This window comes from Pseudomonas asiatica (assembly GCF_009932335.1).
In the GTDB taxonomy this organism is placed as follows: domain Bacteria; phylum Pseudomonadota; class Gammaproteobacteria; order Pseudomonadales; family Pseudomonadaceae; genus Aquipseudomonas; species Aquipseudomonas asiatica.
Genome location: NZ_BLJF01000001.1, coordinates 1,587,629 through 1,643,416, shown reverse-complemented (window position 1 = coordinate 1,643,416; position 55,788 = coordinate 1,587,629). Strand labels below are relative to the sequence as shown.

General features: G+C 62.8%; 53 protein-coding genes and 2 pseudogenes (2 of these 55 only partly in view). 24 read left to right on the top strand and 31 right to left on the bottom strand.

The window, feature by feature from the left end; genetic code table 11:
* The 3 genes from GYA95_RS07740 to pedF all read right to left on the bottom strand — a co-directional run.
* Nucleotides 1-11, bottom strand: partial view of a quinoprotein dehydrogenase-associated SoxYZ-like carrier gene (locus GYA95_RS07740; RefSeq protein WP_015270052.1) — the beginning only. It extends 757 nt beyond the left edge of the window; the window shows 11 of its 768 coding nt (coding positions 1-11); the start codon lies at nt 9-11; the stop codon falls past the left edge of the window.
* A 162-nt stretch (nt 12-173) separates the two neighbouring features.
* A complete protein-coding gene (locus tag GYA95_RS07735) occupies nt 174-1,049 on the bottom strand; it encodes a substrate-binding periplasmic protein (protein WP_161551364.1) in 876 nt (291 codons plus the stop codon).
* 5 nt (nt 1,050-1,054) lie between these two features.
* Nucleotides 1,055-1,516, bottom strand: coding sequence for a cytochrome c-550 PedF (gene pedF / locus GYA95_RS07730; protein WP_013972175.1), 462 nt, complete (start codon nt 1,514-1,516; stop codon nt 1,055-1,057).
* A gap of 254 nt (nt 1,517-1,770) precedes the next feature.
* Between pedF and exaA the strand changes: the two genes are divergently transcribed.
* Nucleotides 1,771-3,666, top strand: coding sequence for a quinoprotein ethanol dehydrogenase (gene exaA, locus GYA95_RS07725; RefSeq protein ID WP_043935556.1), 1,896 nt, complete (start codon nt 1,771-1,773; stop codon nt 3,664-3,666).
* 178 nt (nt 3,667-3,844) lie between these two features.
* The gene (locus tag GYA95_RS07720; RefSeq protein WP_015270049.1) at nt 3,845-4,504 is read left to right on the top strand and encodes a pentapeptide repeat-containing protein; all 660 of its coding nucleotides are present in this window, start codon (nt 3,845-3,847) and stop codon (nt 4,502-4,504) included.
* Nucleotides 4,505-4,683: 179 nt separating this feature from the next.
* On the opposite strand, the gene GYA95_RS07715 is transcribed toward GYA95_RS07720, so the two are convergent.
* Together GYA95_RS07715 and GYA95_RS07710 are read right to left on the bottom strand one after the other, a co-directional pair.
* A complete protein-coding gene (locus GYA95_RS07715) occupies nt 4,684-5,322 on the bottom strand; it encodes a response regulator (RefSeq protein ID WP_003257635.1) in 639 nt (212 codons plus the stop codon).
* Nucleotides 5,322-6,596: a HAMP domain-containing sensor histidine kinase gene (locus GYA95_RS07710; protein ID WP_015270048.1), complete on the bottom strand. Its 1,275-nt coding sequence runs from the start codon at nt 6,594-6,596 to the stop codon at nt 5,322-5,324. The genes GYA95_RS07715 and GYA95_RS07710 overlap by 1 nt, the downstream gene beginning before the upstream one ends.
* A gap of 151 nt (nt 6,597-6,747) precedes the next feature.
* On the opposite strand from GYA95_RS07710, the gene GYA95_RS07705 reads away from it, so the two are divergent.
* The 6 genes from GYA95_RS07705 (at nt 6,748) to GYA95_RS07680 (ending at nt 12,075) form a co-directional block, all read left to right on the top strand.
* Nucleotides 6,748-7,941 carry an ABC transporter substrate-binding protein gene (locus GYA95_RS07705; protein ID WP_015270047.1) on the top strand — a complete coding sequence of 398 codons (1,194 nt, stop codon included), beginning with the start codon at nt 6,748-6,750 and terminating at the stop codon, nt 7,939-7,941.
* A 31-nt stretch (nt 7,942-7,972) separates the two neighbouring features.
* Complete coding sequence (locus GYA95_RS07700; RefSeq protein ID WP_015270046.1) at nt 7,973-8,962, top strand: YVTN family beta-propeller repeat protein; 990 nt, start codon at nt 7,973-7,975, stop codon at nt 8,960-8,962.
* Nucleotides 8,959-9,699, top strand: a complete 741-nt coding sequence (locus GYA95_RS07695; RefSeq protein ID WP_015270045.1) for an ABC transporter ATP-binding protein — start codon at nt 8,959-8,961, stop codon at nt 9,697-9,699. The genes GYA95_RS07700 and GYA95_RS07695 overlap by 4 nt, the downstream gene beginning before the upstream one ends.
* Nucleotides 9,696-10,487, top strand: coding sequence for an ABC transporter permease (locus GYA95_RS07690; RefSeq protein WP_013972167.1), 792 nt, complete (start codon nt 9,696-9,698; stop codon nt 10,485-10,487). The genes GYA95_RS07695 and GYA95_RS07690 overlap by 4 nt, the downstream gene beginning before the upstream one ends.
* Before the next feature lie 304 nt (nt 10,488-10,791).
* Nucleotides 10,792-11,352, top strand: coding sequence for a PQQ-dependent catabolism-associated CXXCW motif protein (locus GYA95_RS07685; protein WP_015270044.1), 561 nt, complete (start codon nt 10,792-10,794; stop codon nt 11,350-11,352).
* Between the two features lie 57 nt (nt 11,353-11,409).
* Complete coding sequence (locus GYA95_RS07680) at nt 11,410-12,075, top strand: response regulator transcription factor (RefSeq protein WP_015270043.1); 666 nt, start codon at nt 11,410-11,412, stop codon at nt 12,073-12,075.
* 170 nt (nt 12,076-12,245) lie between these two features.
* Here the strand turns inward: GYA95_RS07680 and GYA95_RS07675 are convergent, their stop codons facing one another.
* From GYA95_RS07675 to GYA95_RS07660, 4 genes and pseudogenes are all read right to left on the bottom strand, one after another.
* Complete coding sequence (locus GYA95_RS07675; RefSeq protein ID WP_015270042.1) at nt 12,246-14,141, bottom strand: PAS domain-containing hybrid sensor histidine kinase/response regulator; 1,896 nt, start codon at nt 14,139-14,141, stop codon at nt 12,246-12,248.
* Nucleotides 14,110-15,273, bottom strand: a complete 1,164-nt coding sequence (nosP, locus tag GYA95_RS07670) for a nitric oxide-sensing protein NosP (protein WP_015270041.1) — start codon at nt 15,271-15,273, stop codon at nt 14,110-14,112. The genes GYA95_RS07675 and nosP overlap by 32 nt, the downstream gene beginning before the upstream one ends.
* 269 nt (nt 15,274-15,542) lie before the next feature.
* A pseudogene (locus GYA95_RS07665) lies at nt 15,543-16,727 on the bottom strand (porin).
* A 217-nt stretch (nt 16,728-16,944) separates the two neighbouring features.
* The gene (locus tag GYA95_RS07660; protein WP_015270040.1) at nt 16,945-17,832 is read right to left on the bottom strand and encodes a MerR family transcriptional regulator; all 888 of its coding nucleotides are present in this window, start codon (nt 17,830-17,832) and stop codon (nt 16,945-16,947) included.
* Nucleotides 17,833-17,986: 154 nt separating this feature from the next.
* Here GYA95_RS07660 and GYA95_RS07655 point away from each other — a divergent pair.
* From GYA95_RS07655 to GYA95_RS07625, 7 genes and pseudogenes are all read left to right on the top strand, one after another.
* Nucleotides 17,987-18,433: pseudogene (locus GYA95_RS07655) on the top strand (PAS domain S-box protein).
* A 102-nt stretch (nt 18,434-18,535) separates the two neighbouring features.
* The gene (locus tag GYA95_RS07650; protein ID WP_015270038.1) at nt 18,536-18,958 is read left to right on the top strand and encodes a nuclear transport factor 2 family protein; all 423 of its coding nucleotides are present in this window, start codon (nt 18,536-18,538) and stop codon (nt 18,956-18,958) included.
* The gene (locus tag GYA95_RS07645; protein WP_013972160.1) at nt 18,955-19,707 is read left to right on the top strand and encodes an SDR family NAD(P)-dependent oxidoreductase; all 753 of its coding nucleotides are present in this window, start codon (nt 18,955-18,957) and stop codon (nt 19,705-19,707) included. The genes GYA95_RS07650 and GYA95_RS07645 overlap by 4 nt, the downstream gene beginning before the upstream one ends.
* Nucleotides 19,708-19,713: 6 nt before the next feature.
* The gene (locus GYA95_RS07640) at nt 19,714-20,961 is read left to right on the top strand and encodes an NAD(P)/FAD-dependent oxidoreductase (RefSeq protein ID WP_015270037.1); all 1,248 of its coding nucleotides are present in this window, start codon (nt 19,714-19,716) and stop codon (nt 20,959-20,961) included.
* The gene (locus tag GYA95_RS07635) at nt 20,958-21,767 is read left to right on the top strand and encodes a DUF1365 domain-containing protein (RefSeq protein ID WP_015270036.1); all 810 of its coding nucleotides are present in this window, start codon (nt 20,958-20,960) and stop codon (nt 21,765-21,767) included. Before GYA95_RS07640 ends, GYA95_RS07635 begins: the two co-directional genes overlap by 4 nt.
* Complete coding sequence (locus tag GYA95_RS07630; protein WP_015270035.1) at nt 21,742-23,004, top strand: SAM-dependent methyltransferase; 1,263 nt, start codon at nt 21,742-21,744, stop codon at nt 23,002-23,004. The genes GYA95_RS07635 and GYA95_RS07630 overlap by 26 nt, the downstream gene beginning before the upstream one ends.
* The gene (locus GYA95_RS07625; protein ID WP_015270034.1) at nt 23,004-23,492 is read left to right on the top strand and encodes a DUF2878 domain-containing protein; all 489 of its coding nucleotides are present in this window, start codon (nt 23,004-23,006) and stop codon (nt 23,490-23,492) included. The genes GYA95_RS07630 and GYA95_RS07625 overlap by 1 nt, the downstream gene beginning before the upstream one ends.
* On the opposite strand, the gene GYA95_RS07620 is transcribed toward GYA95_RS07625, so the two are convergent.
* The 3 genes from GYA95_RS07620 to GYA95_RS07610 are packed head-to-tail and all read right to left on the bottom strand — an operon-like array spanning nt 23,430 to nt 25,700.
* Entirely contained in the window at nt 23,430-23,612 is a 183-nt protein-coding gene (locus GYA95_RS07620; protein WP_015270033.1) for a DUF2256 domain-containing protein, read from the bottom strand. The genes GYA95_RS07625 and GYA95_RS07620 overlap by 63 nt on opposite strands.
* On the bottom strand, nt 23,609-25,135 hold the full coding sequence (locus GYA95_RS07615) for a cryptochrome/photolyase family protein (RefSeq protein WP_015270032.1): 1,527 nt from the start codon (nt 25,133-25,135) through the stop codon (nt 23,609-23,611). Before GYA95_RS07615 ends, GYA95_RS07620 begins: the two co-directional genes overlap by 4 nt.
* 43 nt (nt 25,136-25,178) lie before the next feature.
* Complete coding sequence (locus GYA95_RS07610) at nt 25,179-25,700, bottom strand: chalcone isomerase family protein (protein WP_038410392.1); 522 nt, start codon at nt 25,698-25,700, stop codon at nt 25,179-25,181.
* 158 nt (nt 25,701-25,858) lie between these two features.
* Between GYA95_RS07610 and GYA95_RS07605 the strand changes: the two genes are divergently transcribed.
* The gene (locus GYA95_RS07605; RefSeq protein ID WP_015270030.1) at nt 25,859-26,629 is read left to right on the top strand and encodes an SDR family NAD(P)-dependent oxidoreductase; all 771 of its coding nucleotides are present in this window, start codon (nt 25,859-25,861) and stop codon (nt 26,627-26,629) included.
* A gap of 26 nt (nt 26,630-26,655) precedes the next feature.
* Here GYA95_RS07605 and GYA95_RS07600 read toward each other — a convergent pair whose 3' ends face one another.
* From GYA95_RS07600 to pstS, 11 genes are all read right to left on the bottom strand, one after another.
* The gene (locus GYA95_RS07600; protein ID WP_013972152.1) at nt 26,656-27,210 is read right to left on the bottom strand and encodes a helix-turn-helix domain-containing protein; all 555 of its coding nucleotides are present in this window, start codon (nt 27,208-27,210) and stop codon (nt 26,656-26,658) included.
* A gap of 228 nt (nt 27,211-27,438) precedes the next feature.
* Nucleotides 27,439-28,797, bottom strand: coding sequence for an aspartate aminotransferase family protein (locus GYA95_RS07595; RefSeq protein WP_015270029.1), 1,359 nt, complete (start codon nt 28,795-28,797; stop codon nt 27,439-27,441).
* A 69-nt stretch (nt 28,798-28,866) separates the two neighbouring features.
* A complete protein-coding gene (locus GYA95_RS07590; protein WP_015270028.1) occupies nt 28,867-29,640 on the bottom strand; it encodes a gamma-glutamyl-gamma-aminobutyrate hydrolase family protein in 774 nt (257 codons plus the stop codon).
* Nucleotides 29,641-29,724: 84 nt separating this feature from the next.
* A complete protein-coding gene (locus GYA95_RS07585) occupies nt 29,725-31,071 on the bottom strand; it encodes a glutamine synthetase family protein (protein WP_015270027.1) in 1,347 nt (448 codons plus the stop codon).
* 27 nt (nt 31,072-31,098) lie between these two features.
* Complete coding sequence (locus GYA95_RS07580; RefSeq protein ID WP_015270026.1) at nt 31,099-31,653, bottom strand: helix-turn-helix domain-containing protein; 555 nt, start codon at nt 31,651-31,653, stop codon at nt 31,099-31,101.
* Nucleotides 31,654-31,813: 160 nt separating this feature from the next.
* Nucleotides 31,814-32,413 carry a trehalose-phosphatase gene (locus tag GYA95_RS07575; protein WP_015270025.1) on the bottom strand — a complete coding sequence of 200 codons (600 nt, stop codon included), beginning with the start codon at nt 32,411-32,413 and terminating at the stop codon, nt 31,814-31,816.
* The gene (locus GYA95_RS07570) at nt 32,413-33,111 is read right to left on the bottom strand and encodes a hypothetical protein (protein ID WP_015270024.1); all 699 of its coding nucleotides are present in this window, start codon (nt 33,109-33,111) and stop codon (nt 32,413-32,415) included. The genes GYA95_RS07575 and GYA95_RS07570 overlap by 1 nt, the downstream gene beginning before the upstream one ends.
* Before the next feature lie 93 nt (nt 33,112-33,204).
* The gene (gene pstB, locus GYA95_RS07565; RefSeq protein WP_031324478.1) at nt 33,205-33,966 is read right to left on the bottom strand and encodes a phosphate ABC transporter ATP-binding protein PstB; all 762 of its coding nucleotides are present in this window, start codon (nt 33,964-33,966) and stop codon (nt 33,205-33,207) included.
* Between the two features lie 75 nt (nt 33,967-34,041).
* The gene (gene pstA / locus GYA95_RS07560; protein WP_015270023.1) at nt 34,042-34,935 is read right to left on the bottom strand and encodes a phosphate ABC transporter permease PstA; all 894 of its coding nucleotides are present in this window, start codon (nt 34,933-34,935) and stop codon (nt 34,042-34,044) included.
* Entirely contained in the window at nt 34,935-35,900 is a 966-nt protein-coding gene (gene pstC, locus GYA95_RS07555; RefSeq protein WP_013972145.1) for a phosphate ABC transporter permease subunit PstC, read from the bottom strand. The genes pstA and pstC overlap by 1 nt, the downstream gene beginning before the upstream one ends.
* A gap of 72 nt (nt 35,901-35,972) precedes the next feature.
* Nucleotides 35,973-37,004 carry a phosphate ABC transporter substrate-binding protein PstS gene (gene pstS, locus GYA95_RS07550; protein ID WP_015270022.1) on the bottom strand — a complete coding sequence of 344 codons (1,032 nt, stop codon included), beginning with the start codon at nt 37,002-37,004 and terminating at the stop codon, nt 35,973-35,975.
* Nucleotides 37,005-37,294: 290 nt separating this feature from the next.
* On the opposite strand from pstS, the gene GYA95_RS07545 reads away from it, so the two are divergent.
* Nucleotides 37,295-37,672 carry a hypothetical protein gene (locus GYA95_RS07545; RefSeq protein ID WP_015270021.1) on the top strand — a complete coding sequence of 126 codons (378 nt, stop codon included), beginning with the start codon at nt 37,295-37,297 and terminating at the stop codon, nt 37,670-37,672.
* 96 nt (nt 37,673-37,768) lie between these two features.
* Here the strand turns inward: GYA95_RS07545 and GYA95_RS07540 are convergent, their stop codons facing one another.
* Nucleotides 37,769-38,002, bottom strand: coding sequence for a hypothetical protein (locus GYA95_RS07540; protein ID WP_003259758.1), 234 nt, complete (start codon nt 38,000-38,002; stop codon nt 37,769-37,771).
* Between the two features lie 245 nt (nt 38,003-38,247).
* On the opposite strand from GYA95_RS07540, the gene GYA95_RS07535 reads away from it, so the two are divergent.
* The 4 genes from GYA95_RS07535 (at nt 38,248) to GYA95_RS07520 (ending at nt 43,269) form a co-directional block, all read left to right on the top strand.
* Nucleotides 38,248-39,123, top strand: coding sequence for a universal stress protein (locus tag GYA95_RS07535; RefSeq protein ID WP_015270020.1), 876 nt, complete (start codon nt 38,248-38,250; stop codon nt 39,121-39,123).
* Nucleotides 39,124-39,494: 371 nt separating this feature from the next.
* On the top strand, nt 39,495-40,721 hold the full coding sequence (locus tag GYA95_RS07530; protein ID WP_013972141.1) for an MFS transporter: 1,227 nt from the start codon (nt 39,495-39,497) through the stop codon (nt 40,719-40,721).
* 238 nt (nt 40,722-40,959) lie between these two features.
* Nucleotides 40,960-42,801 (top strand): potassium transporter Kup, encoded by a 1,842-nt coding sequence (locus GYA95_RS07525; protein ID WP_080604860.1) that lies wholly within the window; start codon nt 40,960-40,962, stop codon nt 42,799-42,801.
* Nucleotides 42,802-42,948: 147 nt separating this feature from the next.
* The gene (locus tag GYA95_RS07520; RefSeq protein ID WP_015270018.1) at nt 42,949-43,269 is read left to right on the top strand and encodes a hypothetical protein; all 321 of its coding nucleotides are present in this window, start codon (nt 42,949-42,951) and stop codon (nt 43,267-43,269) included.
* A gap of 108 nt (nt 43,270-43,377) precedes the next feature.
* Here the strand turns inward: GYA95_RS07520 and GYA95_RS07515 are convergent, their stop codons facing one another.
* On the bottom strand, nt 43,378-45,003 hold the full coding sequence (locus tag GYA95_RS07515) for a methyl-accepting chemotaxis protein (RefSeq protein WP_015270017.1): 1,626 nt from the start codon (nt 45,001-45,003) through the stop codon (nt 43,378-43,380).
* 253 nt (nt 45,004-45,256) lie between these two features.
* Between GYA95_RS07515 and GYA95_RS07510 the strand changes: the two genes are divergently transcribed.
* Nucleotides 45,257-45,655 carry a tetratricopeptide repeat protein gene (locus tag GYA95_RS07510; protein WP_015270016.1) on the top strand — a complete coding sequence of 133 codons (399 nt, stop codon included), beginning with the start codon at nt 45,257-45,259 and terminating at the stop codon, nt 45,653-45,655.
* 189 nt (nt 45,656-45,844) lie between these two features.
* Complete coding sequence (locus GYA95_RS07505; protein WP_015270015.1) at nt 45,845-47,089, top strand: DUF1835 domain-containing protein; 1,245 nt, start codon at nt 45,845-45,847, stop codon at nt 47,087-47,089.
* A gap of 125 nt (nt 47,090-47,214) precedes the next feature.
* On the opposite strand, the gene pdxR is transcribed toward GYA95_RS07505, so the two are convergent.
* Nucleotides 47,215-48,762 carry a MocR-like pyridoxine biosynthesis transcription factor PdxR gene (pdxR, locus tag GYA95_RS07500; protein ID WP_015270014.1) on the bottom strand — a complete coding sequence of 516 codons (1,548 nt, stop codon included), beginning with the start codon at nt 48,760-48,762 and terminating at the stop codon, nt 47,215-47,217.
* 78 nt (nt 48,763-48,840) lie between these two features.
* On the opposite strand from pdxR, the gene GYA95_RS07495 reads away from it, so the two are divergent.
* On the top strand, nt 48,841-50,517 hold the full coding sequence (locus tag GYA95_RS07495; RefSeq protein WP_085986370.1) for an NAD(P)H dependent flavin oxidoreductase family protein: 1,677 nt from the start codon (nt 48,841-48,843) through the stop codon (nt 50,515-50,517).
* Between the two features lie 214 nt (nt 50,518-50,731).
* Here the strand turns inward: GYA95_RS07495 and dapA are convergent, their stop codons facing one another.
* The 5 genes from dapA to GYA95_RS07475 all read right to left on the bottom strand — a co-directional run.
* Nucleotides 50,732-51,598: a 4-hydroxy-tetrahydrodipicolinate synthase gene (gene dapA / locus GYA95_RS07490; protein ID WP_015270012.1), complete on the bottom strand. Its 867-nt coding sequence runs from the start codon at nt 51,596-51,598 to the stop codon at nt 50,732-50,734.
* 121 nt (nt 51,599-51,719) lie between these two features.
* Complete coding sequence (locus GYA95_RS27610; protein ID WP_023661540.1) at nt 51,720-51,872, bottom strand: hypothetical protein; 153 nt, start codon at nt 51,870-51,872, stop codon at nt 51,720-51,722.
* A 103-nt stretch (nt 51,873-51,975) separates the two neighbouring features.
* Entirely contained in the window at nt 51,976-52,233 is a 258-nt protein-coding gene (locus tag GYA95_RS07485; protein ID WP_015270011.1) for a PAAR domain-containing protein, read from the bottom strand.
* On the bottom strand, nt 52,230-53,039 hold the full coding sequence (locus tag GYA95_RS27865) for a DUF6708 domain-containing protein (protein ID WP_226989608.1): 810 nt from the start codon (nt 53,037-53,039) through the stop codon (nt 52,230-52,232). Before GYA95_RS27865 ends, GYA95_RS07485 begins: the two co-directional genes overlap by 4 nt.
* A protein-coding gene (locus GYA95_RS07475) for a T6SS effector BTH_I2691 family protein (protein ID WP_015270009.1) crosses the window boundary here: on the bottom strand, nt 53,036-55,788 show its 3' portion. The gene runs 472 nt beyond the window's last position; 2,753 of the gene's 3,225 nt are visible here — the last part of the coding sequence; the start codon falls outside the window, past its right edge; it ends in the stop codon at nt 53,036-53,038. The genes GYA95_RS27865 and GYA95_RS07475 overlap by 4 nt, the downstream gene beginning before the upstream one ends.

Below are 55,788 nucleotides of genomic sequence, written 5' to 3'. Positions count from 1 at the left end.
CGCCAGTTCATCGCCCACTCCTTGATGAAACAGTTATCCGTTGAGCCAGCATGATCCCTGTGGGAGCGGGCATGCCCGCGAAGCAGGCGGCGCGGTGGATGGCACGGGCTTCGCCCGTGTTCGCGGCGGTTCGACGCCTCGACAAGCCCGCTACCACAGGGGTCGCACCAGCGCTACTGATACATTTCCGGCACCTGGTAACGCAGGCCATAACTGGCATAAATCGCCTTCATCCGCCCATCACGAATCAGCGTCTCAAGCGCTTCCTCCACCGCATAGGCCAGCTGCCGGTTGCTTTCATGCACCGCCATGCCGATCTCCCAGGCCTGCTTGCCAAGGTTCGGGTAGGCGTTTTCCGCCAGGGCCAGCTGCGGGTCGGCGGCTTGATGCAGTTGCCAGTCAACTTCGCCGCGCATCGCCATCACCGCGTCCACCTGGCCGGCCTGCATGGCGCCGAAAGCTTGCTGCACATTGGGGTAATGATGGGTCCTGGCACTGAGCATGCCGTTGAACACAGAAGTCAGGTAGAACGACGGCACGCTGTCCACCTCGACCCCGATCGGGTGCTGCTGGAACACCGCGACACTGGCCACCGAGGGCAGGCGGCGGCGATCATAGGCGACCTGCCAGCGCTCCTCCTGATAAGGGCCGAACATGACCACCTGGGCGTTTTCCAGCTCGCCTACCTCGTTGCGCCGCTGCGCATAGGCATGGTCGTATGGCACCCGCATCATCAGGTCGGCCAGTTGCTGGTGGCGCAACGGGCTGCCGCGCCAGATGTAGTCGCGCAGATCGTCGTCGAGCTTTTCCCCGGGTGGCGCCCAGATCAGCTGCAAGCGCACCCCCAACGCCGTGGCCAGGGCCTGCGCCAGCACCACGTCGACACCTCGCGGCTGGCCGTGGTCCTCGAAACTGTAGGGCGCAAAGTCCTTGTACACAGCCACCTTCAATTCGCCGGCGGCGATGATCGCGTCGTAGTTGCGCACCTGCGCCTGCGCCGCCGCGCAGCACAGCAGCAAGCCACTGAACAGCACCGCCAACAGACGCATGGCCGTCATTCCTCGACGTGCACGCTGTCCAGGTAGGTGCGCACCGCCCACAGGGCCTCCTGGCTCAGGTAGTCGGCCATCTTCGGCATGTACACCCGGCCGTCGCGGACCGCACCGTGGCGTACCCGCTCGACGAACCACTCATCCCCGGCCTCGCCGGCATCGAGCATGCGCAGATCCGGGGCGATGCCCCCCGACTTGGCCTCCAGGCCATGGCAGGCGGCGCAGTTCTGGTTGTAGGCCGAGGCACCGATCTCCACGGCCTTGTCGTGCTCGGGAGAGCTGCGGTACGGGTTGACCGCTGCCCAGCCATCGCCGTCCAGGGTTACGCCAGCGTCCTTGATCGGGGTCAGGCCCTTGGTTTCCACGGCCTGGGGCACCACATTGCCATGTGCCCAGGCAGTGCCGGTCAGCACTGCACTGGCAAGCAGCCCGGCAGCCAGCAAGACGTTGCGTTTTGTTGTCATTTTTATGCCCTCACGATTGCACGCAAGGCCTCAACCACAGAGGCCGTGTCGCCATCTTAGAAACAGCCCGCAGGCGGCCGAATGCTGCTTTGGTGGCCGCGCCTTACTCCCTTGGTAGTAGGGCTTGTGGCGAACGGCCAAATGAGGTGCCCCGTGGGAACTATTCCCGGCAAGGGCGGGACTTTTTCCGTATCCCGCAAGGCCCGCCCCGTCCCACCCTGTGCAGGCCAAAACCTCCACTGGGAACTGCAACCATGACAACAAGAACGCTACCCGCCCTTTCCCCTCTGGCCCTGAGCGTGCGAGCCTTGCTGCTGGCCGGTAGCCTGGCCCTGGGCAGCGTGGCCACGGCAGCCACCACCCCTGCGGCACCTGCCAGCAAGAACGTGACGTGGGAAGACATCGCCAACGACCACCTGACCACCCAGGATGTGCTGCAGTACGGCATGGGTACCAACGCCCAGCGCTGGAGCCCATTGGCCCAGGTCAATGACAAGAACGTGTTCAAGCTGACCCCGGCGTGGTCCTATTCCTTCGGCGACGAGAAACAACGCGGCCAGGAATCCCAGGCCATCGTCAGCGACGGCGTGGTCTACGTCACCGGCTCCTATTCGCGGGTGTTCGCCCTCGATGCGAAAACCGGCAAGCGCCTGTGGACCTACAACCACCGCCTGCCGGACAACATTCGCCCCTGCTGCGATGTGGTCAACCGCGGCGCAGCGATCTACGGCGACAAGATCTACTTCGGCACCCTCGACGCGCGGGTCATCGCCCTCGACAAGCGCACCGGCAAAGTGGTGTGGAACAAGAAATTCGGCGACCACGCCGCCGGCTACACCATGACCGGTGCCCCGGTGCTGATCAAGGACAAGACCAGCGGCAAGGTACTGCTGATCCACGGCAGCTCCGGCGATGAATTCGGCGTGGTCGGCCAACTGTTCGCCCGCGACCCGGACACCGGTGAAGAGGTGTGGATGCGGCCCTTCGTCGAGGGCCACATGGGCCGCCTGAACGGCAAGGACAGCACGCCGACCGGTGACGTCAAGGCGCCGTCCTGGCCGGACGACCCCACCACCGAAACCGGCAAGGTCGAAGCCTGGAGCCATGGCGGCGGCGCCCCTTGGCAAAGCGCCAGCTTCGACCCCGAGACCAATACCATCATTGTCGGCGCCGGCAACCCCGGCCCCTGGAACACCTGGGCGCGCACCTCGAAGGATGGCAACCCGCAAGACTTCGACAGCCTGTATACCTCAGGGCAGGTCGGCGTCGACCCAAGCACCGGTGAGGTGAAGTGGTTCTACCAGCACACACCCAACGATGCCTGGGATTTCTCCGGCAACAACGAACTGGTGCTGTTCGACTACAAGGACAAGGACGGCAAGCAGGTCAAGGCCACCGGCCACGCCGACCGCAACGGTTTCTTCTATGTGGTGGACCGCAGCAACGGCAAACTGCAGAACGCGTTCCCCTTCGTCGACAACATCACCTGGGCCAGCCACATCGACCTCAAGACCGGGCGCCCGGTGGAGAACCCCGGTCAACGCCCGGCCAAACCGCTGCCGGGCGAAACCAAGGGCAAGCCGGTGGAAGTCTCGCCACCGTTCCTGGGTGGCAAGAACTGGAACCCCATGGCCTACAGCCAGGACACCGGCCTGTTCTACATCCCCGGCAACCAGTGGAAGGAGGAGTACTGGACCGAGGAAGTGAACTACAAGAAGGGCTCGGCCTACCTGGGCATGGGCTTCCGCATCAAGCGCATGTACGACGACCACGTCGGCACCCTGCGCGCCATGGACCCGACCACCGGCAAGCTGGTTTGGGAGCACAAGGAGCACCTGCCGCTGTGGGCCGGCGTGCTGGCGACCAAGGGCAACCTGGTGTTCACCGGCACCGGCGACGGCTTTTTCAAGGCCTTCGACGCCAAGACGGGCAAGGAGCTGTGGAAGTTCCAGACCGGCAGCGGCATCGTCTCGCCGCCGATCACCTGGGAACAGGACGGCGAGCAGTACATCGGCGTGACCGTGGGCTACGGCGGCGCGGTACCGCTGTGGGGCGGCGACATGGCCGAACTGACCAAACCGGTGGCCCAGGGCGGTTCGTTCTGGGTGTTCAAGATCCCAAGCTGGGACAACAAGACTGCACAGCGTTGACTGCATGAGTTGACGCATCACTGGGGCTACGAGGCAGCCCATCGCCGGCAAGCCAGCTCCCACAGGTACAGCGCAGGTCTCAAGGGTTGCGCAGTTTCTGTGGGAGCTGGCTTGCCGGCGATGGGCCGTAAAGCGGCCCCAGGGTGCGTACCCGACTTCACATTGAGAGCCTATCGCCATGAACTACCTGCCACTTGCCTTGCTGATCGTGCTGTCTCCTGCCATGGCCGAGAATGCCGACGACGCTGGCAACGATACCCCCCTGACAATCAACGGCTGCGTGATTGCCGAAGCCAGCCAGTGCCCGGGGGCCGACCTGCGGGGCGCCAACCTGGCCAACCAGGACCTGCGCAAGATGAACCTGGCCGGCGCCGACCTGCGCGATGCGGACCTGCGCCATGCCCGGCTGGACCTGGCCAACCTGGAAAAGGCCAACCTGCAAGGCGCCAACCTGACCCGCGCCAGCCTGCAGCAAAGCAACCTGCGCCTGGCCGACCTGAGCCAAAGCCGGCTCGTTGCGATTCAGGGCTGGGGCCTGTTTGCCCAAGGTGCGCAACTTGCCAAGGCCGACCTCAGCGCGGCCTACCTGCAGTTCGCAAGGTTGTCAGGGGCGAAGATGCAGCAGGCCAACCTGCGCGCGGCGGACCTGGAAATGGCCTGGCTGAGCAAGGCTGATCTGCAAGGGGCCGACCTTGGCGATGCCAACCTGCAGGAGGCCAAGTTTGGCCAGAGCAACCTGGCCCGCGCCGACTTGCGCGGGGCGCGGCAGCATTACGGGAATTTTCAAGAGGCCAACATGGAGGGGTGCAAGGGGTGCCCCGAGACCTGGGACAATTGAGCCCGATATCCTGCCTTGCGCAGGCCCCCTGTAGGAGCGGCCTTGTGTCGCGATGGGCTGCAAAGCAGCCCCGACGATTGCTGCGTTGACGCTGAAGCCCCTGGGGGCCGCTTTGCGGCCCATCGCGACACAAGGCCGCTCCTACAGGGCTCTGCGCAGCGTCCAGGTAGCAGAACACCTCACCCCGCCACCCGCACCACCCCCAGGTCAATCCCCAGATGCACCAGCTCGGCATGGGAGCTGACCTGCAACTTGCTCTTGAGCAAGGTCAGGTGGTTGGACACGGTCTTGGCACTGATGCACAACTGCTCGGCAATCCCTCGCACCGGGGTGCCCTTGGCCAGCATCACGAAAATTTCCAGCTCACGCTGGGTCATGCGCTGCAGGCGCGGGTCGCTGGCATTCTGCTGTGACGTGCAGGCCAGCTGGGTGGCCAAGGGCTGTTCGATATAGGCATGCCCGGCCAACACCCGCTGCACCGCCTCGATCAGCACTTCGGGCGCCGAGTTCTTGGTCAGGTATCCCGAGGCACCAGCATCCAGCGCCTGGCGCACCAGCGGCAGTTCGTCATGCATGCTGAAGAACAGCACCCGCAATTGCGGCAGGCGCTGACGCAGGCGCCGGGTGGTTTCCAGGCCGCTGATGCCTGGCAGGCCAAAGTCCATGATCACCAGGTTGGGCACCTGTTCCTGAACCCGCGCCAGCGCCTCTTCGCCACTGGCAGCCTCACGCACCTGTACCTTCGGCAGCACCGCTCGCAGCAGGCTGGCATAGCCCTGGCGGACCACGGCGTGGTCATCGACCAACACGATATTCATCACACCTCCATGGGAATGTTCAGGGCCAGCGCCCAGCCGGCACCCGGTCGGCTGAGGATGCGCAGCTCACCGCCCAGGCTGCGGGCGCGCTCGGCCATCGAGTGCAGGCCTACCCCGGGGCGCTGGGGCTGGCTGGCACCGCAACCGTTGTCGCGAACCAGCAGGCGCAAGCCCTTGGCGCTGCGTTGCAGGCGCACCCGCACCTGGCTTGCGCCGGCGTGACGGGCGACGTTGGTCAACGCCTCCTGCAGCAAACGATACAAATGCGTGCGACTCGGCCCGGGTAGTGCCGGCAAATGCTCGCCTACCCGCAGGCGGCAATCGATACCCTGGCTGGCCTGCCATTGGCTCACCAGCAGGCCGAAGGCTTCGGCCAGCGGCATGTGCTGCAACGCCAGCGGGTACAGGTCATGTACCAGGGCGCGGAAACCTTGCTGCAGGCGTTCACAATCGAGCTCCAGGGTGCGTGTCGTCTGCGCCACCGCGGTTGGCTGGTCGGCGACCATGCGCAGCAGGCAGAGCTGGGCCCGAATACCCGCCAGGTATTGCCCGAGATCGTCGTGCAGGGTCTGCGCCAACTGGGTGCGCTCCTGCTCCTGCACCGCCAGCAGGGCCTGGGTGAGTTGGGTATTGTCGCAGCGGGCCTGCTCCAGAGACGCGGTCATGCGGTTGAAGTGCTCCGCCAATTGGCGCGCCTCCGGCAGGCCGGCCTCGCGCAGGCGTGCGGTCAATTGCCCACCCGAGACCTGGCGCAAGGCCTGCAGCAGATCGTCCAGCAAGCCCATGCCCCGCCGCACCGCCCAGCGGATGGTCAACAAGCTCAGCAGCAACGCAAGGCCGCACAGGACCAACAACTGCTGCAGGGAGTCACGCACCTCGTCGATTTCATCCCGTGCATCCACGGCGATCATTACCCGGCGACCATCCCCCAGCTCCAGCAGCCGGCTGCTGTCGTGGCGCTGCCCAAGCAGTTGGCGGCCCAACCAGGCATCCAGGCCGGTTGCTTGCGGCAGCCGCGCAGGTTCATCCGCCGCGAGCCAGTGCACCCGCACATGGCGCAGGCTTTGCGTCAGCCGTGGTTGCAGGCTCTGCGGGTCGCGCTCGGCAGTGTCGCCGAGGTATGCCACCACGGCTTGCGCCGACTGCAACTCCCGCTCCACGTCAGCCACCGCCTGGCGCAACAGCACCACGGCACAGGCCAGCGTCAACATCGCGAAGCAACAAGTGACCCAGAGGTTGATCCGCCACAGGGCCGAAAGGTTGACAAGGCGCATGGGCAGTTCTCCTCGGGGTTGCTGCGGCCATCGTAAAACCCGCGCCCATGTGGTGAATTACTACCTTGGTACCGGGCGAGCGCTACTTTCTGCATATTCCCCCCTCCCGGCGCGCTTCCTATGCTGGCGCCATCTGCCGTGGAGTTGCCTTATGCGCCTGCCTGCCCACCTTGCCATGACCTGCCTGCTGGCCCTGGCCGCGACGCTTTCTGCAAGCTCGGCACTCGCCGCACAGGCCCCGGGCGGGGAACCGTTGCAGGTGCGCATCGGCTATCTCGGCTATCGCCCCGATCCCGGCCCGCTGCTGTCCAACATCATTCCCGAACCCACCGATGCCGGGCTGCAGGGCGCCGAACTGGCGATTGTCGACAGCAACAGCAGCGGGCGTTTTCTCAAACAGGAATTCCACCTGGCCAATGCCACGGTCGAAAGCCCCGAAGCCCTGCTGCAGGCTGCCAAGGCCCAGCATGACCAGGGCCTGCGGCTGTTCGTGGTAAATGCCCCCGCCGCCAGCCTGCGCGCGCTATCTGCCGCCCTGCCCGACAGCCTGCTGTTCAACGCCGGCAGCCCGGACGACAGCCTGCGCAGCAGCCAGTGCCTGGGCAATGTGCTGCACAGCCTGCCCAGCCGCGCCATGCTGGCCGATGCCCTGGCGCAGTTCCTGGTAATGCGCAAATGGCAACGGGCGCTGTTGGTCGTCGGCCAGACCGACGATGACCGGGCCTATGCGGCGGCCCTGCGCCGCGCCATGAAGCGCTTTGGCATGCAGCTGGTCGCGGAGAAAGCCTGGACATTCGACAACGACCAGCGCCGCAGCGCCCAGGCCGACATGCCGCTGTTCACCCAAACCGCCGAGTACGACGTGGTGCTGGTGGCTGACGAACGCGGCGACTTCGGCGAGTACCTGCCCTACCAGACCTGGTATCCGCGGCCGGTAGCCGGCACCCAGGGCCTGACCCCCACCGGCTGGCACAAGACCGTTGAAACCTTCGGCGCGGCGCAGTTGCAAAAGCGCTTCGAAGCCCAGGCCGGGCGCTGGATGAACGACCGCGACTTCGCCGCCTGGATGGCCGTGCGCAGCGTCGCCAGCGCAGTGAGCAAACTGCGCCAGGCCGAGCCCCGCGCCCTGCAGCAACTGCTGCTCAGCGAGCAGTTGCCGCTGGACGGCTTCAAGGGCCGCAAGCTCAGCTACCGCCCGTGGAACGGCGAGCTGCGCCAGCCGATCCCGCTGGTGCAGCCGCGGGCCCTGGTCAGTACCTCTCCGCAGGAGGGCTTCCTGCACCCGCTCAACGAAATGGACAGCCTGGGCTACGACAGGCCCGAAGTGACCTGCGGCTACCCCTGACCCGATAACCACAACAAAAAAGGATTTCGCCATGCGTCGCTCCCCTTTTCACCGGGCACTGCTTTACCCCAGCCTGCTGTCGGGCGCCCTGGCCCTTGCCAGCGGGCACGTCGTGGCCGCCACCGCCTGGGTATCGAACGAGAAGGACAACAGCATCAGCCTGATCGACATGCAGACTCTGCAAGTCACCGAGACCCTGCCAGTGGGCCAGCGCCCGCGCGGCCTGCTGTTGTCCCACGACAACACGCTGCTGTACATCTGCGCCAGCGATTCGGACCGGGTGCAAGTGATGGATGTGGCCACCCGCAAGATCATCAAGGAACTGCCCTCCGGCAAGGACCCCGAGCAGTTCGCCCTGCACCCCAACGACCGCTGGTTGTACGTGTCCAACGAGGACGACGCGCTGGTGACGGTAATCGATACCCAGACCGACAAGGTGCTCGGGCAAATCGACGTCGGCATCGAGCCCGAAGGCATGGCGGTGAGCCCGGATGGCAAATGGGCGGTCAACACCAGCGAAACCACCAACATGCTGCACTGGATCGACACCAGCACCCAGACACTGGCAGACAGCACCCCGGTGGACCAGCGGCCGCGCTTCGTCGAGTTCAGCCAGGACGGCTCGCGGCTGTGGGCCTCGGCAGAAATCGGCGGCACGGTGACCATCCTCGACGTGGCCAGCCGCCAGGTGCTGAAAACCCTGAACTTCCAGATCAAGGGCGTGCACCCGGACAAGGTCCAGCCGGTAGGCATCAAGCTCAGCGCCGATGGCAAGTACGCGTTCGTCGCCCTGGGCCCTGCCAACCATGTGGCGGTGGTCGATGCCAAGACCTATGAGGTACTCGACTACCTGCTGGTGGGCCGGCGGGTCTGGCAACTGGCGTTCACCCCGGACCAGAGCCAGTTGCTGGCCACCAACGGGGTCAGTGGCGACGTTTCGGTGATCGATGCAAAAAACCTCAAGGTGCTCAAGTCGGTGAAGGTCGGCCGCTACCCCTGGGGCGTGGTGGTGACGCCATGAATACCCTCGAAGTCAGTGACGTGAGCTTTGCCTACGGCCAGCGCGAGGCGCTCAGGCACGTCGGCTTCAGCCTGGCGCCCGGGCGCTTCGCCGCCTTGCTGGGCCCCAATGGCGCCGGCAAGTCGACCTTGATCGCCCTGCTCACCCGCTTGTACGACCTGCAGCATGGCGACATCCGCGTGTGCGGCTGCTCGCTGCGCAACGCCACACGCCCGGCCTTGCGCCAGCTGGGCGTGGTGTTCCAGCAAAGCACCCTCGACCTTGACCTGAGCGTGGAGCAGAACCTGCGCTACCACGCCTCGCTGCACGGCCTGTCGCGGCGCCAGGGCAATGTTCGGGTCGATGCCGAGTTGGCCCGCCAGGGGCTCGATGAGCGGCGGCGCGAACCGGTCCGGGCGCTGAACATCGGCCATCGGCGCCGGGTGGAGATTGCCCGCGCGCTGCTGCATGAGCCGCGTTTGCTGTTGCTCGACGAGGCCAGCGTTGGCCTCGACCCGGCCAGCCGCCTGGCGCTCAACCAGCACCTGCGGCTGCTGTGCCGCGAGCAGCGCCTCAGTGTGCTGTGGACCACCCATCTGCTGGACGAAGTGCAGCCCAGCGATGACCTGCTGATCCTGCATCAAGGGCGCCTGGTGGCCAGCGGCACGGCCGATGCCCTGAGCCTGGAGCACGGCGGTGACCTCGACCATGCCTTTGCCCGCCTGACCAGCGCCCCCACAGGAGCCAATGCCCGATGAACGCTTACTGGCAGTGCTTCAACGGCATTCTCCTGCGCGAATGCCTGCGTTTCGTCCTGCAGCGCACCCGTTTTCTCAGCGCCCTGGTGCGCCCGCTGCTGTGGCTGCTGGTGTTCGCCGCCGGCTTTCGCGCGGCCCTGGGCATTGCGATCATCGAGCCCTACGACACCTACATCCCCTACGAGGTGTACATCATTCCGGGCCTTGCCTGCATGATCCTGCTGTTCAACGGCATGCAGGGCTCGCTGTCGATGGTCTATGACCGGGAGATGGGCAGCATGCGCGTGTTGCTGACCAGCCCGTTGCCGCGGCCCTTCCTGCTCGGCAGCAAGCTGCTGGCGACCTCGTTGATCTCCCTGCTGCAGGTGTACGCCTTCCTTGCCATCGCCTGGTTGTATGGCGTGCAGCCACCGGCTGCGGGCCTGTTGCTGGCGCTGCCAGCGTTGTTGCTGGTGGCGCTGATGCTCAGCGCCCTGGGCCTGTTGCTATCGAATGCGATTCGCCAGCTGGAGAACTTTGCCGGGGTGATGAACTTCGTGATATTCCCGCTGTTCTTCCTGTCCTCGGCGCTGTACCCGTTGTGGAAGATGCGCGAGGCCAGCCAGTGGCTGTACTGGCTGTGTGCAGTGAACCCGTTCACCCATGCCGTGGAGCTGGTGCGCTTTGCCTTGTATGAGCGCTTCAACCCGCTGGCGCTGGCGGTATGCCTGGGGCTGACCGTGCTGTTCACCCTGCTGGCGATCCTCACCTTCAACCCCCAGCATGCGGCGCTGCGCAAGCCACGCTGAGCGGCAGCGATCCATCGCTTAGCGCGAACCCTGTGGGAGCGGGCGCGCCCGCGAAACAGGCGACGCGGTGTATGGCACCGGCTTCGCCGGTGTTCGCGGGCACGCCCGCTCCCACAAGGGAAGGTGACACGCTCTCGAACATTGTTCCCTGTGCGACAGCGTAGCCCAAAGGGTTGGGCAATCTCCCACAGGTTTGCGCGCCCGGCTTTCTACTACTTTGGTACTGCCTTTGCTGTCTGATCGTCGCATTCACAATGCACCGCCACTGGCATGTAATGGGCCTATAACAAAAAGGACAACCCCCATGCCACGTGCCCTGCCCCGGCTGCCACGCCCATTGCTGGCGGCGCTTTCCCTGAGCCTGACGCTAGGCGCTGCCTTGGCCGACACCACGCCGCTATTCTCCGCCGACGGCTACCGCACCTCCCTCTACCGCAGCCCGACCCCACAGCAGGTCGAGGGCGGCCAGGTCATCGACACCGCCATGCTGCAAGGCCTGCTGGGGCACACCCCCAAGCCGGTGCTGATCGACGTCTATCGCCGCCAATGGCTGCAAGGCCGCTTCATCGAAGATGAACCCCACGCCAACATCCCCGGCAGCCGCTGGCTGGCCAACACCGGCGACGGCGAGCTGAGCCCGGCGTGGCACGATTACTTCGTGCGCAACCTGCAACTAGCCACCGCCGGGCGCACGGAGCAACCGCTGGTCTTTTACTGCCGCTCCGATTGCTGGTTAAGCTGGAACGCGGTAAAACGCGCGAAAGCACTGGGCTATAAGAATCTGTATTGGTACCGCGATGGCCTGGACGCCTGGCAACAGGCCAACCTGCCGCTGCAGCCAGCGCAGCCGGAACCCTTCCCCTGAATTCATCGCCTGCAAACGCGTGCCCGCTCCATCCAATAAAAACGAGGTGAAAAGGCCATGTACAAAATTCTGATTGCCGACGATCACCCCCTGTTTCGCGAAGCCATCCACAACGTTATCAGCGATGGTTTCCAGGGCAGCGAAGTCATGGAAACTGCCGACCTGGACAGCGCCCTGGCGCTGACCCGCGAACATGACGACCTCGACCTGATCCTGCTCGACCTGAACATGCCCGGTATGCATGGCCTCAATGGCCTGATCACCCTGCGCAACGAGGCACCGACCACGCCGGTGGTGATCGTCTCGGCCGAGCAGGAAAAGCAGATCGTGCTGCAGGCCATCACTTATGGCGCGGTGGGCTTCATCACCAAGTCCTCGCCACGTTCACAGATGATCGAAGCGATCGAGCAGATCCTCAACGGCAATGTCTACCTGCCGCCCGACATCATCCGAGCCCAGAAAAGCAGCACCAGCCGGCGCCTGAACGATGCCCCGAGCTTCCCGCCGGAGATGCTCCAGGCTCTGACCCGCAAGCAGCTGCTGGTGCTCGAGCGCATGACCAAGGGCGAGTCGAACAAGCAGATCGCCTACACCCTGGATATCGCCGAGACCACGGTCAAGGCCCACGTTTCGGCGATCCTGCGCAAGCTCAACGTGCACAACCGGGTGCAGGCCATCCTCAGTGCCGGTGATATCGATTTCGGTGATTACCTGCGGCGTTGACCTGTCCCTGCTCCTTTCCCAGGCTACCTCATTGCCCTGTAGGAGCAGCCTTGTGCTGCGAAGAGGCCGGCAAGGCAAAAATCTTCTCTAGCAGTAATGGACTCTTCGCAGCGCAAGGCTGCTCCTACAGGTACTGAGCAGCCTTTGGGTCCGATTGTCTGGCATCACGGCTAGCCCTGGCTGCCCAGCAAATGGCTCATCGCCGCCTTAAGCTTCATCGGCCGCACCGGCTTGTGCATCAGGGTGTGGCCCTGCTCGCGGATCTGTTGCTTGAGCTCGTTGCTGTAGTTGGCGGTGATCATCATCGCCGGCAAGGGCTGGGTACGGCGGGCATTGATCCGCGCCACGGCGTCGACGCCATTGCAGTCATTGTCCAGGTGGTAGTCGGCGATCAGCAGGTCGGCCTCGGCATGGTAGTTGTCCACCTGGCGCGCCAGGTCCTCCTCCGACAGCGCGGTGACCACCCGGCAGCCCCACCCCTCCAGCAGGGTGCGCATGCCAGCGCAAATCGCCGCATCGTTATCCAGTACCCACACCCGCGCCCCGCGCAGGCGTTCGAGCATCGGCTCGCTGATTGCCTGGCTCGGCTGGGCCTTGGGCGCGATGGTGCTCAGCGGCACTTCGACCGCGAATACCGAGCCTTTGCCAAGCCATGAACGCACCCGAATCCGGTGGCCAAGAATGCCGGCGATCTTTTCCACGATCGCCAGGCCCAGGCCCAAGCCACGGTCCTGGTCCGGACGCTGCACATCACCGCGCCTGAACTCCTGGAACATTTCTTCCAGGTGCTCTTCGGCGATACCGATCCCGCTGTCCCATACTTCGATCCGCAAGCCGCCACGCTGGCGCCGGCAGCCCAGCACCACGCGCCCACTGCGGGTGTAGCGAATGGCATTGCTGAGCAGGTTGCGCAGGATCCGCGCCAGCAGCTGGATGTCACTACGGACCACGGCGGAACAGCCCACGAAATGCAGTTCAAGCCCTTCGCTGCGCGCCACCTGGGCGTATTCGGCAGCGAGGTTGTCCATCAGTTCGCGCAGGGCGAACGGGGCGACATCGGCCTTGATCACGCCAGCATCGAGCTTGGAAATATCCACCAGGGTACCTAGCAGGTTCTCCACATCCTCCAGCGAGTTGCTGACATTACGCACCAGGTGGGCACTGTTGTGCGGCTCGCGGTGTTCGAGCAAGGCGCTGGTGAACAGCCGCGCCGCGTTCAGTGGCTGCAGCAGGTCATGGCTGACGGCGGCAAGGAACTTGGTTTTCGACAGGTTGGCCTGCTCGGCCTCGCGCTTGGCCTCGCGCAGGCGCGATTCCACCCGGCTGCGCTCCTCGATTTCGCGCAGCAGCTGCTCGTTGAGGCTGGTCAGCTCGGCCGTGCGCTCGCGTACCCGTTGCTCCAGGTGCTGATACGCCTGGTGCAGCGCCTGTGCGGTATTACGGCGCTCGGTGATGTCGCGGATCAACACGAAGATGCCCACCACTTCACCATTGGCCAGGCGGTTCGGCACGTAGGAGCGCAGCATGTAGCGTTCCTGGCCGTTGATGTTGGTTTCGGCAAACTCGAAGGTTACGCTCTCCCCCGCCAGCGCCCGCGCCACGTAGGCCTCCAGGCGCTGGTAATGCTGCTCGCTGTGGGCCTCGCGCAGGCTCTGGCCCAGCATCACGCCGCGAGGCCAGCAATACCATTCTTCATAGACCTTGTTGGTGAATTCGTAGACCAGGTCGGCATTCAGGTAAGCGATCAGCGCCGGCACATGGTCGGTGATCAGGCGGATCTGGTGCTGGTGTGCCGTCTCGGCCCGCTGCCGGGCCTCGCTGAGCAGGTGGTTGACGGCCTTGAGCTCGGCCATGGCCTGGTTCAGCGCTTCGGTGCGTTCGCGCACCTGCTCGGCCAGCACCACCGAATGCTGAAACGCGGCATAAGGGTCGTTGCCACGCGTGACGCCGGACTCGATACGCTCGATCAGGGCGCCGTTGATACGCTGCAGCTTGTGGTTCTGGTGCTGCAGCCGGGCGACCTCGGCCTGCAGTTCAGCGACCGACAGGAGGCCGGTTGCGGGCAATGGCGACTCCGGTGAAGGTCTGGTTGATGTGCATGCCATCGAACTGTTCTCCGTAGGTGTTGAAGCCGATCACCCGCTGCTCGCGCAGGAACGCACCGACCGCTTCCAGCCCGTCCCGGGCTTCCAGCTCCAGCCGCCGCAGGAAGCAATCGCAACCGATGGTCAGCAGCAGCGGGCCGAGGCGCTGCTGCAAGCCGTCGAACAACTGGTGCAGGTTCGGCAACAGCGGGCCTGGGGTCATGGCGGTGAGCACGATGCCGTTTTCAACAGCGCAGTAGAAACTCAGGCTCAGGTCCGGGTGCACCTGCTGTATCGCCCGCACGTAGTACTGGTCGTGGATGCGCACGGCCAGCGGATGGGCAGCGAACACACGATGATCGAGCTCGGCCACCGGCACGCCGATGTGCCGGGCGTATTCCTCGGCAGCTGGCTCGGCATTCAGTTCGAAGACCCGGCGCTGGGCACTGTCGGCACCGGTGACCACCAGCTTTTCCTGGCGCGGCAGGATGTGGTGGGTGGTGAACACTTCGAAGTCGAGCCAGGTATTGACCAGCACCACCACCGCCGCGCCGTGGTGGAACGCGCCGCCGAAATACACATGGGTGCGGGTCAGGTAGTTGTCGTCGCCGGCCGAGCCGCCGAAATGCGGGATGTCGCCCAGGGCCGCACTGAGGGCGGCAAGCACCATTTCCTCGCGGCTGGACAAGCCGTCTAGCAGGGTCAGGGCAAAGCTGTGGCCCTTGATCGGCGCCAGGTTATTGCTGCGGCAGGTGCCGACCAGGCGCTCGACCATCTGCTGGGCGTCGATCAGGCTGAAGTGCTCCATTTCGTCGATCAGCTCGGTGGCGATGGAAAAGTGCCGATGATCGAACCCCACTGCCGTTATGCAGTTGCGGCCATAGCCCTGCGGGGTGATTTCCCCGGCGCTGGTGCAACCGACCAGGCGGATGCCGCCAAAACCCTGCTCCAGGGCTTCGCCCAGGGCCTGCAGGTCGTACTCGGCGGAGCAGAAGAACAGCACGAAGCCCAGGTGCGGGTGCAGCAACTGCGCCGCCAGCTCCTGGGCTGCCTGCCGGGCGTCGGTTGCCTGGGACATGGCGCTGACCACACCGTCGTTGTGAGCCTGCTGCATCGTGGTCTCCGGCGCGGGGTGGCTGAGTGATGAGTGTACGAAGGCGATCATCGAGGACGAATGCTACTTGGGTAGCGGGTGGGCGGTTCCATGGACGTAATATCACCGGCATGCGCGGGACCTTGTAGGAGCGGCCTTGTGTCGCGAAAGGGCTGCAAAGCAGCCCCAGCAATTTGTGCATCGCTGCTGAAATCCTGGGGCCGCTTTGCGGCCCTTTCGCGACACAAGGCCGCTCCTACAATTGACCGTGTTGCCCGGTCTGGCAAGGCTTACCAGGTGAGCACCGCCCCCACCGCAAAGGTATCGGTGTCTTCGTTCTGGTCACTGGTTTCATGGCCGTCGATGGAGAACTGGTTGTACTCGGCAACCAGCTTGAGGTTGTCGTTGACGTCATGGAACAGCGCCACGCCACGGGTTTCATAATCCGCACCACTGCCCACCGCGCCGTTGCCATCGTCCTTGGTCTTGCCATACGACAGCGCCACCCGGTTCTTGCCGACCTTGTAGGAGCCCTGCAGCAGGTAGCCGTCGCTGTCGACATTGCGCAAGGTCGGTTCGCCAGCGTTGTTGGTGAAGAACGGGTTGATGCCCTTGGCCTGGAACCCCGAGCCGGTCAGCGACAGCCCCCCCATCTTCGCCTGCACACCGTAGCCGACACCTTTGGAGGTGACCGACTGCACCGCCGGGTCGGTGTTGTCGGAGGTCTGGTAGCTGCCGTTGAGCCAGCTGTAGATCTGCGCCCCACCCAGGTCGAACTGGTAGGTGATCTCGCTTTCGGTACGCGGGTTTTCCTGGTAGGCCTTGCCGGTCGGGCTGCTGTCGTTGGTGTCCACCGGGTCCATGATGCCCACCGCCACCCGCAGGCCGTCCATCACTGGGGTGCGATAGGTGATCTACGAGGTGGGGAACGGGTACGGGTAGCCGCTACCGATGTTGCCGAACGAGACCCCGCCGCCGTCAACCAGCCCCAGGGTGTCACTGACCTGGCCATAACCGGCCAGCAGTTCGTCGAGCAGGATATTGGAACGGGCGAACAGCCCGAAGTCCTTGCCGATCAGCACCTCGCCCCACTCGGGGTTGGCCACGGTGCCGTAGAACTGGCGCACGTCGATGGCGGTGTCGGTACCGTTGGTTTCGCTGTCGTTGATGGTCACCCAGAACGAGGCTCGCGCGCCGAGCTTCAGGTCATCTACCTGCTTGCCCATGTTGAAGCCCAGGTAGTTGGGCAGAAAGCCCATCTTCACCCGTGACTGGCGGCGATCGAACTGCTCACCCTGCCGATCGACATCGCTGTTGACGTAGAAGGCGTTGATATAGCCGTCGGTGGAAAACGTCGTCTGGTCCTTGTCGTACAGCATGATCTCGGCCTGGGCCAGGCTGCTCAGGCAAAGGGTCGACAGGCTGACGGTAACAGCCGCCAGCAAACGTGGGGACAGATTCTTATTGTTGTACATGTCGCGCTCCGAAACGGGGACGGGATGTCGGAGGCGATTATCAGAAGCTGGCAAACAGCCAGAAACGCTGCCTTGGAGGGGGCTGCCAGGTGCTTTGGGCCTGCGCGCGCGGCGTGATGATTCCGGCCCAGGACCGGGTTACGCCCAGAGGCAAGACTTCTGGCGTAACCCACAGGAGCAGGCAAGGATCAGTACGGCAGACTACAGCGGGCCCCTGTCAAAGGTCCAGGGCACCACTGAGCAAGGCATTCAGCATGGGGGCGACGTCAGCGCGCTGCTCGTCCAGCAGACACAGCGGGAGGCCTTGCCAGGCTGGTTGTAAATCGGCCAATCCCTCGCCAATCAAGGCCAGCGGACAAACGATTGCCATTTGCAGCGAACGCAGGCGCCTGGCCAAGGCAGGGTCCACCGGCACCTGGACCTTGATCACCACTGCTGCGGGCTGCATTGCTGCACACAGCATGGGTATTTCTTCCAGCGGCTGCCCGCAACCGAGCACTTCGATGCGTTGCTGCTCGCTGCTCAACAGCAGCCCGGTGCACAATACCTGCAGTTCGGCTTGCCCCTCGGTGCCTGCCAGCAGCACGCGCGGTGCATCGGCCTGGTTCATCTGCAGGCGCATCAGCAGGCGGGCGCGCAGGAACATGTCCAGAAACAGCCATTGGCTACGCTGGCCCGGCGCAATGCCTGAGGCCAGGCCATGCCAGACTGGCATCAGCACCTCACGCAGCACGGTGGACTTGGGCAGGACGGTGAACAACTGCCCATGGATGCTTTCCAGCGCTTGTGTATCGAATGCCTTGGTTGCACGCTCCACGGCAGCGCGCCAGTCGTCGAACGCCGAGTGCTGCTGCACCGGCGCATCCGGCTGGCCTGCGAGCATGCCGCCTACCTTGCTGATGGGCACCCCATTGCCAGTCCAGCGCAAGATGTCGCGTATGCGCTGGACATCGCGGGCGGTATAAAGGCGATGGCCGCCCTCGGTGCGCTGCGGGCTTATCAACCCATGGCGCCGCTCCCATGCCCGCAAGGTCACCGGATTGATGCCGGTCAGGCTGACCACATCGCGCATGGGTAGCAAATCGGCTGGGGTGGCGTCAGTCATGATGAGGGTTTATCTGGGGGGTGGCACATTCTAAACCCATATGCACCTTCTGCGGCGAGCCTCCTTGGGTCATCATGCAACAAACGGCGCCGAGGCCTTCTGCACGCAGGCCAGGCCGCGCACTTCGCATCCTAAATGCCTGTAGGTGGGCCCCATGATCAACGCGAAACTCATGCAACTGATGGTCGAGCATTCCAACGATGGCATCGTCGTCGCAGAGCAGGAGGGCGACGACAGCATCCTTATCTACGTCAACCCCGCCTTCGAGCGCCTGACCGGCTATCGCGCCGAGGACATCCTGTATCAGGACTGCCGTTTTCTGCAGGGCGACGATCATGGCCAGGCCGGCCTTGCCAACATCCGCGAGGCGATCCGTGGAGGCCTGCCGTGCTGCCAGGTGCTGCGCAATTACCGCAAGGACGGGAGCTTGTTCTGGAACGAGTTGTCCGTCACGCCGGTGTACAACTAGGCGGACCAGTTGACGTACTACATCGGCATCCAGCGCGATGTCACAGCGCAGATTTTCGCTGAGGAGAAGCTACGCGAGCTGGAGGCCGAGGTGGCTGAATTGCGCCGACAACTGGGCCAGGCTGAGCGCTGAACAAAACCTATACAAGATCGTTGACTTGTATAGATTTACGCTTAGACTTCAGATATACCTGTACAACAAGCCATTTCTGTACAGGATTTCCTGGAGTCCAGCATGTCAGCGTATCTGCAGCAATTCGCCGAGCACTTCAGCAGACTCGACGGGGGCAACCTCGGCACCCTTGAAAAGCTGTACAGCGACGATGTCACTTTTCGCGATCCGTTGCATCAGATCCAGGGGCTGCGCGCTCTGCGAACCTATTTCGCGCAGTTGTACGCCAACGCTCACGACATTCGCTATGCCTTTTCCAGCATCGACGAAGTGATGCCCGGGCAAGGTTACCTGCGCTGGACCCTGCAGTTTCGCCACCCACGCCTGGCCCGCGGTCAGCAGATCAGCTTGCAAGGATGCAGTTACCTGCAATGGCATGACCGGGTCCATTTTCACCAGGACTATTTCGACGCAGCAGCCCTGCTCTACGAACATGTTCCGGTCATGGGCGGTGCGATTCGATGGCTCAAAGGCCGGATGGCATGAGCCGCTGCTGGCTGACAGGCGCAAGCAGCGGTATCGGTGCCGCACTTGCACAATGCCTGCTGGAGCAAGGCCACCAGGTTGCCTTGGGCGCACGACATGCAGATCGTCTCGCCCCGTTGGCTGAACGTTTTCCCGGGCAGGTGCTGCTGGCCATTGGCGACCTGGACGACCCCGTACAGGTCGCCGGGATCGCAACCCGTATCGAGCAGGCCTGGGGAGCGCTGGACAGGGTGATCCTCAATGCAGGCACCTGCGAGTACCTGGAGCCGGACCATTTCGACCCTGCCTTGGTCGAGCGCGTGGTCCGTACCAATTTCCTTGCTGTCAGCTACTGCCTGGCAGCGGCCCTGCCCTTGCTTCGCGCCGGTCAACGCCCTCATCTGGTGGTCATGGGCAGTTCGGTGACCTGGCTGGCCTTGCCCCGTGCCGGCGCCTATGGCGCGTCCAAGGCAGCCGTGCGTTATCTGGTGGAATCGCAGCGCATCGACCTGGCCCGCGAAGGCATCGCCGTCACCCTCGTCAACCCGGGCTTTGTCGACACGCCATTGACCCGTCGCAACGATTTCCCCATGCCGCAGCTGTGGTCGGCGCAGCGCGCAGCCAGCCATATTGCCAAACGCCTTCCCGAGCGCCCGCTGGAAATCAACTTTCCCCGGCTTTTCATCCTGGTATTGCGCCTGCTTGGCGCACTGCCCGCGCGCCTGCGCCTGGGGCTTGGGCAACGCCTTGCCCGTCATGAACAGGAATGATGATCCATGCGTATAGCAATCATCGGCAGCGGCATTGCAGGGTTAACCTGCGCTCATCTGCTGTCACGCAAGCATGAGGTGACGGTTTTCGAAGCCGAGAAATGGATCGGGGGCCACACGCATACCCTCGATGTGATCTGGCAGGGTGAACGCCATGCAATAGATACCGGCTTCATCGTCTTCAATGACTGGACCTACCCGCACTTCATCCGCTTGCTCGACCACCTGAAGGTCGCCTCACGGCCGACCGAAATGAGCTTCTCCGTGCATGATCCGGTCACTGGCCTGGAATACAACGGGCACGACCTGAATACCCTGTTCGCCCAACGCCGCAACCTGGTGTCCCCGGGGTTCTGGGGGATGCTACGGGATATTTTGCGTTTCAATCGTCAGGCGCTCGCCGACCTGGATAACCAGCGTATCGATGCCAACGCGACCCTGGGCGCCTACCTCCGGGCTCAGCGCTATGGACAGCGCTTCATCGACCATTACATCGTACCGATGGGGTCGGCGATCTGGTCGATGTCCCGCGCGGACATGCTCGCCTTCCCACTTGCGTTCTTTGTGCGGTTTTGTCGCAACCACGGCTTGTTGTCGGTCAACCAACGTCCACAGTGGCGCGTGATCGAAGGGGGTTCGCGCAGCTACGTCAGTCCGCTGTGCCGGCCGTTTGCCGGGCGCATCCGCCTCGACTGCAAGGTTTTCCGGGTCAGCCGCGACGAAGGTGGCGTCACCCTGACGAGCGCTGCCGGTACCGAGCGTTTCGACAATGTGGTGTTCGCCTGCCACAGCGACCAGGCCCTGGCTTTGCTCGAAGCGCCGAGCGTGCAGGAACGGGAAGTGCTCGGCGCCATCGGTTATGCCAGCAACGATGTGGTGCTGCACACCGATACCCGTCTGCTACCCCGCCGCAAGCGCGCCTGGGCCAGCTGGAACTACCGTCTCGGCGGGCCGCAGCAGGCGCCTGCCGCGCTGACCTACAACATGAACATTCTGCAAGGTATCCAGGCAGCGACGACCTTCTGCGTGAGCCTCAACCAGACCGCGCTGGTGGATCCGGCGCAGATCATTGCCCGCTTCCAGTACGACCATCCGCAATACAGCCTTGCGGCGTGCGCCGCGCAGGCGCGCCAGGCGCAGCTGCAGGGCCAGCGCCACAGTTACTTCTGCGGCGCCTACTGGGGCAACGGCTTTCACGAAGATGGCGTGGTCAGTGCGTTGAAGGTGGCCGCGCATTTCGGAGAGCACCTGTGAACAGCAGCCTTTGCGTGGGCTGGGTCAGCCACCGGCGCCTGGCGCCGCGCCCCCACGCCTTCCGCTACAGGATCGGCATGTTCTACCTGGACCTGGACGAGCAAGCCTTGCTGACAGGCCTGTCACGCTGGCTGTGGCGCTGGCGCCTGGCGCCGCTGAGCTGGAACCAGGCAGATTACCTGCCAGCCCAGACCCGCCGGGGCGAGACCCTGGCCCAGGCTGCACGCTTGCTGGTGCGCAGCGCGACGGGAGAAATGCCTGAGGGGCCGGTGCACCTGCTCACGCAGTTGCGTTGCTGGGGGCTGTCGTTCAACCCGGTCAGTTTCTATTTCTGCCATGACCGTGACGGACGGCTGACGGCAATCCTGCTGGAGGTGCGAAACACACCATGGCGTGAACGCTTCCATTACGTGCTGCCGGTGCGCGGAAACCTTGCCGGGCCCTTCACCGTCGCCAAGGCCTTCCATGTGTCGCCGTTCATGCCACTGCACATGGACTATCGCTTGCGCTTCGCCCTGGACGCTGAACATGTACGCATCCACATGGAGAACTGGCAAGCCGATAGCAAGGTGTTCGAGGCCGACCTGGCCTTGCAACGCCAGGCGCTGGATAGAGCCGCTGTGCACCGATACGTACTGGCCTTCCCATGGATGAGCCTGCGCACCGTCTCGGCCATTTACTGGCAGGCATTGCGCCTGCTGTTCAAACGCACACCCGTCCATGACCACACGGCCAGCCAGCGTGACCTGGCGCTCGGCCATTCCTGCGAGGACCCTGATGATGTCGAACCCCACCCTGAGCGTTAGCAAGTTCGCAGGCCTCGGGCCATTGTTCGGCGGGCTGGCACGAAATGCCGTGCTCGCCCGGCTGGGCAGGCTGCGCCATGGCCACCTGCGCCTGCTCAGCCACGGGCAGCAGTGGAGTTTCGGTGACGCCCACAGCCCGTTGCAGGCCGAGGTGGAGATCCTTGATGACATCACCTGGGGCCTGATAGCCGGCAATGGCTCGATCGGTGCTGGCGAAGCCTACATTCACGGCTATTGGCGCAGTCCCGACCTGGCGCTGGTGACTCGTCTGTTCGTCGCAAACCTTGAGGTACTTGACGCCCTCGAGGGGGGCCTGGCCCGCTTCGGCCGCCCTGCCCTGCGGTTGCAGCACAAACTCAACCGCAACAACAGGCGCGGTGCCCGCCGCAATATTCTGGCGCACTACGATCTGGGCAATGCCCTGTTCGAGCGGCTGCTCGACCCCACCATGATGTATTCGGCAGCTCAGTTCGAACACCCGGGGCAGACACTGGAGCAAGCACAGCTGCACAAGCTGGAGCGCATCTGCCAGAAGCTGGAGCTGAGCCCTGCCGACCACCTGCTGGAGATCGGCTGCGGGTGGGGCAGCCTGGCGATCCACGCCGCCACCCGATATGGCTGCAAGGTCACCACCACCACGCTTTCCGAGGCGCAGTACAGCCATACCCTGCAACGCGTTCAGGCCCTGGGGCTGGAGCAGCGCGTGAAAGTGCTTCGCGAAGACTACCGCGATCTTCAAGGCACCTTCGACAAACTGGTCTCGATCGAGATGATCGAGGCTGTCGGCCACCGTTACCTGCCGGTGTATTTCCGCCAGTGCGCCTCGCTACTCAAGCCCGACGGCCTGATGCTGTTGCAAGCGATCACCATACGCGACCAGCGCTATGAGCAGGCGCGGCGGTCGGTCGACTTCATCCAGCGCTATATCTTCCCCGGTGGCGCCCTGCCTTCGTTGAGCGTGATGCTGGAAACTGCCAGCCGGCACACCGCACTCAACCTCTTGCACATGGAAGATTTCGGCCAGGACTATGCCCACACATTGCGGCATTGGCGAGAAAACCTGCGCCAGGCACGCGCAGCGCTGACGGACCTGGGCTACGACGACATGTTCCAGCGCCTGTGGGAGTTCTACCTGTGTTACTGCCAAGGCGGTTTCGAGGAGCGCACCATCGGTGTCGCGCATCTGCTCTGGGCAGCGCCCCAGGCACGGCGCGCGCCCTTGCCTGGCAGTGCCTGATGAGCCGTGGCTGGCTGCTCGCCAATGCCTTGTGGCTACAGGCTGGCTGGTGGCTATGCATACTGGGGGCCGAAAAACCCTTCCTGTCGATGCTGGTGATTGCTGGCCTGGCCGTGCATCTGAGCCTGTGCCCGGCCGTCCACGCAGAGGTCAAGGCGCTGTTGCTGGTAACGCCGCTCGGGTGTGTGCTGGATAGCGTGCTGGGCGCGCTGGGCGTGTTCAGCTTCGACACCTGGCCATTGCCGCTGTGGCTTGCGCTGCTGTGGCTGGTACTGGCCAGCGGCATGCGCCACAGCCTGGCATGGGCCGACAGGCACTGGCAGCTCGGTGCACTGCTAGGTGCAGTTGGCGGCCCGCTGGCCTATATAGGCGGAGCGGGGCTGGCAAATGTCGACTTGCCCATGGGCGCACCGGTAACCGGCCTGTTACTGATGCCGATATGGGCCGTTACCCTCCCCCTGCTCGTGCGCCTTGCGGTGCGGTGCTGACCTGCGGCATCGTTCGGAGCAGTAGCGCACCTGCTCCCAGCAACGTGACCAGCGCTTGCGCCAGTTGAACGGCCGCCCACACACCACGCAGACCTTGCTGGGCAAAAGACCCTTTTTCATATCGGCTGCACCGCATCGAGTCGCGCCAAAAGTGACTGGCCACGCTGCCAGATGGCATCGCGACGGTCAGCCGACATGCCATCGAGGTTTCGATAGACCAGCGCCAGACGCGGGTTGGCCGAAAGCAGGTGGCGATGACGGATGAGAAAATGCCAGTACAGGGCATTGAACGGGCAGGCGTCCTCCTCGGCCACCTGGTCAACCCTGTAACTGCAGGCCTTGCAATGATCGGACATGCGCTGGATGTAGCGACCGCTGGCGCAGTAAGGCTTGGAGCCCAGGTAGCCGCCGTCGGCGTACATCACCATACCAAGCGTGTTGGGCAGTTCGACCCAGTCGAAGGCGTCCATGTAGACAGCCAGGTACCACTCACAGATTGCGGTGGGCGCGATACCGGCCAACAAGGCGAAGTTGCCGGTGACCATCAGGCGCTGGATATGGTGAGCGTAACCCAAGCGAAGGGTCTGCCCGATGGCCTGCTCCATGCAGCGCATGCGGGTGCGACCGGTCCAGTAGAATTCCGGCAACGCTCGCTCGTTACCCAGGTAATTGAGCGCAGCATACTCCGGCATGCGCAGCCAATAGATGCCGCGTACATACTCACGCCAGCCGATCAGCTGGCGGATGAAGCCCTCTGCTGCATTGAGCGGTACTCGCCCCTCGCGCCAGGCCTTGTCGACCCCGTCGCATAGAAAACGCACATCAAGAAGCCCGATGTTGAGTGCTGCACTGATGCGCGCATGGAACAGGTACGGCTCGCCCTCGGCCATCGCATCCTGGTAGTCACCGAAAGCCGCCAGGCCGAAATCCAGAAAGTGTTGCCAGAGCTGCTGTGCCTCGGCATGGGTCACCGGGTAGTCGAAACCGTCGATGGCTCCGTAGTGGTCGCTGAAGCGTTGCCGTACCAGAGCTATTACTGCAACTGTGATGTCGTCCTGTGCGAAATGTGCGGCGAAGGGGCCACGTAGCTGGCGAGGCAAGGCCTTGCGGTTGTCGCCATCGAGATTCCAGGTTCCACCTGCCGGGCTGCCGTCAGGCTCCAGCAGCAGGCCGGTGCGCTTGCGCATGCCACGGTAGAAGTGCTCCATGCGCAGTTGGCCGCGCTCCCGGGCCCAGCGCGCGAAAGCTTCGCGAGAGCATAGAAACCGCGTGTCGCGATGCCACACAAGCGGCAGTGCGGCATCGCGCAACGCCTGCTCCAGGCGCCACTCTCCGCACTCGGTCAGGTGAATATGCGTGGCTCCCAGGGCCTGCTGCCAGCGCCGCAACTCGCCAACGATGGTTCCGCTGTTGCCGTCATCATCGAGTTGCACATAATGCACCTGCCAACCGCGCTCGCGCAGTGCCAGTGCGAAGTGCCGCATGGCGCTGAAGATCAGGACGATCTTCAGCGGATGATGCGGCACGTACCTGGCCTCCCCTTCCACTTCCGCCATCAGCACAGCATCGCGGGCAGGATCGAGGGCGTTGAGGCTTGCCAGGTCGAAGGACAGCTGGTCACCCAGTACCAGACCCAGGCGCATCTTCAGGCTACCCCAGGCTGGTCAGCGTTACCGCTATGCAGATTCATGGCATGCCCCCCAGCAGACGCTGACGCAGTTGTTGATCCCTGGCCCGCGGATCGAGCCAGATGGCGAAGAACGCCCGTGCAAAAACGGGGTCGGCGACCGCCCGGCTGAGTTTGCCATCGACGTAGAAGCGGCAGCCCTGCCCCGGCATGTACAAGCCGGTGATGCGCATGCCTGGCCGTACATCCACAAACGCCTGCTGCATGGCCTGGGACCACGCCGCGCGCCGCTGCGGCGTCACGTTTTCAGGTGCCAGGCGGTACATTTCCTCGAGGCTGGCCTGTACCAGCGTGTCCCTGGACAGGCTTCGGTGATAGGCCAGCTCAAGGGCAAAAGGCCGGTTCCAGTCCTGGACCGGACCTGCTGCCCAGAGCTGTGCGGTATAAAGGCGCAAGCCAAACCAGCTGAACTCACCGACGCCCAGCCGTTGCGCTGCCGGCAGCTCCGCTCGCCAGTCCGCCGCCTCCGATAGGGCAGTCAATAGCAGGCAAAGCCAGGCCCAACGAGTCGTGTGCCCCATACTGACCTCGAGCACGTGAAATACCTGTACAATATTAGAAACTATGTACAGTTTTTTATGAGGTTGTACAACTTTTACTTGCGGGTCTCAGGGCCTTGTTTCGGCAGAGCCAGTGACAGTGGCATACCTGCGTCGGGGCCGGCAAAGGAGGCAGTTCAGTGAGCCTTATCAATGACCTTCATACCCCCGCCAACGTGCTGGTCTGCGGAGCCAGCCAGGGGATCGGCCTTGCACTGTGCACACAACTGCTGGCGCGCGACGACATCGGACGGGTGTTTGCCGTCTCGCGACATGCCACCAGCAGCCCTGCGCTGGATGCTTTGTTCGCCGAGCACCCACGACAGTTGGTTCGCATCGACTGCGACGCGTGTTCCGAAGTGGCGCTGCAAACACTGGCGGCGCGGGTGGGAGCCTGCTGCAACCACTTGAACCTGGTATTTTGCACGCTTGGCGTGCTGCAAGCGCCACCCGCACGGGCCGAAAAAGCGCTGATACAGGTGGATATGGCGGGGCTGCTGGCCAGCTTCACGACCAACTGTTTCGCCCCTGTCCTGCTGCTCAGGCACTTGCTGCCCTTGTTGCGACAGCAACCGATGACCTATGTGGCGCTGTCGGCGCGGGTCGGGTCGATCAGCGACAATCATCTTGGCGGGTGGTACAGCTATCGCGCCAGCAAGGCCGCGCTCAACCAGCTTATGCGTACCGCGAGCATCGAGCTCAAGCGACTGAACCCCGCTTCCACGGTACTGTTGCTGCATCCCGGGACCACCGACACCCGCCTTTCCCAACCCTTTCAGGGCAATGTGGCGCCAGGAAAACTGTTCTCGCCGGCGTTTGCAGCGACATGCATTCTAGCGCTGGTGAGCCGACACGGCCCAGAACAGAGCGGTACATTCTGGGCGTGGGACGGGACACCGATTGCCTGGTGACTCCAGAGCCAGCCTGGATTCCCCTCTCAGCTGAATACCCAGAGCACGCGGGTGAGCTTGTCTGTCAGGTTGGCGTAACGAAAGCTCGCGTGGGGTTGCAGCTGAAAACTGTCATTGGCGCGCAGCGTTACCGGCTCGCCGCCATCCAGCCAGACGGTCAGTTCGCCTTCGAGCACGAAGCAGCCCTGCTCCGAGCTGTCGTCCAGGTACTCCTCGCCACTGCTGGCCCCCGGCTCCAGATGGCTGTCGAGCATGGAGAACGCGCCCGTTATCGTGGGGGATGCCAGCACATCGGTGATGCCACCGGCCAGGTGAAGGGTACGACGCTCGTGAGGGCGGGTGACCCAGTCGAGCTCGCGGGGCTGGTCCAGCTTGTAGAAATAGGCCGTGGAGACGCCGAGCTCTTCGCTGATAGCCGTGAGGTCGGCCACGGTTGGGCGGGATACGCCCCGTTCGACCTGGGACAGAAAGCCCACCGAACGGCCGATGCGCTGCGCCAGTTCGCCCAGTGTCAGGCCCTTGAACTTGCGCAGGTCGCGAATCAGTACGGCCAGGCCTTCGATCTCTTCGTGCACTTTCATGGTTGAATCGCGACTTTCGGATGGGAAAAATTGATGCCCTGAAAAGTACATGATTCATTTCACAAAGCAAGATTCTTCAAGGAATTGCGGGAACCGGCAGTGTAATTCGGGGCCGCCTTGCGGCCCATCGCCGGCAAGCCAGCTCCCACAGGTACTGCGCAGCACTTGAAGTCGATGCGGTCGAGGTGGGAGCTGGCTTGCCGGCGATGGGCTGCACAGCAGCCCCCCTTACCGAACAGCCTCGTACGTCAAGTCCAGGCACTTGCGGGCCTTCTCCACCAGTTCGTCGATCTCCTCGATGCTGATAACCAGCGGCGGCGCGATGATCATGGTGTCGCCCACGGCACGCATGATCAGGCCGTTGTCGAAGCAGTGCTGGCGACAGATCATGCCGACACCTTTGCCTTCATAGCGCGCGCGGGTGGCCTTGTCCTTCACCAGCTCGATCGCACCGAGCATGCCCAGGCCGCGTACCTCGCCTACCAGCGAGTGGTCAGCCAGCTCGCGCAGGCGTTGTTGCAGGTAAGGCGCGGTCTTGTCGTGCACCTGCTCGATGATCTTTTCGTCACGCAGGATCCGCAGGTTCTCAAGGCCGACCGCAGCCGCCACCGGGTGGCCGGAATAGGTGAAGCCGTGATTGAAGTCGCCGCCTTCGCTGATGACTTTGGCCACTTCATCTCGCACGATCACGCCGCCCATGGGGATATAGCCGGAGGTAAGGCCCTTGGCGATGGTCATCAGGTCGGGCTTGAGGTCGTAGTAGTCGCTACCGAACCACTCGCCTGTACGGCCGAAGCCGCAGATCACTTCGTCAGCGACGAAGAGGATGTCGTACCTGGCCAGGATCTCCTTCACCTTCGGCCAGTAGGTCTGCGGTGGAATGATCACCCCGCCAGCGCCCTGGATCGGTTCGGCGATGAAGGCGGCAACGTTGTCCACGCCAACTTCGAGGATCTTTTTCTCCAGCTGTTCGGCCGCCCACACGCCGAAGTCGGCCTCGGTCATGTCGCCGCCTTCGCCATACCAGTATGGCTGCGGGATATGCACGATATCCGGGATCAGCCCGCCCTGCTGGTGCATGCCGCTCATGCCGCCCAGGCCCGCGCCGGCCACGGTGGAGCCGTGGTAACCGTTGATGCGGCCGATGATGACCTTCTTGTTCTTCTGGCCCTTGAGCGCCCAGTAATGGCGGACCATGCGCAGCACGGTGTCGTTGCCTTCGGAGCCAGAGCCGGTGAAGAACACGTGAGTCATGCCTTGCGGGGCCACATCGGCGATCGCCTTGGCCAGTTCCAGTGCGGGCGGGTGCGCGGTCTGGAAGAACAGGTTGTAGTACGGCAGCTGCTTCATCTGCTGGCTGGCGACGTCGGCCAGCTCATCGCGCCCATAGCCCACCGCCACGCACCACAGGCCCGCCATGCCATCGAGAATCTTGTGGCCCTCGCTGTCCCAGAGGTACACACCTTTGGCCGAGGTGATGATGCGCGGGCCTTTCTCGGCCAGCTGCCGAACATCGCTGAACGGGGCCAGGTGGTGGTCGCGGCTCATGGCTTGCCAGGCAAGGGTCTGCGAATTCTGCTCACTCATTGACTTCACTCCATCAAGTTGCGCAGCCGTGCTGCGCAGGTACTTTTTTGTAATTGGGAAAGATCGCTGTCAGGCGGTCTTCAACAGCATCTGGCGCAGTACCGAGCGATGCCGGCAGGCCTTGCCAAAGGACTGGAAGATGGTCAGGTAATGCGGGTTGTCCATGACCTGGTACTCGGGGTGCCATTGCACGGCCAGGGCAAAGCCTTTGCTGTTCTCGACCGAAACAGCTTCCACCAGGCCATCGGGCGCCAGCGCCTCCACCCTCAGCCCGGGGGCCAGTACATCGATGCCCTGGCCGTGGATGGAATTGACATCGATGACCGCCGGCAAACCCATGCGGTCGAGCATGCCGCCGGGCTCTATATGCAGGGCGTGACGCGGGCCGTATTGCTTTTCGATGGGCTCACCCTTGCTTTCGCGGTGGTCCATGAACATGCCGGTCTCATGCACTTTCTGGTGCAAGGTGCCACCGAGCGCCACGTTCATTTCCTGGAAACCACGGCAGATGCCCAGCACCGGCACTCCGGCGGCGATGGCCGCACGCATCAGTGGCAGTGTGGTGGCATCACGCAGCGGATCGTGATGGGTGCCCGCTGCACTGGCCGGTCCGTTGTAGTGGAACGGTTCGATGTTGGACGGCGAACCGGTGAAGATCAGCCCATCCACCACGTCGAGAATATCGGCGCTGTCCATCAGGTCTGCGAGGCTGGGTATCACGATGGGCAGCCCACACGCTGCCTTGGCCGCCGCGCGCGCGTACTTCTCGCTGATGGTCTGGGTTGCATGCAGCTCGATCATGCTGGTGCATGCGGTAATGCCGATAACGGGCACACGTGGCATATCTTCCTCCGGCAAATCCATATTGCGCGTTGTATTGAAACGGTAGAAAGGCAGGGTGCAGCGGCGCTGCCCCGACCCCGGCACCTACAGGAACCAGCGGTATTCGCGGGCATCGATGTGGCGCATGAAGTCCAGTTGCTCCTGGTATTTGTTTTCGCAGTAGACCATCACGAATTCACTGCCCAGGCCCGCGTTGACCTCCGGGTGGTGACGCATGGCGGCCAGGGCACTGAAGGCATCCTTGGGGAACTCGATGCCGCTCTGGCGGTTGTCGTTCAGCGGGGCGATGGGCTCGACGCCACGTTCCAGGCCATGCTCCATCCCGGTCAGGATGGCCGCCAGCACCAGGTACGGGTTGGCATCGGCCCCAGCGAGGCGGTGTTCGATGCGCAGGTTGCGGGGGTCGGACTCGGGGATGCGAATACACGCATCGCGATCTTCGAAACCCCAGCTGGCCTTGCTCGCCGCGTTGACCATGGCACCGTAACGGCGGTAGGCATTGTGGTTCGGGGCGAAGATCGGCATGCAGTGCGGCAGCAGCTCCAGGCACCCTGCCACCGCATGGCGCAGCTTGCGCTGGTCATCGCCGGCGAGGATGTTGTTGCCGGCGTTGTCGTACAGGCTGATGTGCACATGCATGCCGCTGCCCGGCGCATCCAGGTACGGCTTGCTCATGAAGCTGGCTCGGTAGCCGTGCTTCATCGCGATCCCGCGGGTACTGCGGCAGAACAGCGCCGACCAGTCCGCCGCGCTCATGGCATCGTCGCTGTGCGAGAAGTTGATCTCGAACTGGCCTGGGCCCAGCTCCGCGGTGATGACGTTCGCCGGCACGCCTTGCTCGTTGGCACCATCGACCATTTCGTGCAGCACCGGTGCAAAGCGCGACAGCCGCTCGATGTGCATGTTCGGCTGGTCGTCGTGGTCGTCGGTCGCCTTGTCGCGTGGGTACTGTGGCAGGCCGTTATCGAGCTTGCGGTCGAACAGGTAGAACTCCAGCTCGAAGGCCACCACCGGGCGAATGCCGCGCCTGGCCAGGCGCTGGATCACCCGGGCCAGCACTTCACGGGGCTCGAACTCGATGGGGTTGGCGGTGCCGTCAGAGGTGATGAGCATCTGCGCGATCGGTTCCTTTTCCCAGCGCACCGGCCTGAGGGTACCCGGCACCAGGCGGCGGGCGGCATCCGGGTCGCCATCGGCGAAGCAGTAGTCACCGATTGGATAGAGGCCACCCTGGGTGCCCAGCAGCACGCAGTTCTGCGGCAACTTCAGCGGCGCGCCGGCTGCGACTTTTTCCAGCATGTCCATGGGGTAGCGCTTGCCGTAGAAGTGCCCGGGAATATCCAGCGCAATCAGGTCGACATAACGTATTTCTGGGTGTTTCGCTCGGAACGAGCGCACTTCAGTCAGCAGATCCGGAAAGACGACACTCATCTTCTTGTCCTTGTGAGGTGAACGAATTCAGTTGAAGACCCAGAGCACGCGGGTGGCTTTTTCCGTCAGGTTGGCGTAACGGAACTGCGCGTGGGGGTGCAGCTGGAAGCAGTCGTTGGCCTGCAGGGTCACGGCGTCGCCGTGGTCCAGCCAGACCGTGAGTTCGCCTTCGAGCACGAAACAGCCTTGCTCGGAACGGTCGGTCAGGTACAGCTCGCCACTGCTGGCGCCTGGCTCGAGATGGCTGTCGAGCATGGAGAACGCGCCGCCGATGGTGGGCGAAGCCAGCACATCGGTGATGCCCGACTCGAGGTACAGCGTGCGCCGCTCGTGGGGGCGCGTGACCCAGCTGACGCTGCGGGGCTTGCTCAGGTTGTAGAAGTACGCGGTGGATACGCCGAGCGCTTCACTGATGGCGGTGAGATCGGCCACGGTAGGGCGCGAAACACCGCGCTCGACCTGGGACAGGAAGCCCACCGAGCGGTTGATGCGCTCGGCCAGTTCGCCCAGGGTCAGGTTCTTGAATTTGCGCAGGTCGTGAATAAGGATCGCGAGGGCTTCAACCTCTTCGTGCATCTTCATCGTTTGAGACTGCCGTGAAATTTTTAGAGTTATTTTTCATGAAAAATTACATGAAAAATTTCACGAGTCAAGCCGAAGCTGAAAATGGGAAACCGCGAAGGGAGGTGTGGGGGGGCAACAAGTAGCGAAGAGGCGTAACGAGAAAAGTACCTTGAAGCCCTCAGGAAGCGAGGGCCTGCGAACGCTGCCGTACCGGCATTTCATAGCGGTGCGGTTGCTGCCAGGCCAGCTGTGCCTGCACATCGACCGCCGCATCCATCACTTTCTGCGCCCAGTTCTCATCCTTGGGGCACACCACCACCACGCGAAAACCGTGGTCGACGCCTTCCAGCCGCACGCCCTCGGAATCATCGACATGCAGGTCGATATCGAAAGCCGACGGCAACTTGGAAGGCGCATTCTCAAGCCCGTTCACGGCCAGGATATGCTGGTGCCGGTCACTGTTGACCACGCCATCGACCCGGATACCGTAGAGCATCAGCCAACGGCGTATGTAGGACGGTGTGCGCCCCGACGAGGTGTAGATCCAGATGCTGCAGCCCTGGCGGCGCAAATCGCGCATCAGCGAGCGCGTGCCACTGCGCAGGGGTTCACCCAACCAGCGGTGGATGAACGCCGGCAGCTTGCTGTCCTCGGCGGCGGCATGGTCGGCCTGGCAGGCGAGCGTGTCGTCGATATCGAACGAAATGCGTATCTGCGGGCGGTTGAACGTGCGCTCGATGGCTTGCCGCCCGCGTTGGAACAGAGAAGAGCTTTGCATCAGCGGCACCTCTCGCGCGCAGGCATGGATGTGACGCCCAGGAAGAACTTGCCGGGCTCAGGCGCGTGCGCTTCAAGGAAAGCTGCATACTTTTTCTTGATCTTGGGTAGTTCGTACAAAGCCTTGACACCATGCTTGGCAGAGTTGCGTATGACCGAGGATGGGTTGAAGTAACCCTCGGCATTGTCCAGCGACAACACGAATGGCGGTAACCCCGCGCGCATCAGCAGGTAGCTGACAATGAGCGACCCTGTGCGGTTGTTGCCTTCGATGAACAGCTGCGGCTTGCTCAGAATTCGAACGTAGACACCCGCCGCGCGCTTCCAGATCGAGTCGCTGCCGTACGAGCAATACCAGTTGTAGAGGTCCTTGATGCCGCCCTCCACGTTGTTGAAAAAGTGCGCCTCGGTCGCCGCCAGGTGCGGGGCAAACTCCAGCCTGCGTGCCGGGTCGCTGCCGCACAGCACGGTGGCATTGATCTCCAGCATCAGGTTCAGTTGCTGAAGGTCGAAAAGGTCGACACCCCGGGCGACATAGTCGTCAATCAGGGCATAGCCTTCAACCACATTCAGCAGCACCTCGTCGGTAAACGGATCGCGCGGTTCGGTGAAATGCTGGCTGAGTTCGGCAAAGCGGGCCTGCACCTCACGCAGTGCGCGCTCTACCGCTGGCAGATCAAGACGACGCGTCGCTGGCATTGGAAATCCCTGGTAACACTTGACGGAAGGTAATGCGGCCGGGTGTTGCAGCCTTCCTGACTGCAACACCCGGCCACCTTGGCACGTGCGGCCTCAGCTGAACTTGCCGCTGATGTAGTCAGCAGTCAGCTGCTCACGCGGGTTCTGGAAAATCTGCGTGGTCGGGCCCATCTCGACCAGGTAACCGGTACGGGTGCCCTTGGAGATATCGACCGAGAAGAACGCGGTGGTGTCGGCCACACGAATCGCCTGCTGCATGTTGTGGGTCACCAGGGCGATGGTGTAGTCCTTCTTCAACTCGACCATCAGCTCCTCCACCCGGCGGGTGGCAATCGGGTCGAGTGCCGAGCAGGGTTCGTCCAGCAGCAGCACTTCCGGCTCGGTGGCGATGGCGCGGGCGATGCACAGACGCTGCTGCTGGCCGCCGGACAGGGCCAGGCCGCTGACCTTGAGCTTGTCCTTCACCTCGTCCCACAGCGCGGCGCCCTGCAGCGCGTGCTTGACGCGGTCACCGATATCGCCCTTGTAGCGGTTCAGGCGCAGGCCGAAGGCGACGTTGTCGAAGATGCTCATGGAGAACGGGTTGGGCTGCTGGAACACCATGCCGATGTAGCGGCGCACCACCACAGGGTCGACGCCCTTGCCGTAGACGTCCTGGCCCAGGAAGTGCACATGGCCTTCGAAACGGAAGCCCTTCACCAGGTCGTTCATGCGGTTGAGGCTACGCAGCACGGTACTCTTGCCGCAGCCGGACGGCCCGATGAAACCGGTGATCTCGTTCTTGCGGATCGGCACATGGCTGTCGCGAACGGCCATGAAATTGCCGTAGAAGATCTTGTCCAGCTTGCAGTCCATGACAATGGGGGCTTCGCTGACCACGGGAGCGGCTTTTGGCGCAGTGGATACGTTCAAGGTCGGATGCTCCCTTTCTCAATACTTGGGCTTGCCGAATACTCGGCTCAGAATGTTGATTACCAGCACGATCATCACCAGTACCAGCGAGGCCGCCCAGGCGAGCTCGAGCTGGTTGTCGAATGGCATGCCGGAGAAGTTGTAGATCAGTACGGCCAGCGAGGCCGTCGGGTTCATGACCGCCAGATCGCCGTCATGCAGGATCCAGTAGTTGCTGAACAGCGCGGTGAACAGCAGCGGCGCGGTCTCGCCGGCGGCACGGGCCACGGCCAGCATGACGCCGGTCAGGATGGCCGGCAGGCCGGTGGGCAGGACGATTTTCCAGATCACCTGGGCACGGGTGCAGCCCATGCCGTAGGCGGCATCCTTCATGATCTTGGGCACCATCTTCATCGACTCTTCAGCGGTCAGCACGACGATGGGCAGCATCAGTACCGCCAGGGCCACACCACCTGCCGGCGCGGAGTAGGTGCCGGTGGTCATCACCACCAGGGCATAGGCGAATACGCCAGCCAGGATCGACGGCAGGCCGGTGAGCATCTTGGCGGCAAAGCGCGCGGTGTTGGCCAGCTTGCTGTCCGGGCCGAGTTCGGCCAGGAACACCGCGGCCAGGATACCGACCGGGACGGCGATGGCAGCAGCAATGCCGACCATGACGAAAGTACCGGCCATGGCGTTGCCAAAGCCCCCGCCCATCTCGAAGCCGGTGGGTGGCAGCTCGGTGAACACCTCCAGGTTGAGGCGTGCGCCACCGCGAGTGATCAGCATGTACAGCACGGAGATCAGCGGCACGCTGGCCACCAGTGCCGCGAACCATGCCAGCGTGGTCAACAACAGGCTGCGCAGGGAACGGCCTTCCAGCTTGCGCTGCAGGCTGGGCAACGCGTTTGCAGGGGTGGTGAGGTTGGTCATCATTTGTTACCCCGCTGGGCGTAGAGCATGATCATCGAGCCGAGCACGTTCACCAACAGGGTGATGAACATCAGCACCAGTGCGGCGTACATCAGTACCTCGACCTCGTTCGGGCCGGCCTCCGGGAAGTTCAGGGCCAGCAAGGCCGCCAGCGTGTTGGCCGGGGCGAACAAGGACAGGGAAATGTTGTTGGCATTGCCCACCAGCATGGCCAGCGCCATGGTTTCACCCAGCGCACGGCCCAGGCCGAGCACCAGCGAACCGAAGATGCCGGTGGCTGCCGATGGCACCATTACCTTGAGAATGGCCTCCCAGTGGGTGGCGCCCAGGCCGTAGGCGGCCTGCTTGGTCTTCATTGGCACGCTGGTCAGGGCGTCCTGCGAAACGGCGGCGATGGTCGGCAGAATCATGATCGCCAGCACCAGCGCGGCAGGCAGCAGCCCTGGGCCGCTCAGGGAAGTACCAAAAAAGGGAATCCAGCCCAGCTCGCTGTTCAGCCAGGTGGTCAGCGGGCGAATGGCCGGGATGACCACATAGATCCCCCACAGGCCGTAGACGACGCTGGGGATGGCAGCGAGCAGCTCGACGATGGTGCGGAACACCGCCGCCAGCCGGGCCGGGAGGAAGTCCTGGGTGAGGAAGATGGCCATGCTGACGCCGAAGAAACCGGCGATCAACAGGGCGATAAGGGCGCTGTAGAGCGTGCCCCAGATCGCTGGCAGAATACCGTACTTGCCTTGGTTGACGTCCCAGACACTGCCGAACAGCACGTCAAAACCGTGCTTCTCGATGCCTGGCAGTGCCTTGCGGCCCACTTCGTAGACCAGCGCGAAGACCAGCGCCAGCACCAGCACCACACCGATGCGTGCAAGCGCACGGAAGGTGCGATCAACCAGGAAGTCTTTCGCAGACGGTGGCTGGCACGCGGAGTCGGGGTTAGCCGGGATGGCAAAAGGAGTGTTCATGGGCAAGTTCCGGGACAGAGAGCAAACACACCCGGCATGGCCGCCAGACCACACCGGGAGCGCCTGGACGTGTTACTGAATGTTGGCCGACGCTTTGCGTACCTGATCGACAACCGACGCTGGCAGCGGGATGTAGCCCATCGAGTCGGCGATCTTCTGGCCTTCGGTCAGGCTGTATTCGACCATTTCGCGCATGGCCTTGGCCTTGGCCGGGTTACCGTTGTCCTTGCGGAAGATCATCCAGGTGTAGGAGGTGATCGGGTAGGACTTGGCACCGTCCGGGTCAGGCAGCCAGGCCACCAGGTTCTCCGGCATCTTCACCGCAGCCAGCGCCTCGGCACCGCTCTCGGCGTTCGGCACGACGTATTGGCCGGCCTTGTTCTGCAGCTGGGCGAAGTCGACCTTGGCCAGCTTGGCGAAGCCGTATTCGATGTAGCCGATGGCGCCTGGGGTCTGGCGGACGGTGGCGGTTACGCCATCGTTCTTCGGCGACTTGATGAACTTGTCGCTGGCCGGCCAGTTGACGGTGTTGCCTTCACCCAGCGCTTGCTTGAAGTCAGCGTTGATGGCCGACAGGTGCTTGGTGAATACCGCTGTGGTGCCGCTGGAGTCGGCACGCACGACCACGGTGATCGGGGTGGCGGGCAGTTTCAGCTCAGGGTTGGCCGCGACGATCTGCGGGTCGTTCCACTGGGTGATCTTGCCGAGGAAGATGTTGGAGTACACATCGCGTGGCAGCTTCAGCCCTTTGAGGTTGCCTGGCAGGTTGTAAGCCAGGACGATCTCACCGGCGGTCATTGGCAGCAACTGCACGCCTTCGCCGACCTTGGCGATTTCTTCGGCTTTCATTGCCGAGTCGCTGGCGGCAAAGTCGACGGTCTTGTTCAGAAAGTCCTGAACACCCGCCCCGCTCCCCTTGGACTGGTAGTCAACGGTGACACCGTCGGTTTCCTTGCTGAAGGCCTTGAACCAGGTCAGGTAGATCGGTGCCGGGAAACTTGCGCCGGAACCGGTCAGGCGGATGTTCTCTGCGGCAAAGGATGCCGAAGTGGCGCAAAGAGAAACGGCAACGGCGAGTGCAGCAGATTTCATCAGGCGTATCATCGAAAAGCGCTCCGTGTGATGGCCGGCACACTTTGCAGCAGCAATGTTACAGCTTTGTGACCGATGAATGGCAGGCCGCACGGTAGAGCCGTCTGGCGGCGCCATCACGGCAACATCAGGGGCCAGAGCCCTGGAGTGGTTCCTGTCTCAACCCTACGGCTTCGATGTGTCGATTGAATGACTGCTTCCGGCAGGCAGCAGGGCTTCGTGGCGCCGCTCGTCGATCACCGGGCACTCTGGCGTTGCCGCGGCATTCAACCGCACATGCAAAGCAGACGGGAGTGAGTGCCATGCCACGCGGCGACAAGGACAAATACACCGACAAGCAGAAGCGCAAGGCCGAACACATCGAGGAAAGCTACGAGCAAAAAGGCGTGCCAAAAGAGCAGGCCGAAGCGCGTGCCTGGGCCACCGTGAACAAACAGTCCGGTGGAGGCGAGAAGAAAGGTGGCTCGGGTAAGGCTACATCCTCAAGCGAGAAGAAAACTGCCCGCTCGGACTCGGCCAAACGGGCGGCGAAGTCGCGCCAAGGTCATTCCCGCACATCGGGCAGCTCCCTGGAAACCCAGAGCAAGCAAAGCCTGATGAAGGAAGCGCGCAGCAAAAACATCAAAGGGCGCTCCACCATGACCAAGGCACAATTGGTGGAAGCGCTCAAGCACGCATGACCGCAAGCCCTGAACCGGGCGCAATCCCTGTGCGGGCGTGCCCGCGAAGAACGCAATGTGATGCATGGCACCCCTACGCCGGTGTCCGCCACAGCATCAACCATTCCCGGCGATATCCGCCGTGTCGGCATCCCGGCAACTGTTGCGGGATGCGCAAACGAATTCCGCCTCGGCACGTGTGGGGTAGTTGAGGGTCAGGCGCAGCTTTTCCTGTGTGTCATAAAGGTCATAGCCCTCCCCTAACGTTGCGGGAAAGCCAAGACTACGCGGGTAAATCTCTTTCTTTAGCGGCACAGCGGGAACCACAACAAAGCGCATCTGCATGATCATCCCCCTCCCGGCAGTCTCTTAGTATTAGTACTGCTACGGGAAAGCATCAAGTTGACTCATGCAAACAATCGCAATAGCCCTGCGAGCCTATCAGCCGAAGTGCTCCCTTGACGCACGTCAAGCCGCTGAGCCGGGTTCGCGCGACGATGGCTGCCAGCAAGGAACGAATCGAAAACCGCCATGCGCATTGTGCTCAAGGCCATCGCCATCGAGCACTGTGCGCGGCCTTGGATAAGGAGTCCCACATGAGCCACCTGAACCACGTACTGGTAGCAACCGACCTGTCCACCTCCGCCCGCAACGCGGCAGAGCGCGCTGCGCACCTGAGCAAGGCGCAGCAGGCATCGCTGGACCTGCTGTACGTTGCCAACCCGGCCCCCTTCGAGCGCTTGAAGCAGTTGGTCGCACCTGGTGATGATCTGCTGAAGCGCGTGCTGGATACCGCTGGCGAAAAAATCCGCGCACTGGCTGCAATGCTGTTCCAGCGCCATGACATCGCCGCTGGCGTGCAGGTAGCGCATGGCTCGGTGACCACGGAGATCACCCGTGTGGTGCAGGATAAACGCAGCGACCTGCTGGTATGCGGGGCGAAGGGCCAGAGCGTCGCGCGGCGCCTGCTGCTGGGCTCCACGGTGCAGAAGATGCTGAACCGCATGCCCTGCCCTTTGCTGGTGGTCAAGCAGGCGCCACGCGATGCCTACCGGACCTTGCTGGTTGCAGTTGATTTTTCGCCTTCGTCACTGCGCTCCATCGAACTGGCAAAAGCCATTGCCCCACAGGCCGAGATCATTCTGTTGCATGTTTACGAAGCGCCGTTCGAAGGCAGCATGCGTTTCGCCCACATCGACCATGAGACCCTTGCTCACTACCGCAATGTCATCCGCAAGGATGCGGTCCAGCAGCTCGCGGCCTTGAGCGAAACCGCCGGAGTGGCAGATGCTCGGCAAATCGTGGTGCATGGCGACCCTGCCTGGCGGATTGCCGAGCAGGAACAAGAGCTGGAATGCGACCTGATCGTGGTTGGCAAGCAAGGGGAAAGCGCGCTTGAAGAGCTGCTGATAGGCAGCGTCACCAAGCATGTGCTGAACGAATCCCAGTGCGATGTGCTGGTATCGCCATAAGATGCATGTGATGTGGAGGACACGTGCCTGTCCTTCGCGGACAGGCGACTCATTGGTTAAGTGAGGTTTTGTAGGAGCAGCCTTGTGCTGCGAAGAGGCCGGGACAAGCAATACAAAGGCTTTGTCAGTACCGGCCTCTTCGCAGCACAAGGCTGCTCCTACAATGGACGCTTCAAACGAGCGATATTTGTTCTCTGCGCTCCCATCCAACAGCGGGCGCTCTGCGCAAGGCGTTTCATCGATTGCGCTGATGATTACTATCGAGCGACCCGCATGTTGGCCAGGCGAAACCGCCCCCTATAATCCCCGGCAAATTTCCCCCGCTCCTTGCGCCTGCTTCAGGCGACATCCCTCTCTTGGAATCCAATACCATGCCAAGTGCCAGCCAGGCCCCTCGTGGCCTCCCCGAACATGATCAACAAAGCGTCAGCCAGCAGTGGCTGGCAATCCTTTCGGTCGCCGTCGGCGCTTTCGCCCTGGTGACCAGCGAGTTCCTGCCGGTGGGCGTACTCAACGATGTCGCCAGCGACCTTGGCATCAGTGCTGGTCACGCCGGCCTGATGGTCACCCTGCCCGGCATCATGGCCGCCCTCGCCGCCCCACTACTCTCGGTGGGCATTGGCGCTCTGGACCGTCGCTACCTGCTGATCGGGCTGACGCTGATCATGATCATCGCCAACGCGGTAGTAGCCTACGCCAGCGACTTCAACCTGCTGCTGTTCGGCCGCGTGCTGCTGGGCGTGAGTATCGGCGGCTTCTGGGCAACGGCCATTGCCCTCAGCGGCCGCCTGGCGCCAAAGGGCGTGGGCGTAGCCCAGGCCACCTCGATCATCATGGTCGGCGTAACCCTGGCCACCGTGCTGGGCGTGCCGGTAGGCACCTGGTTGAGTGGCCTGATGGGCTGGCGCATGACCTTCCTGATAACCGCGCTACTGGGCATACCGGTGCTGCTGGCGCAGATCCTGTTGCTCCCGCGGCTCAACCCGGACAAAGCCATTCGCATCAGCGACCTGCCGGCCCTGTTCATCAACCCACAGGCGCGGGTTGGCCTGATCGCCGTGTTGCTGATCGGGCTGGCGCACTTTGCCGCGTACACCTATGTCGCCCCCTTCTTCAAGCAAAGCTCCGGCTTCGATGGGCCTACCATTGGCTCGTTGCTGCTGCTTTATGGCGTGGCCGGGGTATTCGGCAATATCTTCGCCGGTTTCGCCGCCAACCGCAGCGTACGTCACACCCTGCTGCTGGTAGCGCTGATGATCGGCACCAGCACTGCCCTGTTCCCTCACTTCGCCACCGGCATGACCGGTGCCGCGATGCTGATCGGGTTGTGGGGCTTCGCCTTCGGCGCGTTCCCGGCCTGCGCCAGTATCTGGATGTTCGTTGTCGCGCCCAAGGATGTCGAACGTGGTATGCCGCTGTTCGTTGCCATGTTCCAGGTGATCATTGCACTGGGCTCGTTCTTCGGCGGTCGGATCGTCGACCAGCTGGGCAGCTCGGTGTTGCTGAGCCTGGCCACGGCCCTGGTGGGTTGCGGTTTCGCTACGGTGCTGGTGCTGGGGCGTAACGTCAGCAACAGCCTGGCGGCGCAACCTGGCTGACCAAACCATCGCCGGCCGGGCCGCAAAGCGGCCCCGAATTGCTTGACTGACAGGTATTGGGGCGCTGGCTGATTTTTTACGCTCTTTTTACGACTGAGCCGGCAGACAGAAGGAATACTGGGCGCGCGATGCTCAGGGATGGCATGCATTTATACCCGCCAGTCCAGAGAAACCTTTCGTGAGCCAGTCCACCGTTATCGCAAATCAATCCCTTCCCGCCAAGTCCAACCCTGTCGGCATGCTCGTCGCCGCTGTCGGCGTGGTGTATGGCGACATCGGCACCAGCCCGCTGTACACCCTCAAGGAGGTGTTCGCCGGGCACTATGGCGTACAGGCCAACACCGCTGGCGTACTCGGAGTGCTGTCGCTGGTGTTCTGGTCGTTGCTCTGGGTGGTATCGCTCAAGTACGTACTGTTCATCCTGCGTGCCGACAACCAGGGCGAAGGTGGCATCATGGCCCTGACCGCCCTGGCGCATCGGGCGGCGGCGCCCTACCAGCGCCTGGGCAGGATACTGGTGCTGCTCGGCTTGTTCGGCGCCGCGCTGTTCTACGGCGACAGCATGATCACGCCGGCGATTTCCGTTCTATCGGCCGTCGAGGGCCTGCAACTGGCCTTCGACGGTATCGAGCATTGGGTCGTGCCACTGTCGGTGGTGGTGCTGGTGGCCCTGTTCCTGATCCAGAAGCATGGCACCGCGCGCATCGGCATCCTCTTCGGGCCGATCATGGTGCTGTGGTTCGTCGTGCTGGGTGCACTGGGCCTGCACGGCATCGTCCAGCGCCCGGAGGTGCTGCAGGCACTCAACCCGCTCTGGGCGGTGAAGTTCTTCGTGCTGCACCCGGGCATGGGGGTTGCGATCCTGGGCGCAGTGGTGCTGGCGCTGACCGGCGCCGAAGCGCTCTACGCCGATATGGGGCACTTCGGCCGCAAACCCATCGCCCGGGCCTGGTTCCTGCTGGTGCTGCCCGGCCTGGTACTGAACTACTTCGGCCAGGGCGCGCTGATCCTCGGCGACCCGCAGGCAGTGCGCAACCCGTTTTACCTGCTGGCGCCCGAATGGGCCCTGCTGCCCATGGTCGGGCTGGCCACGCTGGCCACCATCATCGCGTCCCAGGCCGTGATTTCCGGTGCGTTCTCGCTGACGCGCCAGGCCATCCAGCTGGGTTACGTACCGCGCATGTTCATCCAGCACACCTCCAGCGAGGAACAGGGGCAGATCTACATCGGCATGGTGAACTGGGCACTGATGGTTGGCGTGGTGCTGCTGGTGGTCGGCTTCGAGTCGTCCGGGGCACTTGCGGCAGCCTATGGCGTAGCCGTGACCGGGACCATGCTGATCACCACACTGCTGGCTTCGGCAGTGGTGCTGTTGCTGTGGAAGGCACCACGCTGGCTGGCGGTGCCGATGCTGCTGGCATTCCTGCTGGTCGACAGCCTGTATTTCGCCGCCAATGCGCCGAAGATCCTCCAGGGCGGTGCATTTCCGGTGATTGCCGGCCTTGCACTGTTCACCCTGATGACTACCTGGAAGCGCGGGCGACGGATGATCGTCGAGCGGCTGGACGAAAGTTCGCTGCCGCTGGACCTGTTCATTACCAGCCTCAAGGCCCAGCCGCCTCACCGCGTGGGCGGTACTGCCGTATTCCTGTCCGCCAGGCCCGAGGCGGTGCCTCACGCCTTGCTGCACAACCTGCTGCATAACCAGGTACTGCATGAACAGGTGGTGCTGTTGACCGTCGTGTTCGAGGACGAGCCACGGGTCAACGCTGGCAAGCGCTTTGAGGTCGAGGAGTTTGGTGACGGTTTCTTCCGCGTGAGCCTGCATTTCGGCTTCATGGAGGAGCCCGACGTGCCGTTGGCGTTAAGCCGCTGTCAGCGTGCGGACCTTGAGTTCGGCCCCATGCGCACCACTTATTTCCTCAGCCGGGAGACGGTCATTGCAGGCAGGCAGATGGGCATGGCTCGCTGGCGTGAGCACCTTTTTGCCTTCCTGCTGAAGAATGCCAACAGCAACCTGAAGTACTTCAAGCTGCCGCTGAACCGGGTGATCGAGCTTGGCACCCAGGTCGAGATCTGAACAGTCATGAAGCTTGAGGCTGCCAGGTACTGAAAGGGCCTGGCAGCCGCTTCGTCGAAAGGCTGCGCACTGCGGAACTTAAAAGGCAACCTTATGTCGTATCCGCACTCAAATTTCCTCCCCTGCGCCTTTTGGAGGCGAACAAACATGAAAAAAACCCTGGTAGCCGTCTTTACCTGTGCCCTGGCGCTCGGCGCAACTGCATTGTTGCCTGCCGATGTCTCGCCGATTGGTTCCGCATATGCCAAAGGTAATGGCAATGGCGGTGGCAAAGGTGGGTTCAACGGTAATGGCGCCGGCTACGAGAGTGATCATGCAGGCAAGGCCACCCGCAACCATGGCGAGAGCGGCAATCACTATGGAAGCCTGCGCAATGATGACAACGGCCGTGGCACTACCCGGTCCGGCATTGCCCATTCCAAGGAACACAACAAGGCCGGGCGCTCCTCTTCGAAGCACGATCGATAACTGAAAGCACACATGGCGTGCGCTCGAACCGGGCGACGCGGAGGAAGGCACCGGCTACGCCGGTGTTCGCGGGCGCGCCCACTGCCACAGTCTGGTGCCCGCCAGACCTCAAACCCTGAACCGCGCCACCAACGCCGCCATCTCCCCCACCAACCCCGACAACGCCTTGCTCGCCTCACTGGTCTGCTGCGCCCCTGCTGCCGAGGATGTCGACAGCTCGCGAATGTTCAGCAGGTTGCGGTCCACCTCTCGCGCCACCTGGGCCTGCTCTTCGGCTGCACTGGCAATCACCAGGTTACGCTCGTTGATCTCGCCGATCGCACTGTAGATACCCTCAAGCACCTGCCCCGAGGCCAGTGTCACGTCCAGCGTCGACTGGGCACGACTGGTACTGGCCTGCATCGAGGTCATGGCCGCTTCGGTACCCGCCTGCACGCGCCCGATCATCTGCTCGATTTCCTGGGTCGACTGCTGCGTGCGGTAAGCCAGCGTACGCACTTCATCAGCCACCACCGCAAAGCCGCGCCCGGCCTCGCCCGCACGGGCGGCCTCGATGGCGGCATTGAGCGCCAGCAGGTTGGTTTGCTCGGACACCGAGCGAATCACTTCCAGCACCTTGCCGATGTCCCGCACCTGCCCGACCAGTTGCTCCAGGTGTGCGCTGCTGGCCTGGATCTCCCGAGTCATGGCCTCGGTGCCGTCGATGTTGTCGTTGACTTGCCGGCGGCTTTGCGCCGCCAGCTGGTTGGATTCGCTGGTGGTCTGCGAGGTGGTGATGGCATTGCGCGCAACCTCCTCGACAGCCGTGGTCATTTCGGTAACGGCGGTAGCGGCCTGCTCCAGCTCCTGGCCCTGCTGGCGCAGGTTGTTGGCGCTTTCCTCGGTGACCGTATTCAGCGCCGTGGCGGCTGCGTCCAGCTGCCTGGCACAGTTGCTGATCTGCCCCAGGGTGTCGCGCTGGCTCTGCTGCATGCGCTCAAGTTCATGGAACAGCTGGCCGATCTCGTTACTGCCCTGCCCCTGCACCGGCACGCTCAGGTCGCCGCCGGCAATGCGCTGGAAGTGCCGGCCAGCTTCGCGCAGCGGGTGCAGCACGCGCTGGGCAATAAAGGCCCAGCACAGCACCGCCAGCACCAACGTCACGCCCAGCAGCCCCAGACTCAGCAGTTGGGCGCGCGCCAGGCGCCGGTCGGATTCCAGCATGATCTGCTGACCGCGCTCACTCAATGCGCCGACCAGTTGCTGGCGCAGCGCCTGCAGCCGGCCCATGGCGTTGCCGGCGTCGGTGTTGACCTTGAAATACTGCTCGAGTGAACGTTGACGGGTTGCCTCACGCTGCCCGGCGACCGCCTTGGCATACTCGCCGTAGGTGGCCTGCAGCGCGGTTGCCAGTGCGTGCAGCGCAGGCTCGCGGGCGTTTTCGACAAACTCGTCCACCAGCTTCTGGCTCTTGTCGTTCAGCTCGACCGACAGCGCCATGCGCTTGTTGGCGCTTTCCTCATGACCACCCAGCTGCTCGATGAAGCCCGAGGACACATTGGCACTGGCGCGAATCGCCATCAGCAACGCATTGTTCAACCGGTCCGACTGGTGCGCGGTCTGGTCCAGTTCGGTGATCTGCTGGTCGCTGCCCACCGCCGCCCGCCAGGCACTGACGGTGGAAAACAGCAGGGTCACGCTGAACAGCGACAGCACCCAGAACATTCCGGTGCGGATCTTCAGGTTGGCAAGCATGGGGGCAGTACTCCTTGTTGGCACCACTTCTGGTCGATGATTCGACGGTGGGTGTGCTGCTATCGGAGGTACTGCCCCAGGCTTGAGGCGCCGGAGTGCGGTTATGGGCGGTAACCGAACAGATGTTGTCGAGGCACAGACCGGGCGACGGGCAACAAGCAGACCAGGCGGGAACTTCAACGCTCCAATTCGGTCGATAGCATCCCCTCGCCCTCCAACCTGGCCCGCCCAAGCCCTGCCGAGTCTTCCGCCGATGCCCAGCACACCTGTTCTGTCAGCCCTGCTCCTGTTGTTCAGCGCAATCACGGCACAGGGCGCACTGGCCGGCGAACGCTACGCGCCCACACGCAGCAACAATGCCTCGACGGTGCTGATCGAAACCGCCTCGCAACAGTATGCCGACGGCCAGCTGGACCAGGCGGCGGCCACGCTGGAGCGTGCGCTGCACATTCAACCGAACAACCCGGCAACGCTGCACTACCTTGGCGTTTTGCGCCTTCAGCAAGGGCAGTATGAACAGGCCGAAACCCTGGCGCTTCGCTCCAACCTGCGTGTTGGCAACAATCACGCCCTGCGCAGCCGCAACCTGCAGCTGATAGAAGCCGCGCACAAGGCCCAGGGCTCGGGCATTCTGCCGACGGCTGCGCACTGACGGCGATCGGACGCTGCGCGTCAGGCCACCATCGACCTTCTTTGCACCCACGCGCATTACCCGGTAAAGTCGGCGCCAGGGCGCTGGCTGCGCCTGCGGTCCGCGCCAAGGGGTTTCCCGAGCCAAGCATCATCACATTCCCATACCAGCTCCCGGCTTGTCGGCGGACCGAGCCCCAAAGGAGTTGGCATGCCCGCCATCAATGCATCCCGCCACCACGGCCTGCTCGACCTGCCCGCCTTGCGCAAACGCGCCAAACGCTTGCTCACCGCCCTGAAAAACCACAAGGCCGACGACACCCGCGAGCAGCTACGCGCACTCGGCCTGCCTGGCCCTGACTACCGGCTTGCCGATACCCAATGGCTGGTGGCCCGCGAGGCCGGTTTTGCCAGTTGGCCCAAGCTCAAGGCCCATGCCGATGCCGTCGCTTTTGCGGCACGCCACCCTGGCTTCACCGCCGATGACGAGGCAGCCGTGCAGCATTGGCGCTGCGGCAACGACATCGCCCACAGCTTGCGCACGGCCGGTTTTGCCGGTGCCTTCCAGATGTTCGAGGACCCCATGGTCATGGGGCCGGTCTGCGCACTGCCCGAGGAGCAGTATTGGCAGGTTCGGGCCGCTTACATACAGCAGGCGTTCAACCTGAGCATCCAGGACGTTGAGCAACGCCAAGCGGCACAGCGCACCGCCCTGGCCGGCTTGAACAGCGACAGCAAGATCGTGCTGTGGTGCGAGGGTGACGCTTACGACCAGCTGTTCCTGATCCGCGTACTCGCCAGCCTGCCCAGCCTGCCGCGCCGCTTGGAGCTGATCGAAATCACCCAGGTACCTGGCGTCGAGCGCTTCATCGGTATCGGCCAGCTGGCCCCGGACTTGCTCGCCTGGCTATGGCCACAACGTCGCGCGCTGGGTGAGGACGTGCTGGCCCTGGCCCGCCAGACATGGGCAGCCTATACCGCGCCTGACCCAAGGGCCTGGGCTGCCCTGGCGGGCCTCCAGCATACGGCCTTGCCGTTGCTGGGCCGGGCCCTTGCGCGGCAACTTCAGGAACTGCCGGGGGCGAACGACGGCTTGAGCCTCACCGAACGCCTGCTGTTGCGCATTCTGGCCTCACGCGGCGAGCTGCCGGCCGGACGTGTGTTTGCCCAGTTGATGATGCAGGATGAACCGCTGCCTTACCTGGGTGACATGATGTTCCATGTTTTGCTGCAGCCCCTGATCCATGCACCGCACCCGCTGCTGCTGGAAGGCCCGGGCGAGTCTTGGGCGCAACGGCCGTTGCGGCTGACCGCACTTGCCGAGCAGGTGCTGGCGGGGCAGGCGCATTGGCTTGACCACAACCCTGCGCAGCGCTGGGTGGGTGGAGTGGTTATCGATGCCGCGGACAAGCCCTGGGTGGTCAGCGAACAAGGCGGAGTGTGGCAGCGCAAATAGCCCGCTCAAGCTTGATCAGGTAACGCGGTGGATGGCACCGGCAAGTCAGCTCTCATGGAACTACCCATAACTCATTGCATTAGCCGCTCCCACAGGGTACGCGGACCGCTTGCGAATTCAGTTCTCTACTCGACAGCGCAGCCCAAAGGGCTGGGTGATCGCCCACAGGGATTGCGCTGGACCGATGTTGCAATCGCCTTCGCCGCCTGCGCCAAACGTTGTGTAGCCAGCCGGATTTCATCCATGTCCAGCGAGGCAAACCCGAGGCGCAAGGCATTTTCCGCATGACCAAACGGCGAAAACTGCCGGCCACTGCGTACCACCAGGTCCAACTCCAACGCCTTGCCAACCAACTGATCCACATTGATCTCGTCAGCAAACCTCACCCACAGCGCCAGCCCACCTTCCGGCTCGCGCACGGTTACCTGCTCGCCAAAGGCATCGCGCAAGCAAACCAACAGGGTCTCTCGACGTCGGCGATACTCCCGGGTGACCCGACGCAAGTGCTTCTTCAGTTCGCCATCATTGATCAAGTCCGCCAGCATCTGCTGCATCACCGCATCACCCTGCCCCAGGGTCAGCGTCGCCCTGCGTTCGAGCGCCGCAGCCACCTCCGCCGGCGCCACGATGAAACTGCAACGGAACGTACTGCCCAGGGACTTGGACAATGAGCCAATGTAGATCACGTGCCGCTGCTGACGGTCGCTGGCCAGCGGCAGGTAAGGCCTCCCGGCAAAGTGGTATTCATGGTCGTAGTCTTCCTCGACCACGCAGAAGTCGTGCTGCCGCGCCAGTTCCAGCAACTGCTGCCGGCGCCCGGCAGGCAGGCTGACCGTGGTCGGGAACTGGTGATGGGGTGTGATGTACAGCATGCGTACCTGGTGCAGCCGGCACAGTGCATCGATCTGCTCGACCCGACAGCCCTCCTCATCCAGGTCCACGGTGACCAGCCGGGCGCCCAGCTGGCGGAAGATCTCCCACGCGGGCGGATAGCTCAGGCGTTCGACCAGCACAACGTCACCAGGCTTGAGCAGCACGCTAGCCACCAGGTACAGCGACATCTGCACGCCCTGGGTCAGGCAGATATGCTCGGCGCCAACGTTCAGGCTGCGATTGTGCCGCAGCATGTCGGCCAAGGCGCTGCGCAGGGAGTGGCTGCTGCACGCGCTGCCATGGCGCACGGTGTTGGCGGCAAAGCTGTTGCGCAAGGCATTACGGTAATAGCGGTGCAGAACGGTCTGCGGCAGCAGGCGGTGGTCACAGGCGCCGTTGTCAAAGAACAGCGCACCCGGCCGATCCTGCTGCGCGGCAGCCTGTTCGTTGGCCGCGAAGTAGGCAACGGCAGGCTCCTCCTGTAGCACCAGGGCAAAAGGCTGCGCTGCATCGGGCTCGGCCAGGGTGCCAGCCGCCAGCTGCCGACTGACGAAGGTGCCACGGCGCTGCACGCTTTCCAGCCAGCCTTTGGTCTCGGCTTCCTCGTAGGCGAGGATCACCGTCTTGCGATTGACGTTCAGCAGTTGCGCCATTTCCCGCGTGCCGGGCAACGGCGTACCGGGGCGCAGGCGGCCCTCGGAGATCGCGGCTACCAGGCCCTCGACGATCTGCCTGTACGAAGCCTGCGGCTGCGCCCCGTCGAGCTTGAGCAGCGGCTGCCATTTGCGAAGCTGGACCATGTGAATTAACCGAAACTGGAGGTTCTACTGGTCCTGGACTATAGCAACAATCGAACCTCCACTTGCCCCGAGATGCCCATGCAGAACCGCCACGTCATTGAATTGTCGCCCTCGGGCAAAACCTTCGACGCCAGCCAGGAGCTGCTGCTCGATGCCATGCTCGCCAGCGGCCTGCCGGTGCCCTTCTCATGCCGCCGCGGCGCCTGCGGGTCGTGCAAGGTCAAGGTGGTGTCGGGGCAGTATCGGGACAAGCAGCGGACGGCAGACATGCCGGCGCCCTGCTACCCCCTGGCCGACGACGAAATGTTGCTGTGCCAGAGCCACGCCTGCAGCGACATGCGCCTGGAAATCCCCGGCTGGTCCCTGGAAACCCAGACACTGGAAATCCACGCGCAGGTACATGGTAAACGCGAACTGAGCGCCGATATCATCGAACTGGTGCTGCAGCCTGCACAGCCGTTGGCGGTACGGGCTGGCCAGTACGTACGAATTCGGCTCGCCAACGGCGATAGCCGCTGTTTTTCCATCGCCAACCTGCCCGACCGGGACCAGGGGAAACTGGTGTTTCACATCCGCAAGGTAAGCGGCGGCCTGTTTACCGAACGCCTGCTGCCAACCCTGCAAGCAGGTGACACCTTGAAGCTGGAAGGACCGGTGGGTGCCTGCACCTGGCAGCACGAGGCCCAGCGCCCCCTGGTGCTGTTCGCCACTGGCACAGGTTACGCCGGCATCAAGCCATTGCTGCTGACCGCCCTGGCAGGTGATGCCGAGGTCACGTTGTACTGGGGCGGCAGATCGGACGCCGACTTCTATGACCGTGAGTTTCTCGATCAGGCCAGCCGTGCACACGCTCACTTTCGCTGGTACCCGGTGCTATCGGACCAGGCGCGGGTGCAGCAGGTAGCGCTGGCCCAGGCCCATCGCTGGGCCGACACCCAGGTCTATGCCTGCGGCAATGCGGCGATGATCAGCCAGGTTCGCGAGCAGTGCCTCGCGGCAGGCCTGCAGGCCCATCGTTTTGTCGCGGAGGCTTTCGTTGCCAGCGGCACACTGGCGCCAGAGGCTTCAACAGCCAGCCCGTTGCACCCGGAGCTTGAAAAAGTCGGCCCACGCTACTCGCTGGACGGCATGCTCGCTGCCCGCGAGCAGTCGGTGCGGGCCGTTGCTGCGGTAGCGAACCAGCTGAAAGTCGGCATGACCACTGCCCAGGCGCTGGAGATGGCCGCGCAAACCTTGCAGGCGATGGGTGCATCGCACACCTGGCACCCGACCTACATCCGCTTTGGCGACGACACCGTGCGCACGCCGCGCCAAGGCATTGATCTGCAACGTGTATTACGTACTACGGATATCGTCGTGATCGACGTCGGCCCTGTATGGGATGGCTATGAGGGCGACTATGGCGACACCTTCGTGTTCGGCCAGCACGAGCTGCACCACGCCTGCGTCAAGGCACTGCATGAGGTGTTCGACGAAACCCGCCAGGCCTGGGGCCGTGGCCTGACCGGGCGCGAACTGTACGACTTCGCCGAGCGCAGTGCCCAGGTAAAAGGCTGGCAGCTGGAGCGCAACCTGGCCGGGCATCGCATCGCCGACTTCCCGCATGTGCTGTATGGGCAAGACAAACTGGCCGAGGTGGAAATCGTCCCGAGCGAAGTGGTGTGGGTGCTGGAGATCCAGTTGTGCCACCCTACCGAGCCGGTCGGGGCGTTTTTCGAAGACATCCTGATTGGCGAGGCCAGGTCGGTCTCCTGAGGTGAAAATTTAGCAGGGGCCCGGTAGGAGCAGCCTTGTGCTGCGAAGAGGCCGGTACAGGCAACAGATACGAATTGTCAGTACGGGCCTCTTCGCAGCACAAGGCTGCTCCTACAAAGGACGCGCCAAGTGAGCGATATTTGTTTTCAACGCGGCAGCGCAGCTCAAAAGGCCGGGCATTCGTCAACAGAACAACAGCCCGGCAGGTACACCCTCAAGCGCCGAGCGAATCCACAACGCTTCGCAGCTTGCCCCGGGTCATCTCCGTGCACGCCTGCATGGGCTCTCGCAGTTCGTCGGTCATCAGCCCCTGCAGCTGCAAGGCCGCCTTGACCACAGCCGGGTTGGGCTCGGCAAAGGCCATCTTCATCCAAGGCAGCAATTGGTAGAACGTGCCGCGCGCGGCTACCCAGTCGCCATGGTCGACCTGCTGCAGCATGCGCACGTACAGGTCGGCCCGCACATGCGCCGAAGCAGAAATGGCCCCTGCGCCACCCAGGCACAGGTTGTTGAAGATCTGCACGTCCTCACCGGCCAGCACCTGGGCGTGGCCGTCCTGGATCAGGGCCATGGTGGTCTCGCTGTCACCGCCGCAGTCCTTCACCGCCGCGATGCGCGGGTGGCGCACGATGCGGCGCAGGGTTTCACGCTCGATACGTACCCCGGTGCGGTAGGGAATGTCGTAGACGATCACCGGTACGCTGGCGGCATCCGCCACGGTGCTGAAGAACGCTTCGATGCCGGCCTGCGAAGGCCGGATGTAGCACGGCGCAGGGACCAGCAGCCCGCCAATCTCACGCCGCTGGATTTCAGCCTGGAAGGCCAACAACTCGCGCAAGTTGTAGCCCGACAAGCCCATCACCACCCTGCCCGGCTCCACCCAGGCCAGCACGGCATCCAGCACGGCCAGTTGTTCGGCCTTGGACAGCGCCGCCGCCTCGCCCGTGGTACCGCACACCACAAAACCGGCCACACCCTCTTCGAGCAGCTTCTTCACCAGTTTTTCCAGGGCGGCGAAGTCGACTTCATTGGCGCGCAATGGCGTGACGAGGGCAATCCAGATACCACGGAAATTCGACATGCAAAAACTCCTGATGTTGACCGAAAGTCAGCGTCAGCAGAGCGGAGAGTCGAAGTGGTCTGGCAGGTATACCTGGCGCCTTCTGTCTCGTCAGCCCACCTGACGAGACAGCGCGCCTCGGTCAGATGAGCGGCTGTTTCTTGGATTTCTTGGCAACGGCAACGCACGCGCCTGCCTGGGCGATGAAGCCCGAAGCGAAAATGGCGTGGTTGGAAATGGACATGCCGGCAAGCCCGTTGCGTGGATATGGCTGGATAATGGTGGCGCGGCGCACTCGGTGTCAACACCGAGATAGCAAACCCATCCGGCTGCGCCGGTGTTCGCGGCCAAAGCCGCACAGAGATCTGTGGGCCCGATCTTGTACAAGAGACATTTGATCAGTCCAGCATCCACCCAGCATCACCCTCCTCCAGCACACCACCGTGATCCGTCCGGTCTCCTTTACGCGCCACAGCCGCGCCTTCAATCAGGAAATGCTCGGCTCCACTCTCAATCACGGCACCGCACGTGGTCCGATCCCCCACCCTGGCAACCGCCCTGCCGTTGAAGATGTACGTTGCACTGCCGCTTTCTACCTCGTTGATGCCATGCAGCGGACAGACATGTCGATGGCCTACAAGTACGACAGGATTCATTGGGTCTCTCTTTCTGATGGCCCGGTGCGAGATTCACGGTCTATCTCCTCTGGCCAATTAACCTTGGGTGCCAGGCAATGCATGTGGCTCAGGCCATCGTCATCGTTCCAGTCACGGGGTGGGTGTACGAACTTCGGCAGGGCTTCGGGGCCTTGCTGCATGAATAGCCGGGCGATGGCCCAGTAGGCTTCACCGTGGTACAGGTCGTGGGTGAAGAAGACGCGGTCGATGACTTCGTTGGTTTCCGGGTTGCGGACCGACAGCATGACGTTTTCGATCAGCCCACCGTGGCCGGGGGCGTAGACTCGGTAGACTTCGGCGGTTACGTCGTCCCAGTTGTAGGCGACCGGTTTAACGCCCCAGTGTTTGCGGCTGAACAGATAGATGTAGTGGAATCTGAATTGATAGAGATAAATTTTGCGTCGCAGGCGATTGAAGCGGATTGGTTCGTCCCTTGGGAGCATTAGGTCGATCTTTACAAAGGACGCAACAGCCCACATTCCAATCAGAGGCACCAGCACTATAATAACAGCAACATACCAGTCACGCGACCAACTAACATCCAGCATAAGCAAATACAAATATATAAGCGCACCAGAAGACGCGATCAACCCTGGAATGCCCAGCAGGACCGCAACACCACGCAAACTGACAGTAGATCGAGGAAGCTCCAAGTACACTTTATCTAGATAGTTAGGTGATGGATTTATATCCTCAAAACTAAAACGCGGAACCTTCTGCGAGCTGACATCAGGCAGATCATAACTCCAACAAAGAGCCCGCCGAGCCCTGAACTTAGCTTTCACTCATTAGCCTCCTTGGCACAAACCTCAACATAGGCATTCGGCACATTCCTATCTGGCCAATACATCACTAAAAGTGTCGCAGCTCTAATATTATGCAGCCCGATAGTCGGCATAAGTTCCACAGCTCCGGTGATTTCCAACCTGGACACATGCAAGCCACCTAAGCCCCACGATCGTCGCTGTTTATTCACCAAAAAATCACTTTTGTAGTCAGGCGACCTTGGCTGAGAAAAGCCAGGGAGTTTTACAGCTTTAGCAAGATCCTTGACTGGAAAGGCCTGATATTCATCAACAATAAGAGTCTCACCGCCGAAAAATTCGGGGAAGGTTCCGTCACCCTGTCGATGTACTACTAGAGTCCAACGAAAGGCCGAGTTCTGATCACTGTACCCAGGCAATTCAATTCGAAACTTAAGTTGATGTTCTAGCTCCAAGCTGACCAAGCCACCTATCTTGGAGGCAGCCGGATCGCTTGAGCGCCTGGATTCGAAATGAACCCCCACATACACGCCTAGCGTGGCCGCATTAAGCTCTGCAAATGCAATATCTGCATACTCAGGAACATCCCAATGCACAGCTGGCTTTTCATCAGCCTTACCAAAGTAGCAGCGTCGTGCCCAGCGCTCTAGTGCGGTAGATTCGCTTCCCTCAGCCAACTTGCTGATTGCGTAGGCAGTGAGCGCCAGCACTACAGCCAGACCTAAAGGCCCTAATACAAATGACTTAATAACTGCATAGGCAAATACCCCAGTGGAGATGCCATATACGAACCCTGCACCATAATAAAGCGCTCCCGCCTTACTATCCGCTGCTGTCAGTGCGCGTTTAGCAGCAGAAAATGCTTGCACCGTGTCAAAAATTCCAGCTATCGCACTGACCATTGCACCGAGCCTTATCAGCGACACTCCAGCTCCGGACGTGCTTTTAGCCCATGACTCAGCCATGTGGCCGGTACTTGATCTCAAAATGAGCCCAACCAGTTCGACTTGCCCTCCCAACAGGCCCAACTGCGATCCTTGCAACGCCAATTTGGCCTCAAACGCCTTGGGCCCGATCTCCGTTTCCGCCTTTTCCTGATTCCTGCCCAGGCTGTCCTGCTGTAAATACAACCCGCCTATCGCCAGCAATAACTCCCAACTACCTGCCACACCACGTAAACCGGAGAACCCGGTCCGTACTAACCTGGCAGCCTGCTGCGATGTGATCTGCATCCCTTGAAACAACTTGCGCGCATTTGTCTCCAACGTCCCCGCCGCCACCGAGATATCCAGCAAGGCAAGCTCCGCCGCGCTGCTGGCCTGGGTCACGCCCATGCTGGCCTCCTTGAACAACCGCCCATGCACTTCCTCAGCCTTGCCCTCGACCCACACCGTCACGCTGATCATCGAATTGGTGAACCGTGGATCGAGCACGGCCAGGCTCATCAGCCCATGCTGGATGATCGGCCGCACCTTGCGCATGGCCTTCATCGAGCCAAACTCGAAGTCATCGATATTGCGGCGCATCCGGTCCCGCGCCTCGGCGATCGACGCATTGGCCTTGTGCTGCAACTCCCGGAGGTGGGCGCTCTGCAACGCGTAGTACTCGCCCAGCTTCATCTTCACTTCCAGTTCGATCAGGTGGACGCCGTTGTAGAGAAACTGCGTGGCACTGTTCAAATGCCGCACAGCCTTCTGAATACCAGGTGACAAACATGGCGCCAGCCGCTGACTGGCCGCATTGAGCGCACCCTGCGTTTCAGCAATGGCCTGCTTGAGGGTATTGCGCATGCGCAAGCCGGCGTCATCGCTGGCGATGATCTTGCTCAGCATGCCGTAGAGCTTGTCGCTGTCGTTCCAGCTGATCGCTTCTGTGGCGGAGAAACTGGGCAGCAGCCCGGCCAGCAGTGCCTGGTCGCGTATCAGCAAGGCACGGTAGGGCGGGCTGTCCGGGTCCTGCAGCCATTTCAGCCAGAGCAGTTCGCTGGTGCCGGAAGCGGGAACATGCGGTTCAAGGCGGGGGACGACAGCTTCCGTAACCCCACCGCCCAGGCACAGGGCCATGGTCTTGGCGTAGGCCACCCCGGACTCACGATCGTTACCGTCGTAGTCGTACGCCTCGGCCACCTTGAACATGGGCGTATCGAACAAGGCAACGTACGCCTGCGCGTCCTTGTCGATGTAACGCTGAAACTCACGTTCCTGCTGCTCATAGTCAGCCTGGAACGCGGCCCGCTGCGGTTCGTGGTAGCGCTCTTCAAGCCGCTCGTCACTCTCCTGCTCACGCTCGACCAACAGCTGCCGCTCGACTGCCGGGGCGGTGAACACCGGCGGCCCATCACCCGTCAGCGGTTCCAGCGACGGCACCTTCTGCGCCGCCCATTCCCTGTGCGTGGCGCGAATGATCTGCAGGATCTGCGAGGTTTGCAGCTGATAGGCGCGCATCGGTTCTTCACGCCAGGCCTGACGCTTCACTACCCAGTTCAGCCGCTGATGGTTGTACTCCTGAATCAGCCCGACAGTGTCGTCGAGCACCACCGCCAGCACGCCGTTTTCCAGCTTGTGCCGGTTGATCGCATTGACCAGATACCCTCGCAGGGCGAACCGGCGCAACCAGCGGCTGTGGAAGCCATGCGCACTGTCGAAGGGGGCACAGCCATGCTGGGCGTACTCGAACACCTGCTGGTCGACCCCAAGCTTATCGGGCGTCATGGCGATGCCTAGGAGCTCGGGATTGCTGCGGGCCTGGATCAGGTCCAGGCCCTCGAAGC

What these genes read in the sequence shown, in the direction of transcription:
- GYA95_RS07735 (WP_161551364.1), bottom strand. Translation starts at nt 1,049, where the DNA reads ATGCGTCTGTTGGCGGTGCTGTTCAGTGGCTTGCTGCTGTGCTGCGCG.
- pedF (WP_013972175.1), bottom strand. Translation starts at nt 1,516, where the DNA reads ATGACAACAAAACGCAACGTCTTGCTGGCTGCCGGGCTGCTTGCCAGT.
- exaA (WP_043935556.1), top strand. Translation starts at nt 1,771, where the DNA reads ATGACAACAAGAACGCTACCCGCCCTTTCCCCTCTGGCCCTGAGCGTG.
- GYA95_RS07720 (WP_015270049.1), top strand. Translation starts at nt 3,845, where the DNA reads ATGAACTACCTGCCACTTGCCTTGCTGATCGTGCTGTCTCCTGCCATG.
- GYA95_RS07715 (WP_003257635.1), bottom strand. Translation starts at nt 5,322, where the DNA reads ATGAATATCGTGTTGGTCGATGACCACGCCGTGGTCCGCCAGGGCTAT.
- GYA95_RS07710 (WP_015270048.1), bottom strand. Translation starts at nt 6,596, where the DNA reads ATGCGCCTTGTCAACCTTTCGGCCCTGTGGCGGATCAACCTCTGGGTC.
- GYA95_RS07705 (WP_015270047.1), top strand. Translation starts at nt 6,748, where the DNA reads ATGCGCCTGCCTGCCCACCTTGCCATGACCTGCCTGCTGGCCCTGGCC.
- GYA95_RS07700 (WP_015270046.1), top strand. Translation starts at nt 7,973, where the DNA reads ATGCGTCGCTCCCCTTTTCACCGGGCACTGCTTTACCCCAGCCTGCTG.
- GYA95_RS07695 (WP_015270045.1), top strand. Translation starts at nt 8,959, where the DNA reads ATGAATACCCTCGAAGTCAGTGACGTGAGCTTTGCCTACGGCCAGCGC.
- GYA95_RS07690 (WP_013972167.1), top strand. Translation starts at nt 9,696, where the DNA reads ATGAACGCTTACTGGCAGTGCTTCAACGGCATTCTCCTGCGCGAATGC.
- GYA95_RS07685 (WP_015270044.1), top strand. Translation starts at nt 10,792, where the DNA reads ATGCCACGTGCCCTGCCCCGGCTGCCACGCCCATTGCTGGCGGCGCTT.
- GYA95_RS07680 (WP_015270043.1), top strand. Translation starts at nt 11,410, where the DNA reads ATGTACAAAATTCTGATTGCCGACGATCACCCCCTGTTTCGCGAAGCC.
- nosP (WP_015270041.1), bottom strand. Translation starts at nt 15,273, where the DNA reads ATGCAGCAGGCTCACAACGACGGTGTGGTCAGCGCCATGTCCCAGGCA.
- GYA95_RS07660 (WP_015270040.1), bottom strand. Translation starts at nt 17,832, where the DNA reads ATGACTGACGCCACCCCAGCCGATTTGCTACCCATGCGCGATGTGGTC.
- GYA95_RS07650 (WP_015270038.1), top strand. Translation starts at nt 18,536, where the DNA reads ATGTCAGCGTATCTGCAGCAATTCGCCGAGCACTTCAGCAGACTCGAC.
- GYA95_RS07645 (WP_013972160.1), top strand. Translation starts at nt 18,955, where the DNA reads ATGAGCCGCTGCTGGCTGACAGGCGCAAGCAGCGGTATCGGTGCCGCA.
- GYA95_RS07640 (WP_015270037.1), top strand. Translation starts at nt 19,714, where the DNA reads ATGCGTATAGCAATCATCGGCAGCGGCATTGCAGGGTTAACCTGCGCT.
- GYA95_RS07630 (WP_015270035.1), top strand. Translation starts at nt 21,742, where the DNA reads ATGTCGAACCCCACCCTGAGCGTTAGCAAGTTCGCAGGCCTCGGGCCA.
- GYA95_RS07625 (WP_015270034.1), top strand. Translation starts at nt 23,004, where the DNA reads ATGAGCCGTGGCTGGCTGCTCGCCAATGCCTTGTGGCTACAGGCTGGC.
- GYA95_RS07620 (WP_015270033.1), bottom strand. Translation starts at nt 23,612, where the DNA reads ATGAAAAAGGGTCTTTTGCCCAGCAAGGTCTGCGTGGTGTGTGGGCGG.
- GYA95_RS07615 (WP_015270032.1), bottom strand. Translation starts at nt 25,135, where the DNA reads ATGCGCCTGGGTCTGGTACTGGGTGACCAGCTGTCCTTCGACCTGGCA.
- GYA95_RS07610 (WP_038410392.1), bottom strand. Translation starts at nt 25,700, where the DNA reads ATGGGGCACACGACTCGTTGGGCCTGGCTTTGCCTGCTATTGACTGCC.
- GYA95_RS07600 (WP_013972152.1), bottom strand. Translation starts at nt 27,210, where the DNA reads ATGAAAGTGCACGAAGAGATCGAAGGCCTGGCCGTACTGATTCGCGAC.
- GYA95_RS07595 (WP_015270029.1), bottom strand. Translation starts at nt 28,797, where the DNA reads ATGAGTGAGCAGAATTCGCAGACCCTTGCCTGGCAAGCCATGAGCCGC.
- GYA95_RS07590 (WP_015270028.1), bottom strand. Translation starts at nt 29,640, where the DNA reads ATGCCACGTGTGCCCGTTATCGGCATTACCGCATGCACCAGCATGATC.
- GYA95_RS07585 (WP_015270027.1), bottom strand. Translation starts at nt 31,071, where the DNA reads ATGAGTGTCGTCTTTCCGGATCTGCTGACTGAAGTGCGCTCGTTCCGA.
- GYA95_RS07580 (WP_015270026.1), bottom strand. Translation starts at nt 31,653, where the DNA reads ATGAAGATGCACGAAGAGGTTGAAGCCCTCGCGATCCTTATTCACGAC.
- GYA95_RS07575 (WP_015270025.1), bottom strand. Translation starts at nt 32,413, where the DNA reads ATGCAAAGCTCTTCTCTGTTCCAACGCGGGCGGCAAGCCATCGAGCGC.
- GYA95_RS07570 (WP_015270024.1), bottom strand. Translation starts at nt 33,111, where the DNA reads ATGCCAGCGACGCGTCGTCTTGATCTGCCAGCGGTAGAGCGCGCACTG.
- pstB (WP_031324478.1), bottom strand. Translation starts at nt 33,966, where the DNA reads ATGGACTGCAAGCTGGACAAGATCTTCTACGGCAATTTCATGGCCGTT.
- pstA (WP_015270023.1), bottom strand. Translation starts at nt 34,935, where the DNA reads ATGACCAACCTCACCACCCCTGCAAACGCGTTGCCCAGCCTGCAGCGC.
- pstC (WP_013972145.1), bottom strand. Translation starts at nt 35,900, where the DNA reads ATGAACACTCCTTTTGCCATCCCGGCTAACCCCGACTCCGCGTGCCAG.
- pstS (WP_015270022.1), bottom strand. Translation starts at nt 37,004, where the DNA reads ATGATACGCCTGATGAAATCTGCTGCACTCGCCGTTGCCGTTTCTCTT.
- GYA95_RS07545 (WP_015270021.1), top strand. Translation starts at nt 37,295, where the DNA reads ATGCCACGCGGCGACAAGGACAAATACACCGACAAGCAGAAGCGCAAG.
- GYA95_RS07540 (WP_003259758.1), bottom strand. Translation starts at nt 38,002, where the DNA reads ATGATCATGCAGATGCGCTTTGTTGTGGTTCCCGCTGTGCCGCTAAAG.
- GYA95_RS07535 (WP_015270020.1), top strand. Translation starts at nt 38,248, where the DNA reads ATGAGCCACCTGAACCACGTACTGGTAGCAACCGACCTGTCCACCTCC.
- GYA95_RS07530 (WP_013972141.1), top strand. Translation starts at nt 39,495, where the DNA reads ATGCCAAGTGCCAGCCAGGCCCCTCGTGGCCTCCCCGAACATGATCAA.
- GYA95_RS07525 (WP_080604860.1), top strand. Translation starts at nt 40,960, where the DNA reads ATGCTCGTCGCCGCTGTCGGCGTGGTGTATGGCGACATCGGCACCAGC.
- GYA95_RS07520 (WP_015270018.1), top strand. Translation starts at nt 42,949, where the DNA reads ATGAAAAAAACCCTGGTAGCCGTCTTTACCTGTGCCCTGGCGCTCGGC.
- GYA95_RS07515 (WP_015270017.1), bottom strand. Translation starts at nt 45,003, where the DNA reads ATGCTTGCCAACCTGAAGATCCGCACCGGAATGTTCTGGGTGCTGTCG.
- GYA95_RS07510 (WP_015270016.1), top strand. Translation starts at nt 45,257, where the DNA reads ATGCCCAGCACACCTGTTCTGTCAGCCCTGCTCCTGTTGTTCAGCGCA.
- GYA95_RS07505 (WP_015270015.1), top strand. Translation starts at nt 45,845, where the DNA reads ATGCCCGCCATCAATGCATCCCGCCACCACGGCCTGCTCGACCTGCCC.
- pdxR (WP_015270014.1), bottom strand. Translation starts at nt 48,762, where the DNA reads ATGGTCCAGCTTCGCAAATGGCAGCCGCTGCTCAAGCTCGACGGGGCG.
- GYA95_RS07495 (WP_085986370.1), top strand. Translation starts at nt 48,841, where the DNA reads ATGCAGAACCGCCACGTCATTGAATTGTCGCCCTCGGGCAAAACCTTC.
- dapA (WP_015270012.1), bottom strand. Translation starts at nt 51,598, where the DNA reads ATGTCGAATTTCCGTGGTATCTGGATTGCCCTCGTCACGCCATTGCGC.
- GYA95_RS07485 (WP_015270011.1), bottom strand. Translation starts at nt 52,233, where the DNA reads ATGAATCCTGTCGTACTTGTAGGCCATCGACATGTCTGTCCGCTGCAT.